Origin of the sequence: Mesorhizobium sp. M0676, assembly GCF_040320535.1 — a bacterium.
Taxonomy (GTDB): Bacteria; Pseudomonadota; Alphaproteobacteria; order Rhizobiales; family Rhizobiaceae; genus Mesorhizobium.
The window spans coordinates 1-57,671 of record NZ_JAMYPU010000017.1; the positions used below are offsets into that span (position 1 = coordinate 1).

Consider the following 57,671-nt stretch of genomic DNA (forward strand, 5'->3'; position numbering starts at 1 on the left):
CCCCCCCCCCCCCCCCCCCCCCCCCCCCCCCGGGCCCCCGGCCGCCGCCCCCCCCCCCCCCCTGAGGGGGGTGCCTCGCGCCGGGTCTCGGGCGAAGAAGCCCAATCCCCTGAATCGCTTGGCGCCATCTATTCAACGAACACCTTCACGCTTGCCGCGCGTCCCACGGCGTCGATGACGGTGAGCGTCGAATAGCCGGCGCCGTCGGGCAGCCAGGTCGCAGTGCGGCGGCGGTCGATGCCGACGAGCGGCGTGCCATTGGCCAGCCAGCGGAACGGCGCGCGGCCGCCTTGCAGTTTCAGCACCAGCGGCGAGGCCTCGGCGGAATTGGTGGCGAGATCGACGCGGGCGCCGTTGGGCGGGAAAATGATCGTTGGCGCCGGTTCCGTCGGGCCTGCCTGCACCAGTCCGTCGGCGCCGGCGCCGAAGCGCCCCAATGTCACCGGCAGGTCTTCGCGCCTGGCCTTGAGGACACCGGCCGGCTGGCTGGGCAACGGGACGGCGGTGAGGCCGGAGCGGACGAAGCCCTCGAACAGGATGGGGGCGGCCGAGACATAGCCGGACAGGCCGGGCACCGCACCGGCATCGGCGCGGCCGACCCACACACCCAGCACGTAGCGGCCGTCGAAGCCGACCGACCAGGCGTCGCGGTAGCCGTAGGACGTCCCAGTCTTGTAGGCGATGCCGCGCTGCAAGGCGCCCTCGGGCGGCTTTACGCCCGACAATATGTCGGTGATCTGCCAGTTCGCCTGGGCGTCGAGGATCGTGGCGGTGGTGCGCTCGGCATTGGCCGGCTCGGTGCCGTCATGCAGCGTGTTTGCCTTGCCGCCATTGGCGAGGCCGGTATAGAGCTGGACGAGATCGCGCAGCGTTACGCCGACGCCTCCGAGGCCGATGGCGAGGCCCGGCGCCTCGTTGACCGGTAGCACCGGGCTGACGCCGGCCTGGCGGAAGCGCGCCATCAGCCGTGCCGGGCCGACCGAGTCGAGCACGCGGATCGCCGGAACGTTGAGCGACAGCTGCAGCGCCTGGCGGATCGAGACATCCCCCTGATACCCCATGTCGAAATTCTTCGGCCGGTAGCCGCCGAAATCGACCGGGCTGTCCTCGATCAGCATTTCCTGGGCCACCAGCCCCTGCTCGAAGGCGAGGCCATAGATGAACGGCTTCAGCGTCGAACCGGGCGAACGCACGATCCTGGTCATGTCGATCCAGCCGGAGCGGCTGGCGTCGAAGAAATCGGCCGAACCGACTTCGCCGAGGATGTCCCCGGTGCGGGCATCGGCCATCACCATGGCGACGGAGAGGCGCGGCCCAAGTTTGATCGCGGCATCGCGCGCCACCTGCTCTAGTCCTTGCTGGACGCTTTTGCGGATCGTCAGCTGCAGCGGCTTGCCGGGGACGGCCTTGGGCAGCATGGCGTAGGCGGCGTGTGGCGCCAGCGCCGGCAATTTGCGGCGCAGGCCCGAGACATCGTCTAGTGCGGCGCGCGCGGCTTCGCGCTCGCCGAGCAGGCCAGCTGATACCATGCGGGTCAGCACGCGGTCGCGGGCGGCATGAGCGATGGTGAGATTGCGGTCGGGACGGCGCTTTTCCGGCAATTGCGGCAAGGCGACGAGCAGGGCTGCTTCCGAGACGGTCAGCCGCTTCGGCTCTTTGCCGAAATAGGCGAGCGAGGCGGCACGCACGCCTTCGAGATTGCCGCCATAGGGCGCCAAGGTCAGGTAGCGTTCCAGTATCTCCTGCTTGGACAGGCGCCGCTCGATCTGGATGGCGCGCAGCATCTGCTTGATTTTCGAGCCGAGGCTGCGGCTTTCGCGGGGCTCGATCAGCCGGGCAAGCTGCATCGACAGGGTCGAGCCGCCGGAGACGATATGGCCGGTGGTGGCGAACTGGCCGGCGGCGCGCGCCAGCGCCAGCACATCGACGCCATCATGGTCCCAGAAGCGCTTGTCTTCATAGGTGACCAGCATGTCGACGAACTGCTTGTCGACCTGGTCGAGATGAGTGTCGAGCCGCCAGTAACCGTCCGGCGTGGCGAAGGCGCGCAACAGCTGGCCGTCGCGGTCCTGGACCTCGGTGGAGACGGTGAGCCTTCCGGGCAGCGGCGGCGGAAAAGCGCGGTCGAGTTCCCAGAGAGAAGCGGCAGCGATCGCCGCAAAGCCGACGAGGGAGGCGGCGGCGATGCCTGTTCGACGGAGAAATTTTCTGGAGAGCATGGTGGTGCCCTTCATCCGCCTGCCGGCTCCTTCTCTCCGCATAGCGGGGAGAAGGAGATGGTCGCGGACATCGGCGTGTTCATCTTCGTCAAGGCGCCTTACGGCGCCTTGATCTCCATCATGCCGGTGGCGGTGCGGGCCGAATATTGCGGCCGGTACATGTCCTCCACCGTGGCTGCCGGATGGGCATAGGTGCCCGGCGTTACCGCACGCACGACGTAGGCCAGCATGATGTTGCGGTCGCCATCGCCGTCATTGGGATTGAATGCCGCGACGAAACGGTCGTCGCGGAATTCGAGATGGGCTGCGTCCGTTTGCGCCAGCCAGGTGAAGTTCGATAGCTGGGCGCTGGAAACAAGGCCCGGATTGTCGATCTCGAAGCCGGCCGGCAACAGGTCGGTGATCAGCAGGCGCGAAGGCCAGCGGTTCTGCTCGTAAACCTTGAGCACGACCACGTAGCGTTCGTTCTGCGTCGCCTCGGTGACGTTGGCTTCGGTGCCATCGAGCTTGTAGTAGGTGCGGTCGATGGTGAAGCCGTCGCCGCCGGCCGGCAAGGGCTCTACCGGCGAGGCGACCGTGGTGACGACCGCCTGCAGCGGCGTGGCGCCGGTGTTGGCGATGGTCAGCGGGCTGTCGGCAATGTCGGTGCCGCTGAGGTGGTTGGAATACCCACCGGCATGCGGCGCGCCGTTGACCGAGAGCGTGATCGAGTCGTTGCCCGACTTCAGCGCGCGGGTCGCCAGAAGCATCCAGGACTCGTCCTGCGTGCTGGTCCACCGGGCATCGGCGCGTTCCCTTGCCACCAGCCGGATCAGCTCCGGCACGATGGTCGGCACCGGCTTCGATTCGGCGGCGAGCGCCAGGATCGCGGCGCCATCACGCAGCCGCGAGCCATAGTCGGACCGGTAGTAGTCGTATTCGGTGGTCGACTTGGCCAGCTGCAGCGCCGTCTGGAAGGTTGCTTCCGAACGCTGCGCGTCGCCGTAGAGCGCCAGGCTCGCCGCCAACTGGGCGACGGCCATCGGGCTCGAGAAGGCTTCGAGCTTGGTGTCGGCGTAGTAGCGCAGATCGCCGACCGAGGCCTTCTTGTTGCGGGCCAGAACATAGAGCGCGTAGGCGATTTCGCTGCCGCGATCCTGGACGTCCTGGTCGTAACCGACCGAGTTTTGCAGATTGCTCAGCGCCTGGCTCATCGCCAGGGCCGGCACGTCGTAGTTCTGCTCGCGCGCCCGGGTCAGGAAGTCGGTGACGTAAGAGTCGAGCCACAGATCGCCGGAGCCCGGACCCCACAGGCCGAAGCTGCCGGCCGAAGCCTGGTAGCTCAGCACCTTGTAGATGGCGGCCTGCACGCGGCCGTGCAGTTCGGGATCGCTTTGCATGCCAACGCCGGACGCCAGATCGTTGACGTAGAGAAGCGGCATGGCCCGGCTGGTGGTCTGCTCGGCGCAACCATAGGGGTAGCGGTCGAGCGTCATCAGCAGCGACGGCACGTCGAAGGCCGCAGCCTGCGAAACGCCGACGCTGATCGAGGCGCCGTCGAGCAGGCTTGCCGCGAGCAGCTCCTTGTCGACGCGCAGCGAGCCGCCATTGCCCTTGAGGTCGACGACCAGACGGGTGGTGACCGGCAATTGCGCCGGACGCACCGGAACATACAGCGTCTGCTCGACGGCGGTGCCGTCGCCATGGGCGAGCTTGATGGTGATCGAGGCATTGCCCGCCGTCTGTGCAATCAGCGGCACGGTCAGCGTCTGGCGCTTGCCCTTGGCCAGCGTCAGCTTTTCGGGCAAGGGCTTGTCGCCGGTCGAGAGGTCGCCGGTCGTGGCGATCGACAGGGCATAGTCGCCCTCCGGACCGTCGGTGTCGGCGACGTCGAGCCGCATGATAGCTGCATCTCCAGGCGCCAGGAAGCGGGGCAGGCCGGCGGTGATCACCACCGGATCGCGCACGATGACATCGGTCGTGGCATGGCCGAGGGCCTCCTTGGTCCAGGCGACGGCCATGACGCGCACGGTGCCGTTGAACTGCGGGATGTCGAAGTCGATCCTCGCCTTGCCGTCGGCGTCGAGCTGGACCGGGCCGGAGAAGAAGGCGACCAGCTTTTCGGTCGGCGGACTGCCTTGCGGCTGCATCGAGGCGCCGTCGCCGCCGGTCCTGAGCTTGCCGCTGGTGCCGAGCGAGCCGTCGATGAGACGGCCATAGATGTCGCGGACTTCGAGCCCGAGCATGCGCTGGCCGAAATACCAGCCCTCCGGATCCGGCGCCTTGTAGTTGGTGAGGTTCAAAATGCCGACATCGACGGCAGCGACCGTGACATAGGCATTGCTGCCCGGCGCTACGCCGGCGACCGAAACCGGGATCGACAGCTGCTGGCGCGGCATCGTCTTGTCCGGCGGCGTCAGGGTGACGGCGAGCTTTTTCGAGCCTGGGTCGACCGTCAGCCATTTTACGCCGATGGCGCGCGCCGGCATGCGGGTTTCCTGCGCATCGCCGGGCCGGAACAGGGTTGCGGTGATGTAGGCGCCGGCGCCCCAGTCGTCACCGACCGGGATCTCGACCGTGCTGCCGCCGGCCGGCACGGTTGCCGTGACGGTCTTGAGCAGCTTGTCGGCGCCGATGGTGACCAGCAGTTCGCCGGCAAAATGCGGCGACACTTTCAGCTTGGCCACGTCGCCGACGGCATAGCTGTCCTTGTCGAGAGCGATCTCGAGCCCGTCAGGCGTTTCGGTGGAGGTCGAGGAGACATACCAGCCGGCGTCGAACTCATAGCTGGTCGCCGGGCCCTCGGGATCGGCAGTCTCGATCTCGAGCCGGTACTGGCCCCAGTCGACCGGCATCGTCACGGTCGCCTCGGCATCGGCGCTGAGATCGACCTGGCCGTTGGCGATCGATTTGGTGAAGGTGACCGGTTCGTAGTTCCACGAGTTGTTGTTGCGATACCACTGGTAATTGCGTTCGACCTTGACCAGCGACCACTGCGCGCCCTTCAGCGTCTCGCGCTTGCCGTCGGGATCGACCGCGATGAGGCTGAATTTGGCGGTGCCGCCCTGCGGCACCTCATTGTCGGCGAAATCCGGACGAATGCCGATCATGTGGCCTTGCGGGCGGATGCCGATGTTGAGCGAGCGCTCGATGGCGCGGCCGCCGGTTTCGCGCATGCGAACCGTGACCTTGGCGTCGACCAGCTTGGTGGTCGCGGGCAATTGGTCGACCGTGACCGGGAAGGTCGCCTTGCCGTCGTCGCCGACCACCGGCAGACCGGTGAACGGGGTCACCGAAGGCTCGGCCGACTGCTCGTCGGCAAGGCCGAACGAATAGCCGGCGAAACGGTCCCAGTCGCGCGCTGTCGACAGCGTCAGCTCGCCTTCGAGCGCGAGGCCGGCGGCCGGCGCGCCATAGAGGAAGCGGCCGTCAATGTCGATGTTGGCGGTTTCGCCCTGTGCGATCTCCTGCTTGTCGGACTTCATGTCGAACTCGATGCGATCCGGCACGAAGTCTTCGACCAGGAACATCTGGCTGGAAACGGCCGCCTGCTTGGGATCGGTATAGATCGACACCGTCCAGGTGCCGCGCATGGCGTTGGCTTCCAGCGGCAGGTCGACGGCATAGCCGCCGGCCGAGACGCCATCGGCAACGATGCGGCGGTTCTCGACGCCGTCGGGACGGGTGAAGATGAAGGTCAGCGGCAGGTTTTCCACCGCTTTGGAGGCGCCGTCGCGGGCAAGGGCTGCGACATGCACATCCTCGCCGGCGCGGTAGATGCCGCGTTCGGTCCAGGCATAGACATCGAGCGCGCCCGGTGCGGCGCGTCCGGCGACGCCGCGATCGGACAGATCGAAGCCGGCGCGGCCCATGTCGAGGAAGACGAAATCGTTGTCGCCCTGCTTGGCCATCAGAACGGCCGGCACCATGCCGCCGTCGCCGCGCGTCAGGCCGGGGTTGAAGACAGCATGGCCTTCGGCGTCCGACGTGGCTGTGCCGAGGATTTCATTGTTCCTGGCCAGCAGCGTCAGTTCGGCGCCGGCGATCGGCTTGGCGGTTCCGAGCGAGCGGGCAAAGACATTGAGGCCATCCTGGCCGGTATAGGTCGACAGGCCGATGTCGGAGACGACGAACCACTGCGTGGCAAGCGAATTGTAATTGTCCTCGTCGTTTTCGTTTACCGCTTGCGCGGTCAGCACGTAGACGCCGGGCTTGCGCTGCGGCAAAGCTTCGTCGACCGGGAACGACGTCGTGACGTCCTTGTTGAGGTCGTTGGCGATGTCGAGCTGGCCCTGCCAGACCGGCTCACCCATCTGGTCGGAAATGCTGGAGATATCATAGCCGTCGAGCTGCTTCAGGAACTGATAGCCGGACAGAAGCTGCGCCAGCGAACGATCGCCGATGCGGTAGAGCTTCATCTGTGCGGCATTCATGTTGACGGTGACGACCGGGATGCCACGGCGGGCGCCGGCGGGCAGCACGAAGCTGTCGCCGGTGAAGCGGGCGGACGGCGCGCGGTCCTGCACATAGATCGACAGCACGACCGGAGCGGCGGTGACCTCGCCAATGGCGGCCGGCAGACCGGCGCGGAAGGTCACTTCGTAATGTTGGCCGTGCTCCAGCCCTTCGACGCAGATCTGCTTGTCCTTGGCCTCGACGCCCTTGGGCGGCTGGTTGTCGACGGTGACGAACTGGGCGTAGTCGACGCCGGTCTTCACCAGCTCCTCGGAAAACTGCGCGCAAATGCGCGGCGCGCTGGTGTCGGCGTCGATCGAGTGATCGATGACGCGGAAGCCCTTGCGGGCCTTGAGATCCTCATATTCGGCCTTGACCGCCGGCGAACTGACCAGCGCGAGGCTGGCTTCATAAGCCTGCAGGGCCGGACGGTAGAGATCGCGGCGGTCGAGGCCGTTGCCGAGCAGCGCCAGCACTTCGGCGCGGGTCTTGGTGGTGCGCAGCAATTTGTAGGCGTTGATGGCGGCGGAGGTGCCTTTGACCGGCAGATTGTAGGATTCGGAGGTGCCGCTGGCCGGCTGTATGGCAAGCGTTTCACGCGCCAGACCGAGCCAAAGCTGGCCGTCGTCAGGCAGGACCGAGACCGCGGCCTCGTATTTGTTCATGGCCTGGCCATGGTCGCCGGTCAGTGCAGCCTGTTCGGCGGCGGCGCGGAGTGATTCCAGCCCGTCGGTCGGCTTGTCATAGGCCGGATCGGTCAGCTTGTTGCGGTATTGCTGGGCCTGGTCGGCCATCCAGTTGGGGAAGAAGGCGAGTTCCGGCGGGGCGCCGATATCGGGGTCGCCATCGACATTGACGACCTTGCCCGCGACCGCGCCGTTGAAGGGTTTCAATTGGTTATAGTCGGATTTTAGGAAGCACCATTTGGCCTTGTTGTTGTAAGTAAAGGCGCGGCAGGCGGGGTCGCCGAGGCATGTCGTCTTGCACTGATCGAGGCTGACATTCTGGTCCGATCTGAGATCGAAGCCGAAATAGTCGGAATTATTTGAGGTCACCACCCGGCGGGCTTCGGCCGCTTGCGCTACAGACCCCCAGGCGAAAATGAGAAGAATCAAGATCGACAGACCACGAGCCGCCGCGCGCATCGCCATAACACCCTCCAGACACTGCTACGTCCGCGGCATGTTCAAGCTTCAGTCAAGCTTGTCAACACGAGGACGGGCAGGTTTCCGCCCGCCAACGGTTCCCAAACCGGCCAATGACCGGTATGCCGATAGTTCATCCACGGGAAAGGGATCACGCTTTCTTGCGAAAACGCAGAAGGTGTGAATTCCAAGCCCTGCCTATTTCAGACAATTGGATTGTGGCCCCTTTACGAGCGCTTCAAAACTTCATTCCAATTTTAGTTTTGTAACCTAGGTTGTCCTGATGCCGGCGTATGAAGCGCAGATGTCGAAGGTAAGTGCGCCACGGCGCACGCTTTCGCGTGCGCTGATTGTGGCGTTGGCGTGCTCGACCGTGCTCGTTGCCGAATCGGGGTCGGCGGCCGCCTTCGAGCTCTTCGGCATCAAATTGTGGGGCTCTTCGAATGACGAGGACGCCGATATCGTCGACCCGCTGCGCTATGCGGTGACCATCGAAGCGCCCGATGCCGACAAGGACCTGGTCAAGAAGCTCGAAAACGCCTCGTCGCTGAAATCCGACGAAGACCGCCCGGTTTCCGGCTCGCTCGGCCTTTTGGCAAAGGCGCGTAGCGACCGCGAACAGCTGGTCGCCGCGCTTTATGCCGACGCCCGCTATGAAGGCGTCGTCACCATCACCATCCAGGGCAAGGCGCTCGACGATTTGCCGCCCGATGCCGAATTCACTGGTCCGCAGCCGATCCCGGTGGTGGTCAGCATCGCCAGCGGGCCCAAATTCACACTCGGCAATATCAGGCTGGAGGGCGATGCCGCCGGGCTGGCGAGCGCCGATTTCGGCCTGATAGCCGGCGGCGATGCCGGCTCGGGCGCCGTGCTCAAGGCCGAGGCGCTGATCGTGCGGGCGCTGAAGCAGGAGGGCCGGCCGCTGGCCCGGATCACCGACCGGCAGGTCGTGGCCGAGCACACCACCTCGACGCTCGACGTGACGCTGACGGTGGCCGCCGGGCCGGTTGCCGGCTATGGCGACACCACCGTCGATGGCACCGAGAAGGTCGATCGCGAGTTCACCGAATATATGACCGGGCTGAAACGCGGCCGGCAATATTCGCCCGACGAGATCGACGATGCCCGCGACCGGCTGCTGAGGCTCGAAGTGTTCAACAGCGTGACGCTGAAGGAAGCCGACAGTCTCGACGCCGACGGCAACATTCCGATCGGCGTTCAGGTCAGCGAGCGCAAACCACGCTATTTCGGCGTCGGCGGCACTTTCTCCAACACCGAAGGGCTAGGCCTGGAAGGCTATTGGGGCCACCGAAATCTGTTCGGCCGGGCCGAAAAGCTGCGCATCGAGGGCAAGATCAGCGGCATCGGCAGCAACGATCTCAGCGAGCTCAACTACAATGCCGGCATCATGTTCGAGAAGCCGGGCGTGGTCGGGCCGGCCTCGAAATTCATCGCCAGCGTCAAGACCGTGCTCGAACATCCAGACGCCTACGACCATTTCTCGGTCAAGGGCAGCACCGGCCTGTCCTATGAGATCGACAAGAAGCAGACGGTGTCGGCTGAAATCGCGCTCGACTACTCCAGGATCACCGACGCTTTCGGCAAGCACAAATACCTGATCGCCAGCATTCCGCTGCAATATGTCTACGACAACAGGGACAACCGGCTCAATCCGACCAGCGGCTTCAGGGTTCTGGCCTATGCCGAACCAAGCTACGACATTCTGAGCGGCGCCGCCTTCCTCAAGCTCAGGGGCGAGGGGTCGGCCTATCAATCGCTCGACACGGCCTCGAAATTCGTGCTTGCCGAACGCGTCGCGCTGGGTTCGATCGTCGGCACCGGCCTTCAGAACGTTCCAGCCGACAGGCGCTTCTATTCCGGCGGTGGCGGCTCGGTGCGGGGCTATGCCTATCAGGGCATCGGACCGAAGGACATCGACAATCAGCCGATCGGCGGGCTTTCCTTCTTCGAAACATCGGTCGAAATGCGCATTGCGCTGACCGACACGATCGGCATCGTGCCGTTCGTCGACGCCGGCACTGTCTCGACCACAGCGACGCCGGACTTTTCCGACGTGAAGGTCGGCGCGGGCGTTGGCCTGCGCTACATCACGCCGTTCGGGCCGCTGCGCATCGACGCCGCCGTGCCGCTCAACCGCGACCGTGGCGACCCGCGTTTCGGCATCTATGCCGGGATCGGACAGGCGTTCTGACGATGAAGATTTTGAAACGCATCCTTCGCCTGTTTTTCTACACGCTGCTGATCGTGGCGGCGGCGGGCATCGGCGCGCTGGTCGTGCTGACCAAGACCGAGCGCGGCCGCGAAAATCTCGCCGGCATCATCTCTGACATGGCCTCGTCAAGGGACAGCAAAGTCACGGTCAGCGGCATTAACGGTATCTGGTCCGGCGCGCTGACGGTCGACCATGTCGTGCTGGAAGACCGCGAGGGCGCCTGGCTGGTGGCCCGCAAGGTGGCCATCGACTGGTCGCCGCTGGCGCTGCTGTCGAAGAATTTCAGCGCCGACCGCATAGCGGCCGAACGGATAGAATTGGCACGGCTGCCTGTGGCGAGCACCGAGCCGAGCAAGAGCGGGTCGGGCGGCCTGCCGGTTTCGCTTGATATCAGAGCGATCGATTTGCCGGAGATCGCGCTCGGCCAGCAACTTGCCGGCAGCGGCATTGCCGAACTTGCGGCCAAGGGATCGGCCAAGGTCGATGCGTCGCCACTGGCGATCCAGACGGTGCTCAACGTTACCCGCCATGACGGCAAGCAAGGCAATGTCGACGCCAACATCCACTTCGCGCCGGATGAAAACAAGCTCGACCTCGATCTCAAGGCTTCCGAGCCGGCCGGCGGCATCATCGCCAACCTGCTCAAGCTACCCGGCGCGCCGCCGGTCAACATCGTCGTCTCGGGCACCGGGCCGCTGGCCAACTGGAGCGGCATCGGCACCTTCATGGTCGACGGTCAGATCGTTACCCAGCTCACCGGCCGGCACCAGCTCACCGACAAGGGCAACCGGATCGAGGCCAAGGGCGACGGTTCGTTCGAAGGCTTCCTGCCGGAACGGTTCAAGTCGCTGTTTGCCGGCAAGACCAGCTTCGACCTAGCCGGCACCGCGACCGCGGCCGGCGGCGTCGACATCGAGCGCGCTGCGATCGAGAGCGACGCAGTTCATGGTACCGCTGCCGGCATGGTCGACCCCAACGGCGCCAGCGACCTTTCGGTCGAACTCGTGGCCAAAGCCAAGCCGGTCACGGTCAATGCCGGTACCCAGGCGCAGCCGATCATGGTGGCCATCAACAATGTGACCGCGCGCGCCTTCGGTGACGGCAAGGCGCCGATGATTGACGCCAGCGCTTCACTGGTCTCGGTGGTGGCGGGCGGCTCTCAGGTGAACAATCTGGATGCGAAGATCCATTCCGACGGGTTCGACATCGAGAGCCGCAGCGGCCCGGTCAGTGTAAGTCTGGCGGCCGCCGGGCTGAAGACCGACGTGGCGACGCTGGCGCCGCTGATCACCGGCAAGCTGACGGCCTCTCTTGCCGGTTCGATCAGCAGGGACGAGATTTCCCTCGACGAAGGCACGCTGCGCAGCGATGCTCTCAATGCCGGGCTGACGGCTAAGGTGACGCTGGCCGATCTCGCCATGACGCTGAAGATGAATGCGGATGCTGTGTCGACGGCGCTGCCGCCGCAGATCAGTTCGCTGCTTGGCGAACGGGTCAAATTCTCGGCGACCGCGACGCGCGATCCGCAGGGCTCTTTCGCCGCCAACACGATCGAACTCACTTCCGGTTCGCTGAGCGCCAGCGGCACCGCCAGCGCGCAAGGCAGCGATATCCAGGCCGACATCAAGGGCAAGCTCGGCGACGTCTCGGTGCTGTCTTCGCTGGTCGGCGTGCCGGTCGCCGGCGGGGTCGATTTCGCGCTGACGGCAAGCGGCGCGCGCAACGCACCGGATTTCTCGGTTTCGGCCGACAGTGCCAGCCTGACGGCCTCCGGCCGCACGGTCAAGGACATCAAGCTGACCGCATCGGGCAAGGCCGACATTGTGAGCCCGGCCGCAGATGTCTCGCTGACCGGCGCGGTCGACGAACAGCCGCTCGCCATCAAGGCGGCGCTGGTGACGAGCGACGGCAAGCGCTCCATCAAGGGGCTCAGCGTAGCGCTGGGCGACAACAAGGTGTCGGGCGACCTCGCGCTCGATGAAAAATTCCTGCCGCTGGGGACGCTGACGATCTCCGCCCCCGACATCGCGCCGCTGGCGTCGCTGGCCGGGCAGACGGTGGCCGGCGATATCGGCGGCACCGTGGTGTTCTCCAAAGACGGCGAGGCGCCCACCGTCACCATCAATGCAGCCAGCGTGTCGATCGCGCGCGGTGATGTGGCAGCCAAGGCAGTCACCGTCAGCGCACTGATCGCCAACTATCTCAACAGCCCTGCGATCTCCGGCACGATCAAGGCCGAGAGCGTGACCTCGGGAACGACCGTCGTCAGTGGCATCGGCGTCGACCTCAAGCGTGACGGCGACTGGACGAATTTCACCGGCGGCGCAACCATATCAGGCATTCCGGCGACAGCTGCCGGGCGGGCGAAGATTGCCGGCGGCGCGACCAGCGTCGAGATCGCGTCCGGCGAGGCGACGGTGCGCGGCATCAAGGTGGCGATCGCCGAGCCGTCGAGCCTGACCATTGCCGATGGCATAACCAACATTCAAAAGCTGGTAGTCGATCTCGGCGGCGGCTCGGTGACGCTGTCGGGCACGGCGGGCCGGACGCTCGATCTGGCGGCGACCTTCTCGGCGCTGCCGGCTGCGCTTGCCAATGGCTTTTCACCCGGCCTCGATGCCGGGGGCACGCTCGACGGCACGGCGCAAATCACCGGGCCATCGGCAAATCCCGATATCCACTTCGATGCAAAGCTGGCCGGCGCCGAGACCAGCCAGACCCGTCAGGCCGGGCTCGGGCCGCTCGATGTCGATGCGGCCGGCAGCTATTCCGCGGCCGGCGGCGTCGTGCTCGACCAGGCGACGCTTTCGGGTGAGAAAATCTCCGGCAAGGCGGCCGGCACCCTCAACCCGAACGGCGCCAGCGATTTCGCGCTCGACCTGACCTCTTCCGGTCCGAGCCTGCCGCTGGCGTTCGGGAGCGTGGAAGGCCCGATCAAGCTCGAACTGCAGGCGCTGTCTGTGAAGGCGGCGGGGCAGGCTGCGCAAGCCAAGCTCGATATCTCGGCGGTGTTGCCGTCGGTGGCGACGAATTTCACCAAGGTCGAGGGCATCTCGCTGGCGCTGCATTCCGACGCGTTCGATGTGAGAAGCCGCACCGGTCCGATCTCGGGCACGATGACGGCGGACAAGATCGGTCTGGACAATCCGACCATCGCACCGCTGATCGCCGGCAAAGTCACCGCCAAGGTCGCGGGCAGCCTGGCGGCCGGTGCGATCACCATCGACAGCGGCTCGGTGCAGGGCGATGCGCTGGGCAGTGCCTTCAATGGCCGTGTCGGCTTTGCCGATGGAGCAATCGACCTCAACCTCAACGCCGACGTGCTGTCGGCGGCGTTGCCGGCGGCGGCGCGCAGCGTGCTGGCAGAGCGCACGCAGCTCAGCGCCACGCTGAAGCGGGATGCCAATGGCAATGTCAGCGCCAATCCGGTCACGCTGGCGTCGGGCGCACTGACCGCGGACGGTCAGGCCAGCCTCGCCGACAACAAGCTTAGCGCAGATATCAAGGGTGCACTGGCCGACATCTCGCTGTTGTCGAAAGATGCCAAAGGCGCGATCAGCTTTGCACTCAACGCGCAGGGGCCCAGCCTGGCGCCGGACCTGTCGCTGACGGTCAACAGCGACCGCCTGCTGGTGGCGGAACGCGAAATCACCGGACTTAAGCTGATTGCGACCGGCAAGGCCGATGCCGCGAACCCGGCAGCCAATGTGCAACTGACCGGCAATGTCGCGGGGCAGGCGCTTCAAGGCAGCGCGGTGCTGGCCACGGCCGACGGCAAGAGCGCCATCAACGGCCTGCTGTTGTCACTCGGCAAGAACAGGATTTCCGGCGACCTCGCCCTCGACGAGGCTTTCGTGCCGGTCGGCACCATCGCGCTCGACCTGCCCGATATCGGACCGCTGGCGGCGCTGGCGTTGGAAAAGGCCGAAGGCGATGTGCGCGGCACTATTGCATTCTCCAAGACCGCGGATGGCCCGAACGTCGCCGTCAAGGCTGCGACCGCTTCGATCACGCGCGGCGACCTGCAGGCGAAGACGGTGTCGATCGATGCGCTGGTCGCCAACTATCTCGCCGCGCCGGTCATCTCGGGCAAGATTCGCGCCGACAGCGTCATTTCCGGCGGCACCGCCATCAGCGGCATCGATGTCGATTTGAAGCGCGACGGCGACTGGACCGGGTTTTCCGGCGGCGCCACCGTCAAGGGCATTCCGGCGAGGGCTGCGGGCAGGGTAAAGGTGGCTGGCGGCACCACCACCATCGAACTCGCTTCCGGCCAGGCCACGGTGCAGGGCATCAAGGCGGCCATCGCCCAGGCCTCGACCGTCAGCATCGCCAACGGCACCACGACGCTGGACAAGCTGGTGCTCAATCTCGGTGGCGGCACGGCGACGGTGACCGGCAAGGTCGGGCAGGCACTCGACATCAGTGCCGCGCTGTCGAAGGTGCCGGCTTCGCTGGCCAACAGTTTTTCGCCGGGCCTCCAGGCCGCCGGTTCGATTTCGGGAACAGTCAAGGTAACCGGCGCGCCGGGCAATCCGACTGTCGCTTTCGATATCGATGCTGGTGGGGTGCAGACCTCGCAGACGCGCAGCGCCGGTCTTGGCGGCATGAATATCTCTTCGTCGGGAACATTCGCCGGCAAGAAGCTCACCTTCAACGCCGACATCAGCGACGGCGCCGGGCTTGGCCTCAAGGGCGGCGGTACGGTGACGACGGCCGGCACACCAGCGCTGGTGCTCGACTTCAACGGCAAGGTGCCATTTTCCTTCCTGGCCGCCAAGCTTGCGGCGCAAGGGCTGTCGCTCAGCGGCACCGCCAACGTCAATATCCAGGTGCGCGGCCCGGCGGCGTCGCCGGTGATCGGCGGCACGGTCAGCACGTCGGGCGCCCGCCTGGTCGACGCGCGCTCCGGCCTTGCCGTCAATGACATTGCCGCCGACATTTCGATCGGCAACGGCGTTGCCCGGGTCAACCGGCTAACCGGCACGCTGTCGACACGCGGCAGCCTGTCGGCCTCCGGCACACTCGGCATCAATCCGGCGCAAGGTTTCCCAGCCGATTTGTCTATCAAGCTGGTTGACGGCCGCTATACCGACGGCAGGGTGGTGACAGCCAATCTCGGCGGCGACCTGACCATCAAGGGGCCGCTCACCTCGGCGCCGGTGATTTCGGGCACCGTCAACCTGGCCAAGACCGTCATCACCGTTCCCGATAAGCTGCCGGGCTCGCTGGCAGCGCTCGGTGTCAAGCACAAGAACGCCCCCGCCAGCGTGCGGGCGCAGGACAAGGCCTTGCGACCGGCGGCGGCCAGCGGTGGTGGCGGCAGTGGGCTTGTCCTCGACGTCACGGTCAATGCGCCGAACCAGATCTTCATCCAGGGCAGGGGTGTCGATGCCGAGTTCGGCGGTTCGCTGAGGCTGACCGGCCCGGCGGCTTCGCCGCAGGCGGTCGGCACCTTCACCTTGCAGCGTGGGCGGCTGTCGATCCTCGGCAAGCGGCTGACCTTTACCGAAGGCACGGTCGGCTTTTCGGGGTCGCTGGTACCCTACCTCAACTTGACCGCGACATCGACCACGACCAGCGCCACCGTCACCATCGTCGTCTCGGGCGAAGCGACCAATCCGAAATTCGACTTCTCATCGGTGCCGGCGCTGCCCGAGGACGAGGTGCTGGCGCAGCTGATTTTCGGCCGCTCTATGTCGAACCTGTCGCCGCTGCAGATCGCGCAACTGGCCGAGGCCGCCGGCCAACTGGCCGGCGTCGGCGGCTCGACCTCGCTGCTCGAAAACCTGCGCAGTGCAATCGGCGTCGATGACCTGGATGTGACCACCGATGACCAGGGCGGCACCGCCGTGTCGGCGGGCAAGTACCTCAATGACCGCACCTATGTGACGATCCAGAAAGGCGACAGGCCAGGATCGGGCAAGGCGACGATCGACCTCAATGTCGGACGCGGCGTCAAGCTGCGCGGCGAGGCCAACGATGGCGGTGAGGCCAAGGGCGGCATATTCTACGAAAAGGAATATTGAGTTCCTGGCCCTTACCGCCACCGGAACTGGCGCTGTCTCAACCCGCCCAAATGTATCAATTACTCGCCTAAGCAGATTCCGGTGGAATCTGGGCGCGCTAGCACTTTTGCGCCAAGTCTGTCGTTATCACGCGAACCGCTCCCTTTTCAAAGTTGCACATTCCCTAACAGGTTCCGTAGCCATGCCGTCTTTGACATCACGGCAGGGATGCGGAATGTTAAAAGGCGGAAAGCCAACAATGGGAGTTAAGGTATGACAAATTACAAGAGTAATGGCGATCGCGTTCCCGATCACATCCTGGCCATGGCCGAAGAAGCCAAGGCAGGCAAAGTCGATCGCCGCGAGTTCCTCGCCATGGCGAGCGTGTTCGGCGCGTCGACTGCGATGGCCTACGGCATGCTCGGCGTAGCCGTGCCGACCCAAGCCAGGGCCGAAGAGGTGCAGGGCAAGAAGGGCGGCATCCTTAAAGTCGCGCAATGGGTCAAGGATCCCAAGGATCCGCGCAAGGCCGACTGGTCGGAAATCGCCAATGCCGAGCGTCAGGCGCTTGAGCCGCTGGTCAAGTACACCAGCGAATACACGTTCCGCCCGTACCTTCTGGAGAGCTGGGAGGTCAACGACGACGCCACCGAGTACACGTTGCATGTGCGCAAGGGTGTGACCTGGTCGAATGGCGATGCCTTCACCGCCGATGACGTCATCTTCAATCTCAAGCGCTGGGCCGACAAGAAGGCCGAGGGCAATTCCATGCCTGGCCGTCTCGGCACGCTGGTCAAGGACGACAAGCTCGACGAAAGCGCCGTGACCAAGGTTGACGACCACACCGTCAAGCTGAAGCTCGGCAAGGCTGACATCGCGCTCATTCCGAACATGTGCGACTATCCCGGCCTCATCGTGCACAAGAGCTTCGACGAGAAGGGCGGCGACTTCAAAGCCTGCCCGATCGGTACCGGCCCGTTCGAGCTCGTCTCCTACGATGTCGGCCAGAAGGTGGTCTACAAGCGCCGCGAGGACAACAAGTGGTGGGACGGCGAGGTGTTCCTCGACGGCATCGAATTCGTCGACTACGGCACCGATCCGGCAGCCATGGTCAGTGCCTTCGAGGCCGGCGAAGTCCATACCAATTTCGAGACCTCGGCCGACTATGTGTCAATCCTCGACGGACTGGACCTGGTCAAGTCCGAAATCGTCACCGCGTCGACCATCGTGTGCCGCACCAACATCAACAACAAGCCTTACGGCGACCAGAAGGTACGCAACGCGCTGCAACTCGCGGTCGACAACAATGTCGTCCTGCAGCTTGGCTACGGAAATGCCGGCACGGTGGCTGAAAACCACCATGTCTGCCAAATCCACCCGGAATATTACGAGCTGCCCAAAGTCGCTCGCGATCCGGCCAAGGCCAAGGCGCTGATGGCGGAAGCCGGCCAGGCCGACTTCGAGCATGAGCTGATCACGGTCGACGAAGACTGGCACAAGAATACCGGCGACGCCATCGCCGCGCAGATGCGCGACGCCGGCCTCAAGGTAAAGCGCACGGTGCTGCCGGGCTCGACGTTCTGGAACGACTGGACCAAGTACCCGCTGTCGATGACCAACTGGAACATGCGCCCGCTCGGCGTTCAGGTTCTGGCGATCGGCTACCGCACCGGCGAGGCGTGGAACGAGTCGGCCTATTCCAACCCCGAATGGGATGCCAAGCTCAATGCAGCATTGGCCGTTGCCGATGCGGCCAAGCGCAAGGAGATGATGAAGGACATCGAGCAGATCCTGCAGGATTCCGGCATCATGATCCAGCCATACTGGCGCAAGCTCTACAGCCACTCGGTCAAGGCGGTGCAGAATTACAAGATGCATCCGACCTTCGAGCGCGACTACGGCAAGGTCTGGCTCGACCAGGCGTGATCGGAACGTCAGGGAAGGGGCGCTTCGCTCCTTCCCGTCACGCCTCGCTTGGTCCAGAACCGGAAGCCGCCGCAGCAAAAAGTTGCGGACTCTCCTGAAAGACCGTTCAATAAAACTGGGTTGATTGCATCCGAGTGCCGATTTGACGGCCAACTCTGCCGGCAACGGCAAAGCTGGTTTTTCGAACTGGCTCCAACCCCAACCAGACCGGCAGGGGACCGCCATGCTTTCTTTCGTAATCCGGCGTCTCGGCACCATGGCATTGACGATGCTGTGCCTGACGATGATCGTCTTCTTCCTGATCAACCTCGAGCCGAATTTGAAGAAGCTGGCGATCAGCCAGACCGAAATGCACACATCGGCCGAACAGCTCGAAAGCTGGCTGGTCAACCATGGCTACCGGCAGAACTTCTTCGTGCGCTACGGGCAATGGCTGGGCGTCGTCCCGAAGCAACCGGTGACCGATCCGGCGACCGGCAAGCCGACGCAGCGTTTCTCCTTCTGCAACGATCCGCTGGAGCCGAAATTCTCCGGCATCCTGGAAGGTGATTTCGGCTGCTCGACGAAGTTCAAAACCTCCGTTGCGTCAAAGCTCTTCCCCGCACTCGCCGCCACCGGCATTCTGATGCTCTGTGTGCTGTTGGTGATGGTGCCAATTTCGCTGCTGATTGGCATCCTGGCCGGCATGCGCGAGGGCTCGCGAACGGACCGAACGCTGTCCGTCGCATCGATCGCGTCGACCGCGACGCCCGAATATGTGTCCGGCGTCATCTTCACCGTCATCTTCGCCTCCTGGCTCGGCTGGCTGAACGGTTCGGCCGCCTCGGCAAGCCAGGGCATCACCTTCTACAATTTCACCCTGCCGGTGATGACGCTGGCGATCTACGGCATCGGCTACATCGCCCGCATGACACGCGCCTCGATGGTCGAGGTGATGACGCAGCAATATATCCGCACCGCCCGGCTGAAAGGGCTTTCCTTCGGCAGCGTCGTCGTCAAGCACGCGCTGCGCAATGCGCTGATTGCGCCGTTCACCGTCATCATGCTGCAATTTCCCTGGCTGCTTACCGGCGTCGTCATCGTCGAGGTGATGTTCCGCTACCAGGGCTTTGGCTACACGCTGGTCGAGGCCGCCGGCAACAACGACATCGATCTGCTGCTTGGCTGTTCACTGGTCTCGGTGTTCATCGTGCTGATCACGCAGCTCATCTCGGATGTCGGCTACGCGTTCCTCAATCCGCGTATCAGAGTTCAATAGGGGGCTGGGGCAGATGCAGGTCGAATATATCGGTGCCTTCAATGTCGTGCTCGGCGTGATTGGGCGTTTCTGGCCGGTCTGGTTAGGGCTTGCCCTGGTGATGGGGGCGAGCTTCACCTACAAGAAAAGGCTAGGCCTCTACGGCCAGCTGTTCGATAGCGGCGTCGGCATTGTCGGTGTCGGCATCTGCCTGTTCTGGCTGTTCACTGCAATCTTCGCGTCGACCGTCGCGCCGTTCGATCCGCTCGCCCAGGTCCCGATCATGAAGGATGCGCTGCCGGGCGCGCTCGAGCCGGTATCGAAACTCATCTACTATTTCGGCGGCGACAAGCTCGCCCGCGATGTCTTTTCGCGCATGGTCTATGGCAGCCAGATCGTGCTGATCATCGCACCGGCTGCGACCGGTTTCGCGCTGATGGTCGGCATTACGCTCGGTCTGCCCGCCGGCTACTATGGCGGCCGGATCGACACTGTGCTGTCCTTCCTGGCCAATCTGGTGCTGGCCTTCCCGGTGATCCTGCTGTTTTACCTGCTGGTGACGCCGGGCATCATGGATACGCCGATCCCCTACGCCATGGCCGGGCTGTTCTTCCTGTTCCCGATCATCTTCTTTTCGGTGCTGTTCTGGACCCGCTACAAGAACCGGCCGGACCGCCTCTATATATTGCTCGGGCTGACGCTGGTCATCGGCGGCTGGGTCTATGCCGGCCTGGTGTTCGACGCCGATCCGTTCAAGATCATCCACATCGATCCCAACCAGCTCAACATCTTCGTGGCGGTGGTGTTCGCCTCCAGCCCCGGCGTGTTCCGCATCGTGCGCGGCCTGGTGATGGACATCAAGACGCGCGACTATGTGGCGGCGGCGCAGACGCGCGGTGAATCGCCCTGGTACATCATGCTGTGGGAGATCCTGCCCAATGCGCGCGGACCGCTGATCGTCGATGCCTGCCTGCGCATCGGCTACACCACGATCCTGCTCGGCACGCTCGGCTATTTCGGGCTGGGCCTGGCGCCGGAGAGCCCGGATTGGGGCACCGCGATCAAGGACGCCAGCCGCCTGCTGCGCTCGTTCATCCACCCGGCGCTGCCGCCGACAATCGCGCTGATGTCGTTCGTGCTGGGCTTGAACCTGCTTGCCGACTCGCTGCGCGAACAATCGATGAAAGACTGATCTGCGGGTTTCGGCCCCGCGAGCATAAAAATAGGATTGGAGCGACCCATGAATGAGGCAGTTCGAAATCCCGGCAACCCGACCCTTGGGCCAAGCGCTGCGCCGATCATCGAGATCGAGAACCTGTCGATCTCCTTCTTCACCCGCAAGGGCGAGATCCCTGCCGTCATGGACTTTTCCTGCACGGTGATGCCGGGCGAAGCCATGGGCATCGTCGGCGAGTCCGGCTGCGGCAAGTCGACCGTGTCGCTCGGCATCATGCGCGACCTCTCCAACATCGGAAAGATCGTCGGCGGCAAGATCAAGTTCCAGGGCAAGGACATGGGCGAGCTGTCCGACGAGGAGTTGCGCTCCATCCGCGGCAACAAGATCGCCATGATCTACCAGGAGCCGATGGCGAGCCTCAATCCGGCGATGAAGGTCGGCCAGCAATTGATGGAAGTGCCGCTGATCCACGACAAGGTGTCGAAGGAAGAGGCTTACAAAAGGGCGCTCGAAATGGTGCGCTCGGTGAGATTGCCCGATCCCGAACGCATGATGCGTTCCTATCCGCACCAGCTGTCCGGCGGCCAGCAGCAGCGCATCGTCATTGCCATGGCGCTGCTGTCGAAGCCGGCGCTGCTTCTGCTCGATGAACCGACGACGGCGCTCGACGTGACGGTGGAGGCCGGCATCGTCGAACTGGTCAAGGGGCTGGGCGAGAAGTTCGGCACGTCGATGATCTTCGTGTCGCACAATCTGGGCCTCATCCTCGAGACCTGCGACCGCATCACGGTGATGTATTCGGGCGAAGCGGTCGAGACCGGCAAGATCAAGGACGTGTTCGACCGGATGCGCCATCCCTATACGCAAGGGCTGTTCCGCTCGATTCCGCTGCCGGGCGCCGACAAGAATTCGCGGCCGCTGATCTCTATCCCCGGCCAGTTGCCGCTGCCGCATGAGCGGCCCAAGGGCTGCAATTTCGGGCCGCGCTGCCACCATTTCGTCGAGGGCGTCTGCAATGCCGCCGAAATCCCGATGATCGAGGTCGCCGGTCACGAAGGGCATTTCTCGCGTTGCGTGCGCTTCAACGAGATCGACTGGGAAGCGCTGCCGCCCGGCGCCAAGAAGGTCAATGAGAAGGTTGTGCCCGGCGCGCCGGTGCTCAAGATCGAGGATTTGAGAAAATACTACAAGGTCGGCGGCAGCGAAGTGTTCGGCTCCAGCGAAGGCCGCGTCGTCAAGGCCAATGAGACGATCTCGTTTATGGCCCGCGAATCCGAGACCGTCGCCATCGTCGGCGAGTCCGGCTGCGGAAAGTCGACACTGGCCAAGGTCCTGCTCGGGCTGGAGACGGCAAGTGCCGGCACAGTGACGCTGGGCAACAAGGAGATCCAGTCGACCGGCATCGAGAAGCGCAGCGTCGAAACGGTGTCGTCGATCCAGATGGTGTTCCAGAACCCGTTCGATACGCTCAATCCCAGCCACTCCGTCGGCTCGCAGATCATCCGCACGCTGGAAAAATTCAAAGTCGGCAACAATGTCGCGGAGCGGCGCAAGCGCATGCTGGAGCTGCTTGACCTGGTGAAGCTGCCGCGGGCCTTCGAGACGCGCAAGCCGCGTCAGCTCTCAGGCGGCCAGAAGCAGCGCATCGGCGTGGCGCGTGCCTTTGCCGGCGATGCCAAGGTGGTGGTGGCCGACGAGCCGGTGTCGGCACTCGACGTCTCGGTGCAGGCGGCGGTGACCGAGCTGCTGATGGACATCCAGCGCAAGAACAAGACGACGATGCTGTTCATCAGTCACGATCTGTCCGTCGTGCGCTACATCGCCGACCGGGTCGTCGTCATGTATCTCGGCTACATCGTCGAGCAGGGTACGACCGACCAGATCTTCGCGCCGCCCTACCACCCCTACACCGAGGCGCTTCTGTCGGCGATCCCGATCGCCGACACCAGCGTGGTCAAACGGCACATCGTGCTCGAAGGCGATATCCCGTCGGCGATGAACCCGCCGAGCGGCTGCCCGTTCCAGACGCGCTGCGGCTACAAGAGGCTGGTGCCGGACAATCTGTGCGAGACCAAGGTGCCGCCGGTGAAGCATCTCGGCGATGGCCATATGAGCCTGTGCTGGCTGTCGGACGATGTGCTGGCGACGATGGAGCCGGTGATCAAGTTCGACAGGGAACACGCAGCGCATGAGGGCGTGCCAGAAGACGCACCGGATGGGATCGGCCCCGGTTTCGCCGGCGAACCGCCGAAGCGCCCGCATGGCAAGAAGCCGAGCTGACCAGCCATAGGGCAATGCCGCTCGTTGGCGCATTGCCGCAGCGTCGCCATAGCTCAAGGAACGACAGCTACGTTCGCTTGAATATTGCTGTCCATTGCTTTATGTGATGCGTGATGTTTGATGCGCGGTAGGGAGCATGTTGTGAGAACCACACTTGCAATCGATGACGATGTCCTACTTGCGGCCAAGGCCATGGCGCGACAGCAGGACCGCAGCGTTGGCGACGTCATTTCCGATCTGGCTCGCCGCTCACTGCGCAGGCCCCCGACCGGCGGTGAACGCAACGGCATCCCCTTGCTTGCATCGCGGCCCGACGGCCCGATGGTCGATCTCGAAATGGTCAATGCGCTTCGCGACGAATTGCCGTGACCTTCCTGCTCGACGTCAATGTGTTGATTGCGTTGATCGATCCGGCTCACGTCGCGCATGAAGATGGCCATCGGTGGTTCCAATCCACCGGGCATTTATCATGGGCAACATGTCCCATTACCGAGAATGGCGTCATCAGGATTGTAAGCAACCCGAAATACCCCAATTCTCCGGGTTCGCCCGCCGTGGTGGCGCAGATTGTCGGCAAGCTGCATGCCCTTTCAGGACATCAGTTCTGGCCTGACGAGATCAGCCTTGTCGGTTCCAACGACATCGATGCAGCCAGGATCCTCACCCCGGCACAGGTAACGGATAGCTATCTGTTGGGACTCGCCAAGGCGCGTGACGGCCAATTGGCGACGTTTGACCGAAAGCTGTCGACGGCAGCGGTAAAGGGAGGGAGGTCGATCCTCCACCTGATCCCAAGCGAATGAATGGCTGAGTTCTGCTTCGATCGCGAACTGCGTGGCTGCAAGACCGCTTGGCAACGTCAGCTGCCGCATTGCTGCAGCTGTTCGGCATAGTCGCGGGCCATCTTTTCGGTCGCCCTGGCATAGCCCTGCACGCCGGCATCGCCACGGTTGCCGCGGCCGTAGGCGGTCCAGCCGAGATAGTAGGCGAGATAGAGATTGTAGGTGTCGTTGCGGGCGACGCCGAACGTGTCTGATGTCTTGGAATGATACCAGCCGACGAAATCGACGGCATCGGCAAACTTGGTCCGCCTCGCCGCCCAACTGCCGGTTTCGCTCTGATATTGCGACCAGGTGCCGTCGAGCGCCTGCGAGAAACCGGTGGCTGACGAGACATGTTTCCACGGAATGAAGCCGAGTAGTTTGGTACGCGGCGGCCTGGCATTGCTCTTGAAGCCGGATTCCTTGCGCACCGTCGCCATCAGCACGGGGACGGGGACCCCGTATTTCTGCGAGGCGCGCTCGGCGGCCGACTGCCAGTTGTCGAACCAGCCGTCGTTCTGGTCGAAGACGGCGCAGACATCGTTGATATGGTTGGGCGGCGTCGCGCAGGCCGCCAAAGCCAGCAGCACGCCAATCGCTACAATTTTACTCAAACTCGAACTACGCATGGAAGACGGATAGGCTGAAATCATAAAGGGAATCTTTCGGCGTTTGTTAACGGCTTGCCGGCCTGGCTGCGCTCAGTGGGCCTGTATCATTATTCCGACCTTTCGCGTCGCCTTTATCTCCGTCAGAATTCAAAAATGCCGCCTTGGCTAAAATCACGTCCGCGAAGGGCGGATTTCTGACAGCGATGTCCGGATGCCGGCGCTCTGATGCCAGGCATGAATGAACCAAGACGCAAGCGCGGCGCGGAGCGAACCAGCAACCGGGGGCCTGCCGCCATCCCGCAACTTCCACTGCGGCGGGTGACCAATCCCTATCCGCCGATGGCGATGCTGTCGGCCGACCAGATCGAAGCCATCCATCAGGCATCGATGCATATTCTGGAAAACTTCGGCATCGAGGTGATGTCTCCGCGGGCGTTGTCGCTGTTCGAGAAGGCGGGCGCAAAGGTCGACCATGCGACCGCGAATGTCCGCATCGACCGTGGCCTTGTGGCCGAGGCGCTGAAGACCACGCAGTCCAGCTATCGACTGACGCCGCGCAATCGCGCCAACACCATTCATCTCGGCGGCAACACGATCAATTTCACCCTCGTCGCCGGGCCGCCCAATGTGCACGACATGGAGCGCGGCCGGCGCGCCGGAAACTTGCACGACTATGCCGATCTGACCCGGCTGGCTCAGCATTTCAACTGCATCCACATGCTCGGCAACCAGGTCTGCGCGCCGGTGGAACTGCCGGCGAACACCAGGCACATGGATACCTATTTCACCAATCTGACGCTGACCGACAAATCCTTCCATGTCTCGGCGATCGGACGAGGCCGGGCGCTGGACGGCATCGAGATGATGGCGATTGCGCGCGGGCTGACGCTGGATGAGATGCGCGATGATCCCGGCATCGCCACCATCATCTCGGTCAACTCGCCGCGCCGTTTCGACGAGATGATGGCCGAAGGGCTGATGACCATGGCCGAGTTCGGCCAGTCGGTCGCGGTGACGCCGTTCACGCTGATGGGCGCGATGAGCCCGGTGACGCTCGCCGGCGCCCTGGCGCAGCAGAATGCCGAGGCGCTGTTCGGCGTGGTGCTGACGCAACTGGTGCGCCCCGGCGCGCCGGTGATGTACGGCGCCTTCACCTCCAACGTCGACATGAAGTCGGGCGCGCCGGCCTTCGGCACGCCGGAGAACACCAAGGCCAATATCGCCTCGGGGCAATTGGCGCGGCGCTATTGTCTGCCCTACCGCACGACGCCGGGGTCGGCATCGAATGCGGCGGACGCGCAAGGCGCCTACGAGACGCTGATGGCGCTGTGGGGCGCTGTGCTCGGCCACGGCAACCTCGTCTACCACGCCGCCGGCTGGCAGGAGGGCGGGCTGACGGCATCGTTCGAAAAGCTCATCATCGATGTCGAGATGATCCAGCACATGATGGAATTCCTGCGCCCGATCGTCGTCGACGAGGCGGAGCTTGCTGTCGAGGCGCTGGGCGCGGTGCCGACCGGCGGCCATTTCTTCGGCGAACCGCACACGCTGGAACGCTATGCCACCGCCTTCTACCAGCCGATGCTGTCCAACTGGCAGAATTACGAGGCCTGGCAGGAAGCCGGCGGCCTCGACACCACGGCGCGCGCGACGCGGCTGTGGAAGAAGGCGCTGGAAGATTATGTCGAGCCGGTAATGGATATCGCCGTGCGCGAGGCGCTGGAGGCGTATGTGGCCAGGCGCAAGGAAGCGATCGGGCAGGGCGAGCCGTGACTTTTTCAGCGTCGGCGCGCGGCGCTGCCTTTCTGATTCACCTTATCTCCTCAACTCATTGATAACAGAGCAAAACTCATGAAATCGCATGCAAAGGTCGTGGTCATTGGCGGTGGCGTCGTCGGGTGTTCGGTGCTGTTCCATCTGGCCCGCCATGGCTGGACCGATGTCGTGCTGCTGGAGCGCGACGAGCTGACCTCGGGCTCGACCTGGCATGCGGCCGGCGGCATGCACACGATCAATGGCGACCCCAACGTCGCCAAGCTGCAGAAATACACGATCTCGCTCTACAAGGAGATCGAGGAGCTGTCGGGGCAGGCGACCGGCGTGCATCTGACCGGCGGCGTGCTGCTGGCGGCGACCGAGGCGCGGCTCGACTGGCTGCGCGGCGTCGTTGCCAAAGGGCGTTACCTCGGCATCGATCTCGAGGAAATATCGGCCAACGAAGCGGCTGAACTGATGCCGCTGATTGATCCCAAGCAGTTCGTCGGCGCCGTTCGCAACAAGGAAGACGGCCATCTCGATCCCTCCGGTGTGACGCATGCCTACGCCAAGGCCGCGCGCAAGCTTGGCGCCGAGGTCGAGCGCTTCACCAAGGTGGAAGACATTGTGCGCCGGCCCGACGGGATGTGGCGGGTCATCACCAACAAGGGCGAGGTCGTGGCCGAGCATGTCGTCAATGCCGGCGGCCTGTGGGCGCGCGAGGTCGGCCGCATGGTCGGGCTGGAACTGCCGGTGCTGGCCATGGAGCACATGTACCTGATCACCGAGGATATGCCGGAAGTCGCGGCGTGGAACGCCAAGACCGGCACCGAGATCATCCACGCCGTCGATTTCGACGGTGAGCTCTATCTGCGCCAGGAGCGCGGCGGCATGCTGATGGGCACCTATGAGAAGGCCAACAAGGTGTGGTCCGAGTTCCAGACGCCTTGGGATTTCGGCCATGAACTGCTGGAGCCGGACATCGACCGCATCGCGCCGTCGCTCGAGGTCGGCTTCCGGCATTTCCCGGCCTTCGAGAGGACCGGCATCAAGCAGATCATCAACGGGCCCTTCACCTTTGCACCGGACGGCAATCCGCTGGTTGGGCCGGTGCGCGGGCTACCGGGTTTCTGGGTCGCCTGCGGCGTCATGGCGGGCTTCAGCCAGGGTGGGGGCGTTGGGTTGGCGCTGTCCAACTGGATGATCGAGGGCGATCCCGGCGCCGACATCTGGGCCATGGATGTGGCGCGTTACGGCGACTGGGCGACGATAGCCTACACCAATGCAAAGGTGCGCGAGAATTATTCGCGCCGCTTCTCGATCCGCTTCCCCAATGAGGAACTGCCCGCCGGGCGGCAGCTGAAGACGACGCCGATCTACGATTTGCTGTCGGCCAGGCGCGCGCAATGGGGTGTGTCCTATGGGCTGGAAGTGCCGCTCTGGTATGCGCCCGCGGGCGTCAAGGACGAGTTCTCGTGGCGGCGGTCCAGCGATTTTTCCCATGTCGCCATTGAGGTAGCGACGGTTCGTGAGAGCGTCGGCATGGCGGAGATTTCGAACTTCGCCAAGTACAAGATGACGGGCGAGGGGGCGGCCGCCTGGCTCGATCGGATTTTTGCCTGCAAGCTGCCCAAGCCCGGCCGCATGACGCTGGCGCCGATGCTGAAGGATGACGGCAAACTGATCGGCGATTTCACGCTGGCCAATATCGGTGCCCCCAATTCCAACGGGACCGAGTGGTTCATCGCCGGCTCCGGTATCGCCGAGCAGTATCATATGCGCTGGTTCGAGGCACATTTACCTGCGGATAGCTCAGTGCGCATAGAGGCGCTGGGGCAGAAACTGACCGGTCTGGCGATCGCCGGACCCAAGGCGAGGGAGGTGCTGGCGAAGGTCAGCCGCGCGGATGTCGCCAACACCGCATTCCCCTTCATGGCGGTCGCGAAAATGGACATCGGCACGGCGCCGTGCCTGGTCGGCCGCGTCAGCTACACCGGCGATCTCGGCTACGAGATCTGGGTGGCGCCGGAATATCAGCGCGCTGCCTTCCAGGCGTTGATGGCGGCAGGCGAGGAATTCGGCCTCGGCCTGTTCGGCTCGCGCGCGCTCAATGCGCTGCGGCTGGAGAAAAACTACGGCTCATGGGCGCGCGAATACCGGCCGATCTACGGGCCGCTGGAGGCCGGGCTCGACCGTTTCGTCGCCTATGGCAAGGATGCCGACTTCATCGGCAAAACCGGCGCTCTGGCCGAGCGCAAGCAGGGCGGCAAGCTCAGGCTGCGCACATTTATCCTCGATGCCGACGATGCCGATGTCATCGGCGACGAGCCGATCTGGTTCGATGGCGCGGTGCGCGGCTGGGTCACGTCAGGCGGCTATGCGCATCACTCGAAAAAATCCGTCGCCATCGGCTATGTGCCGAAGGAGATCGCCGATGAGAGCGACGGCTTCGAAATCGAACTTTTGGGCAAGCGCCACGCGGCGCGCGTTCAGGCGGCGCCGCTCTTTGACGCGAACTTCGAGCGAATGCGCGCCTGAAGCGCTTCGACTTCGCCAAGGCGCTTCAGATTCTTGTTTTGTGCAAGTCGTTTTTTGTGCAAGTCGTTATCCCAAAACCGCTGCGCACTTTTGGGCGACATGCATCAGGCGCGTCAGGTGCTGCGGCGGTTGTCGAGCGCGAAAGCGCCGGCGCCGGCAAACACCAGATAGAGGAAGATGAAGCAGAAGGAGATCGCCGCATCGCCGCCGTTGTTGACCGGGAAGAAGTCGCGCGGATAGTGCGCCATGAAATAGGCGATGGCCATCTCGCCGGCCAGCAGGAACGCGACCGGGCGGGTGAACAGACCGAGCGCCAGCAGGATGCCACCGGCGAACTCCAGGATGCCTGCAGTCATCGTCAGGCCGGTAAGAGCGTGAGGCTCGGCGCTGACCGGAAAATTGAACAGTTTCTGCGAGCCATGCTCGATGAACTGCAGGGCTGTGATGACGCGCAGGACGCCGAGCGCCTGCGGCTGAAATCTGGCGAGACCGTCAAAAAGCTTCATCTAAACTCCATTTTTCCAACCATGTGGCCCGGCCATAAATCATCACCCGACGCTGGACCATTCACTTCCCATGGCCTGTCATCAACAATCGGTGATTGCAATTATTTCCAGTCTGACTTCGAAATTTGCTCTCGTTATGGTTGCATACATCTCGTTAAGGTTGTATATCTGCGTGTAGACACTCTAACCAGACGGGTTCCTTCGCCATGAAAAAAGTCGCCATCAGCCTGTTCGCAATCCTCGCAAGCACCAGTTTCGCCATGGCCGCTGATGCTGGCTGCGATGCCTTCAAATGGCCGGTGACACGCGAGCAGGAACTGTTTCCGGCAGCGCCCGCCGCGCAGTCCGGTGCCTCTCTTGCTTTCGGCGAAGCCGCGGATATGGCGCTGGAGCCGGTCGATGCGGTCAGCTTCACGGTCTCACCGCAACGCGCGCCGGCAGCCGGCACGTTCGGCGCGACGGCAAACGTGGCCGTGCCAACGGAAGGAGAGCTCCAGATCAGCCTGTCCGATGAGGCCTGGGTCGACGTCATTCAGGATGGCCAGGCCGTGAAATCAGCCGGTTTCAGCGGCGTGAAGACCTGCCCCGGCATCCGCAAGAGCGTGCGCTTCAAGCTGACGCCTGGCGCAGCCACGATCCAGCTCAGCGGCGCCAGGAAAGAGAACCTCAAGGTTGCGGTGCTGGCGCCAGAGTGACCGCGCCCGGACGCGCCTCTCATCGCACCGGCGGCGCGATGAGAGCAGTTCCGTGCAGGCGAGTACCGGAGGGGATCAGCGGCCCGGCGCGATCAGCGCGAAATAAGCGCCTTGCGGATCGGTGAACTGGGCAATCCATTGGCCGGTCGGCACCGGCATCGGACCCATGACGATCTTGCCGCCATTGTCGGTGACGCGTTTGGCGGCTGCGTCGATGGCATCGACATTGAAGTAGAACAGCCACACCGGCACCGGCAGCTGTTGTGGCTTGTTCATGATGCCGCCGCCGGATTCAGGGCCGGCCGAGAAGGTCTGATAGATGCCCATCTCGCCGATGTCCATGCTACCGGCATCGGTCCAGCCGAACTGGCTGGAGTAGAAATCGAAGGCCTTCTGGCGGTCGGACGCATAAAGCTCGTGCCAGCCGACATGGCCCGGCGTCGTTGCCGGAAGGACGGGCTGGTCGGGACCATTGGGCTGCAGGAACATGAAGGCGGCGCCTTGCGGGTCGGCGACGACGGAGAAGCGGCCGACGCCGGGAATGTCGTCGGGTTCGCGGTGAACAGCCCCGCCGGCGGCTTTCAGTGCCTCGGTCGAGGCATCGGTATCGCTGGTGTGGATATAGCCGAACCAGGCCGGCTTCAGACCCGTCCTGGCTGCTTCCTCGGGCAGGGTCATCAGCCCGCCGACGCCACGCTCGGCGGAGTTCACCACGATATAGCGCGGCATGCCGGGCGCCTTGTCGAAGGGCTCGGCCCGCCAGCCGACCACGGTGGTGTAGAACGCTTGCGCCGCATCGAGGTCGCTGGTCATCAACTCGTACCAGAAGAAGGGCATTGGGGATTTCGGCATTCTCGGTCTCCTCACCTATGCATCGATCGTCGTCCGATCCATCAAAGGACGTTTTCAGCGACGCGAATCCGGCAGCGAACCGGAGAAAGTTCAACGGCTGCGTTGACACGTCGTTCCGCACTTCGCCCCACCGGCGGCTTGCACATGCGGCGGTTTTCGACTTTCCTTGGGGCAAACGAGGGGTAGTCGTTTCATGCGCCTTATGTCGCTCACGCCTGAGCTTGTGTCACTGTGTCATCGTGAAGAGGTCGATCCCGGACCCGACTGCAGTTGGACGCAGCTGAACGATGAGGATTACCGGACATTAGCCTTGCGGCTGTCTGAAGAAGCAGACGAGGGGCCTTTGTGGGTGTTCGCCTATGGCTCGCTGATCTGGAAGCCGGCTTTCGAATTCGTCGAACGCCAGCGCGCCACCGCTTTCGGCTGGCACCGCTCCTTCTGCCTCGACATGGTGCGCTGGCGCGGCAGCGTCGCGCAGCCGGGGCTGATGATGGCGCTCGAACGCGGCGGCCGATGCGACGGCGTCATCTACCGCCTGCCCGACGCCGACAAGCCGGAGCAGATCGAAAGACTGTTGCGGCGCGAGATCGACGATCATGAGAGTGTCAGCTCGGTCCGGTGGGTTCCCGTGCGCACGGAGCAGGGCCGGATACGGGCGCTCGGCTTCTGGGTCGGGGTGACCGGCAGGGGAACGTCGCTCGGGCAGCCGCTGGACACGGTGGCGGGGGTGCTTGCCAGAGCCTGCGGCCATGTCGGCTCAGGCGCGGAATATCTCTACAATACCGTCAGCCATCTCGAGGAATTCGGCATCCGCGACCGCAATCTGTGGCGGCTGCAGCAACTGGTTGCCGACGAGATCCGGTCGATCCATGGCGCCGCTACGAGCTCCGGCCTTTCGCCCGTGCCTTAGGCTGAAAGCCATAACATGAGTAGCTAAATCATATTATGAGCCAGTCTTTTCAACGGCTTGCGGCGAAAATTGACCAATTGATAAAAAAATAAAACGTGCTAGCCTTCCGCAAAACGAAAACATGGGGAACTGACGATGCCAGAAGGCCAGTTCAAGGACGGCATTGCCGGCGGCCGGCTTGCCGCCGACCAGTACGCCGAGAATTTTTCCGACCTGCATCCGCCGCTCGATCACCACGAAGCGCTGGTCGAATCCGACCGCTGCTATTTCTGCTACGATGCGCCGTGCATGAACGCGTGCCCGACCTCGATCGACATTCCGCTGTTCATCCGCCAGATATCGACCGGCAACCCGATCGGTTCGGCCAAGACGATTTTCGACCAGAACATATTGGGTGGCATGTGCGCCCGCGTCTGCCCGACCGAGACGCTTTGCGAAGAGGTCTGCGTGCGCGAGGTGGCGGAAGGCAAGCCGGTGCAGATCGGCCGCCTGCAGCGCTACGCCACCGACGTCGCAATGGCCGAGCACAAGCAGTTTTATCCGCGCGCTGAATCGACCGGCAAGTCGGTCGCCGTCGTGGGCGCCGGACCGGCCGGTCTTGCCGCCGCCCACCGGCTCGCTCGCCACGGCCATGACGTCACCATTCTGGAAGCCCGCCCGAAGGCCGGCGGCCTCAATGAATATGGCATCGCCGCCTACAAGAGCATCGACAATTTCGCCCAGGCCGAGGTCGACTATGTCACTGGGATCGGCGGCATCGATATCCATAACGGCAAGGCGCTCGGTCGCGACTACCAGCTGTCGGACCTGATCCTCAATTATGATGCCGTCTTCCTCGGCATTGGGCTTGGCGGCGTCAATGCGCTGCGCGCCGATGGCGAGGAGGCCGGTGGCGTCGTCAATGCAGTCGAATTCATCGCCGAACTGCGCCAGGCCAGCGATCTCTCGAGCCTGCCAATCGGCCGGCGCGTCGTCGTCATCGGCGGCGGCATGACGGCGATCGACGCCGCGGTGCAGTCGAAGCTGCTCGGCGCCGAGGAGGTGACGATCTGCTATCGGCGCGGCCAGCAGCACATGAACGCCTCCGAGTTCGAGCAGGATCTGGCCGCGGCCAACGGCGTCACCATCCGCCACTGGCTGCAGCCGAAGCGGGTCATTGCCGAGGCTGGCATAGTGTCGGGCATCGAGCTCGAATACACCGCCATGAACGGGGACAGGCTTGCCGGCACGGGCGAGACGCTGACGCTTACCGCCGACCAGGTGTTCAAGGCCATCGGCCAGAGCTTTGTGCCGGCCGCGCTTAATGGAAGCGGCGCCTCGATCGATCTTGAAGCCGGCCGCATCAAGGTCGATGCGGAAGGCCGCACCTCGCTCGCCAATGTCTGGGCCGGCGGCGACTGCATCTTCGGCGGCGACGATTTGACGGTCTCGGCCGTCGCGCAAGGCCGCGACGCGGCGGAGAGCATCAACCGGGCACTGGCTGGAGGAAGCTGGAATGCCTAACGTCGTCAAGTTCGTTGGAGTTTTAAGCACGAGCCTGTTGCTGTTTTCTGCCAACGCCTCGGCGGCTCATCGTGTGACCAGATATTTTGATCAACCGGACGTTCGCGCAGGGGAGGCGTTCTCTCCTATGCTTGGGTGCGGGAACGGGGAGCTCATCTCTGGAGGTTACGCGCTTGATATCCCGCCGGCCAACCCTACTGCGTTGGTTGTATCGGCAAGTTATCCGTTTAGCGACCATGTGTGGCAGGTCGTCGTGCGAAACGTTTCGAGTGAGCCTGTAGCAGTTCAGATGACTCTTGTTGTGATCTGTAGCTAGCGGAGAGAGTTATGACCGACATCCGCAACAATTTCGTCGGCATCAAATCGCCCAATCCGTTCTGGTTGGCCTCGGTAAAGCCGACCCGCTTGATCAACCGGGCACTGCGATGATCGCGCCGATCCTCGCTGCCGTAATCGGCACCGCGGCAATGCCGGCGGCTTCACCGGACTATTGGCTCTATACGCAATGGTGTGACGCGAAGGGTGAAGAGCGGATGTCCGTCGAGGCATCCGGTGTCGGCTTCAGCGAGCACACGATCTGCCAATGGACATCCGGGCCGCCAAGCGGCGATCATGTTGAGACAAAGATTTCATGCGCCAGCGTCTATCTCAACGGGGACGAGACCGTGCGCATGGACGAAAAAATGGTCGGGCTGGAGGCGCGCAAGGGCGATCCGGACAAGATCACGGTAACGGTCGAAGGCGAACCGCCATCGGTTTTTCTTCGATGCGAGGAATGATCGCAGGCAACGCTTTGAGGTGGCGGTAAGCCCGCCACGGCCAGAGGAGAAAGACCCATGGCAGACATCAGAAACAATTTCGTCGGCATCAAGTCGCCCAATCCGTTCTGGCTGGCCTCGGCGCCGCCGACCGACAAGGCCTACAACGTCATCCGCGCCTTCAAGGCGGGCTGGGGTGGCGTGGTCTGGAAAACGCTGGGCGAGGAAGGCCCACCGGTGGTCAATGTCAACGGCCCGCGTTATGGCGCGATCTGGGGCGCCGACCGCCGCCTGCTCGGCCTCAACAACATCGAGCTGATCACCGACCGCGATTTGCAGGTCAATCTGCGCGAGATCAAGCAGGTCAAGAAGGACTGGCCCGACCGCGCCATCGTCGTCTCGCTGATGGTGCCATGCGTCGAGGAAAGCTGGAAGGCGATCCTGCCGGTGGTCGAGGAGACCGAAGCCGACGGCATCGAGCTCAATTTCGGCTGCCCGCACGGCATGTCGGAACGTGGCATGGGCGCGGCTGTCGGCCAGGTGCCGGAGTATATCGAAATGGTGGTGCGCTGGTGCAAAGCCAACACCCGCATGCCTGTCATCACCAAGCTGACGCCCAACATCACCGATGTGCGCAAGCCGGCGCGCGCCGCCCACGCCGGCGGCACCGACGCGGTGTCGCTGATCAACACCATCAACTCGATCACCGGCGTCGACCTCGACAGTTTCGCGCCGCAGCCGACCATCGACGGCAAGGGCTCGCATGGCGGCTATTGCGGCCCGGCGGTGAAGCCGATTGCCATGAACATGGTGGCCGAGATCGCCCGCGATCCGGAAACGCGCGGCCTGCCGATCTCCGGCATTGGCGGCATCACCACCTGGCGCGATGCGGCTGAATTCATGGCGCTCGGCGCCGGAAATGTGCAGGTGTGCACGGCGGCGATGACATACGGCTTCAAGATCGTGCAGGAGATGATCGCCGGTCTTGAAAACTGGATGGACGAGAAAGGCCACGCCTCGCTCGACGACATTGTCGGCCGCGCCACGCCCAACGTCACCGACTGGCAGTATCTCAACCTCAATTACATCGCCAAGGCGCATATCGACCAGGACGCCTGCATCAAATGCGGCCGCTGCCACATCGCCTGCGAGGACACTTCGCACCAGGCAATCACCAACATGGTCGACGGCGTCAGGCATTTCGAGGTGATCGAGGCCGAATGCGTCGGCTGCAATCTGTGCGTCAATGTCTGCCCGGTCGAGAACTGCATCACCATGGAGCCGCTGGCCGCCGGCGTGATGGACCAGCGCACCGGCAAGCCGGTGTCGCCGGTCTATGCCAACTGGACGACGCACCCGAACAACCCGATGGCCAAGGTGGCTGCGGAGTAGGGGACGGGTCGAAGAAAAAAGCGGCGCTTTCGAGCGCCGTTTTTCATTTTCTTATTGCAGATAAACTTTATCAAGGATAAAAGATATCCATGAATAGGAGCGCAACATCGTGAAGCTGGGCGAGGGTGTAGAAGCGGCCATCCATTGCGCGGCCACACTGGCCAGCGTGGAGGGCAACAGCACGATACCGGGTGCTGCTTTGGCAGAGTCCTTCGGCCTGTCGCCGAGCTATCTGCTGAAACATCTGAACCAGCTGACTGCTGCGCGCATCCTGGAATCGGTGCCGGGACCGGCGGGCGGCTACCGGCTGGCGCGTCCGGCCGAGCGCATCACACTGCTCGATATCGTGCTTGCGGTCGAGGGTCGCGAGCCGGCCTTCCGCTGCGGCGAGATCCGCCAGCGCGGCCCGGTCAAGATCGATGCTTCGGCCTATGTGAAGCCGTGCGGCATCAATGCCGCGATGCTGAAAGCCGAGCGTGCCTATCGTGCCGCTCTCGCGGAAACCCGGTTGTCCGACATCGTGGCTGACTACAAGGCCGAAGGCGATCCGCGATCGTTTGCCGCCAGCTGTGCCTTTGTCGCGCGCCATCAGCGGCCGCAGAAACCCGCTTCGACCAAACAGATTTAATCCCCCGCCAAACAGATGTGAAAGGAAAGACGATGAAACAGAGACTGCAATTCTTCGCCAAGGCGCCTGAGATCATGAAAGCCGTGTCGGCGCTCAACAAGGCGGTCGACGAATGCGGGCTTGAAGTGAGCCTGCTGCATTTGATCAAGCTCCGGGCCTCGCAGATCAATGGCTGCTCCTACTGCGTCGAGATGCACAGCCGCGAGGCAAGGCGCGACGGCGAAACCGAGACACGGCTCTATCTGGTTTCGGCCTGGAAGGAATCGCCGCTGTTTTCCGAACGTGAACGCGCGGCCCTTGCCTGGACCGAGGCAACGACCCTGATCGCCAACAATGGCGTTTCGGACGAACTCTATGCCCGCACGCTCGAGCACTTCTCGGAAGAGGAACTGGTCAAGCTGTCGGTCGCGATCGGCATGATCAACACCTGGAACCGGCTCTGCATCCCGTTCCACGCCATTCACCCGATGCCGGCTGCCAAAGCAGCCTGACCGTCCGGTTAGTCATGGAGCGCCGTCGAAAGGGCGGCGCTCCACCTGTTTCATGCTTAAGTACGGGGAAGATTTCATGCCTGTCGATTTGCCTTCGACCTTTTTGTTTCTCGGCCGCCTGTTGCTCGGCGGCGCCTTCGTTTTCGCCGGCCTGCGCAATGTTCAGAACGAGACCTTCCTGACAGGGCTGATGACCGCGCGCGGCGTGCCGCAGGCGAGATTGGCGTTGTGGGCCGGCATCGTCCTGCAGACCATTGCCGGCGCGCTGTTGATGGCCGGCCTGTGGACTGCGACCGCCTGCGCCGTGCTGCTGCTGTTTCTCATCGTCGCCACGCCGATGTTCCACAATTTCTGGGACCATCAGGGCCCGGACCGGGCCTCGCGCATCAACGGCTTCGTCGGCAACGTCGCCCTGGCCGGAGGCTTTCTCACGCTGATCGCACAGTCGCTGTAAGGTCACGCCGCGAAGCGCAAACCGCCATCGCAGGTCAGCACCTGGCCGGTCATGAAGCCGTTGGAGACGAGAAAGGCGATTGCGCCGGCGACGTCTTCGGCGCGGCCGATCCTGCCCACCGGGGTTTTGCCGGCATATTCGCTGAACACCGCCTGCCGCTGGTCTTCGGCCAGAAAATCCCACCATGGCGTGTCGATGACGCCGGGCGCCACGACGTTGACGCGCAGAGGCTTCAGTTCGACCGCCAGGATCGGCACCACCGTCAGCAGCATGCCGTTGACGGCGGCAATGCCAGCCACGCCGGGCGCCGACAATTGTGCCGACACCGCCGAGATGAAAGTGACCGATCCCGATCTGTTGAGCGTCGGTAAGGCTGCCTGCAAACAGGACAGCTGCGGCCTGACTTTCTCGTCGACGCCGCCGGCGATGTCTGAGAGATCGAGGGTTTCGAACGGCCCAAGTCCCTTGCCGCCGCTGGCAGCCAGCACGAGGTGATCGAACGGTCCGAGTTCCCCAAAGAAATGGCGGACTTCGTCCGGCTTCGAAGCATCGAAGGCAGCTTTTTCGGCGGCGCCGCCGAGGCTCTTCCAGGCGCTGGTGAGCTTGTCCTGGCTTCGTCCGGTGATGGTCACCTTCATGCCTGAGCCCAGCAGTTTTCGCGCCGTTGCCAAGCCGATGCCGGATGAGCCGCCGACGACGACCGTGTGTTCGATCTTGCCGGGCATGAATGCTGTTCCTTCGATTGTGGGAAAGCCTGGCCGACGAAGTCGAGGCTCAGGGTTCGCAATTGCTGTCTGGCCTTGGCGTCATAGGCTTGTGCTTCGACGCGGGATTCCTTTTGGCCATCGAAATAGAGGCCACTGCGGCCCTCCAGGGCGGGCGATGTCGCGAGGTTGAGAATGGCGTCGGCGCCGGTCTCGACCGAACTCCATGGCGTCACGCCGGCTTGGCGGACCATGGTGGTGTTCATGTAGCTCGCTGGATGCAGAGCGTTGACGGTGACGCCGCTGCCTTTCAACTCTCCGGCCAGGTCGATGGTGAACAGGATCTGCGCCAGCTTGCTCTGGCAATAGGCGCGCACGCCGTCATAGGAACGGGTCAGCATGACATCGCCGAAATCGATCGCCTGCTGGCCGGCCGAGGCGACGTTGACGATGCGCGCCGGCGAACTCGCCTTGAGCAGCGGCAGCAGTTCCGAGGTCAGCAGGAAACCGGCGAGATAGTTGACGGCAAAGCGCAGTTCGAAGCCGTCGGCGCTGAGCTGCCGCTTGGCCCCGGCCGTGCCGATGCCGGCATTGTTGATGAGGATGTCGAGCCGGTCGGTTTTTGCGCGTACGGCCTCGGCGAGGCGGCGGACCTCGGCCAGCGAAGCGAGGTCGGCAGCGAGGAACTCGGCTTTGCCGCTGGCGGATTCGATATCTGCGACGGTTGCCTTGCCGCGAGCCGCGTCACGGCCATGCACCAGCACGCGCGCGCCGCCGGCGCCCAGCCTTTGCGCGACGACACGGCCGACGCCATCGGTCGAACCGGTGATGAGGATTGTCTTGTCTTTCAGATCCATATTCAGAGCCTCCATCTCTCTGGATGGAAGATGGGGCGCCTGACGCAGCCCAAACAGTTCAAACTTTATCCTGGTACCAATACTGCTATAATAGCTCTCATGGATGCTCCCACGCACTCCGCTGAAGACAGCCGCCGGCGCGAGCTTGGCGCCTTCCTGCGCTCGCGCCGCGAAAGGCTATCGCCGTCGGCCACCGGCATTGCTGTCGGCGCCAGGCGACGCACGCCCGGCTTGCGGCGCGAGGAGGTGGCGATGATCGCCGGCGTCGGCACCACCTGGTACACCTGGCTGGAACAGGGCAGGGATGTGCGGCCTTCTGTCGAAGTGCTGAAGGCGCTTAGCGAAGCTCTGCGGCTCGACGCCGCGGAGAAGCGGCATCTGTTCACGCTGGCCGGCCGCCAGCAGCCTGAGCGGCGGCGCATCACCCCGGTCACGGTCGAGGGTCCCCTACTGCACATGTTGCAGAGCCTGGTTCTGCAGCCGGCCTATATTGTCGGGCCGCGCTGGGATGTGCTGGCGTGGAATGCCGGGGCCGTTGCCATTTTCGGCGACTATGGCCTGCTGGAGGGCGATGCCCGCAACATCATCCATGGTGTGTTCACCGATCCGCACCGGCGGCATTTGCTGGTCGACTGGGAACAGCTCGCGCGCGCCACCCTTGCCGGGTTTCGCGCGGAAAGCGCGAAATACACCGGCGATCCTGATTTCGAGCGGCTGATCGCGCTGATGATGCGCTCAAGCCCGGAATTCCGGGAATGGTGGCCGCAGCGCGATGTGGTCCATCGCCTGTCCGGCAAGAAGTATCTGCGCCACCCGATCGCAGGTGCCATGACGTTCGAGCATATGAGCCTGTCGATCGACGACGGCTCGGACATGAAGCTGATCGTCTACACGCCGCTGGCCGAACAGAATTCGATCGAGAAGCTGCAGAATTTGCTTGAGGCGATGCCGGCGGAGCGCCGCAGCGCCTGACGCCCAAGGTCAGCCCTTCGGCTTCAGCCCATCAATGAACAACTGCTCCAGAAACCGCGCCGCATCCTCGAAGCGGCCGTCGCCGCCGCGATCGGCGCCGAGCACGGCACGGACCTGGACATCGAAATCGGCATAGTGCTGCGTCGTCGCCCAGATCGAAAAGATCAGGTGCCAGGGATCGGTGCGGGCGATTTTTCCCGCGCGCATCCAGCCCTTGATGACGTTGGCCTTCTCGTCGACCAGCGTTTTCAGCTCACCCGCCAGCAGCGGCATGATGCGCGGCGCGCCTTGCAGGATCTCGTTGGCGAACAGCCGGCTTTCCCTGGGAAAATCACGCGCCATTTCGAGCTTGCGCCGGATGTAGCTCCTGAGCTCGGTCAGGGGGTCGCCGATGTCGTCGAGTTCACGCAGCGGCGCCAGCCACGTCGCCAGCAGCCGCTCCATCAGCGTTTCGTGGATGTCTTCCTTGCGGCGGAAATAGTAGAGCAGGTTCGGCTTCGACATCCCGGCGGCCTCGGCGATCTGGTCGATGGTCGAACCGCGAAAGCCGTTGGCGGAGAAGACTTCGAGGGCTGCCTCCAGGATCAGTTCGCGCTTTTCCTGCTGGATGCGGGTGCGGCGAGGGGCTGAGCCTTCCATGGCGCCGCTCACCCCTGCAAGCCTTGGCCGCAGGGTTCATCTGGACCAATTCTCTGGACCAGTTTTTCTCTTACCCGTGGAGCGCACTTCGCAGGCCGCATTTCCGCTAGTAATCCCTTGACCGCCGACAGGGCGGTGCTAACGTTTGTCCAATCGGTCAAAAATTTGCGTAGCATGAAAACGCAGCAAAGACCAAGCTTTGGAAAGACCAAGCGTTAGCCGCACCGAAACAGGTTACAAGGGGAAGTCTTGGTCATGTCCAACCGGCTGAAAGTCACGCCGAACGATCTCAGCGCATTCTGGATGCCGTTCACGGCGAACCGGCAGTTCAAACAGGCGCCACGCATGTTCGTGTCCGCCAAGGACATGCACTACACCACCAGCGACGGCCGCAAGGTGCTCGACGGCACCGCCGGCCTCTGGTGCGTCAATGCCGGCCATTGCCGTCCCAAGATCACGGAAGCGATCCAGCATCAGGCGGCCGAACTCGACTATGCGCCGGCCTTCCAGATGGGACACCCGATCGTGTTCGAACTGGCAAACCGCCTGGTCGATCTCGCGCCCAAGGGCATGGACCATGTCTTCTTCACCAATTCCGGTTCGGAATCGGTCGAAACGGCGCTGAAGATGGCGATCGCCTATCACCGTGTGAAGGGCGAGGGCGCGCGCACCCGCCTGATCGGCCGCGAACGCGGCTATCACGGCGTCAATTTCGGCGGCATCTCGGTCGGCGGCATCGTCACCAACCGCAAGATGTTCGGCACGCTGCTCGGCGGCGTCGACCACATGCCGCACACGCATCTGCCGGAAAAGAACGCCTTCTCCAAGGGCGTGCCGGAATATGGCGCGGAACTCGCCAACGAGCTGGAGCGCATCGTTGCCCTGCATGACGCCTCGACCATCGCCGCCGTCATCGTCGAACCGGTCGCCGGCTCCACCGGCGTCATCCTGCCGCCGAAGGGCTATCTGCAGAAACTGCGCGAGATCTGCACCAAGCACGGCATTTTGCTGATCTTCGACGAGGTCATCACCGGTTTCGGCCGTCTCGGCGCGCCGTTCGCAGCGGATTATTTCGGCGTCACGCCCGACATCATGACCACCGCCAAGGGCGTCTCCAACGGCGTCATCCCGATGGGCGCGGTGTTCGTGAAGAAGGAAATCCACGACGCCTTCATGACCGGCCCCGAGCACATGATCGAGTTCTTCCACGGCTACACCTATTCGGGCAATCCGATTGCGTGCGCCGCGGCGCTCGGCACGCTCGACACCTACAAGGAAGAGGGCCTGCTCACCCGCGGCGAGGAACTGGCGCCGTACTGGGAAGATGCGCTGCATTCGCTGAAGGGCGAGCCGCATGTCATCGACATCAGGAACATCGGCCTGATCGGCGCGATCGAACTGGCGCCGATCGCAGGCAGCCCGACCAAGCGGGCCTTCTCGGCCTTCGTAAAGGCGTTCGAGCGCGGCGCGCTGATCCGCACCACCGGCGACATCATCGCGCTGTCGCCGCCACTGATCATCACCAAGGGCCAGATCAACGAATTGATCGACCATGTCAGAGAAGTGCTGAGGGCGATCGACTAATCTATCCAGCCAGTCGGGCGGCGGCGGGAACCGCCGCCCGGTTGGCTATATGAAATGAGAGGACTTTGAATGGCCGCCCCAGGCGAGAATCTGCGAATCAATTCAGACCGTTTGTGGGATTCCATCATGGAGATGGCGAAGATCGGCCCCGGTATTGCCGGCGGCAACAATCGCCAGACCGTGACCGACGAGGACGGCGAGGGACGGCATCTGTTCAAGCGCTGGTGCGAGGCGGCCGGGCTCGAAATGGGGCTCGACGAAATGGGCACCATGTTTGCCCGCCGGGAAGGCGCTGATCCCAGCCTGCCGCCGGTTTATGTCGGCAGCCATCTCGACACGCAGCCGACCGGCGGCAAATATGACGGCGTGCTCGGCGTGCTCGGCGGGCTGGAGATTATTCGCTCGCTTAACGATCTCGGCATCCAGACCAGGCATCCGATCGTCGTTACCAACTGGACCAATGAGGAAGGCTCGCGCTTTGCCCCGGCTATGATGGCGTCCGGCGTGTTTGCCGGTGTGCTCGATCAGGCGGACGTGTATCAGCACACTGATAAACAGGGCAGGAAATTTGGCGAGGAACTGGAGCGCATCGGCTGGAAAGGCACCGAGAAAGTCGGTGATCGCAAGATCCACGCCTTCTTCGAACTGCATATTGAGCAGGGGCCGATCCTCGAGGACGAAGGCATCGACATTGGCGTCGTCACCCACGGCCAGGGCCTGAAATGGCTGCAGGTAACGCTGACCGGCAAGGAGGCGCATACCGGCTCGACCCCGATGCCCAAGCGCCGCAATGCCGGGCTCGGCATGGCTCGGGTCATCGAACTGGTGCACGAGATCGCCATGGACTACCAGCCCGACGCCGTCGGCGCGGTCGGCCACATGGAGGTGTTTCCGAACTCGCGCAACATCATCGCCGGGCGCACCGTCTTCACCATCGACATCCGCTCGCCCGAGAAGGAAGTGCTGGACGCGATGGATGGGCGCATACGCGAAGGCATCGACACGATCTGTGAGGCGCTCGACATCCAGTACAAGGTCGAGCAGGTCGGCGCTTTCGATCCGGTCACCTTCGATGCCGGCTGCGTCAAGGCGATCCGCGACGCCGCCGAGCGGCTCGGCTATTCCCACCGCAACCTCGTATCCGGCGCCGGCCACGACGCCTGCTGGATCAACCGCGTCGCGCCGACCGCCATGGTGATGTGCCCCTGCGTTGACGGGTTGTCACACAACGAGGCCGAGGAAATCACCAAGGAATGGGCCGGCGCCGGCGCCGACGTGCTGTTCCATGCGGTGGTAGAGACAGCGGGGATCGTGGCGTGAACTAAGATCTGTATTCAAAACGACGCTCACAAGAAGCGCGAAGAGAACAAGGGAACACGACAATGACCAAAGTCATCCGAAACGGCACCATCGTCACCGCCGACCGCACCTGGAAGGCCGATGTGCTGATGCAGCACGGCAAGATCGTCGCCATCGGCTCGAACCTGCATGGCGACCATGAGTTCGACGCCAGCGGCTGTTACGTCATGCCGGGCGGCATCGATCCGCACACCCATCTCGAAATGCCGTTCATGGGCACCTATTCGGCCGACGATTTCGAGTCCGGGACGCGTGCGGCCCTTTCCGGTGGCACCACGATGGTGGTCGATTTCTGCCTGCCGGCGCCGCAGCAATCGCTGCTGGAAGCGTTGCAGATGTGGGACAACAAGACCTCGAAGGCTGCCTGCGACTACTCCTTCCACATGGCGATCACCTGGTGGGGCAAGCAGGTGTTCGACGAGATGGCCACCGTCGTCGACAGGGGCATTACCTCGTTCAAGCATTTCATGGCCTACAAGGGCGCGCTGATGGTGGACGACGACGAGATGTACGCGTCGTTCCAGCGCTGCGCCGATCTCGGCGCGCTGCCGCTCGTTCATGCCGAGAATGGCGACGTGGTTGCGGCGCTGTCGCAAAAGCTGCTCGCAGCCGGCAATAATGGCCCCGAGGGACACGCCTATTCGCGGCCGCCGGAAGTGGAGGGCGAGGCGACCAACCGCGCCATCATGATCGCCGACATGGCCGGCGTGCCGCTCTATGTCGTGCATGTGTCCTGCGAGCAGAGCCACGAAGCCATCCGCCGCGCCCGCCAGAAGGGCATTCGGGTTTTCGGCGAGCCGCTGATCCAGCATCTGACGCTGGATGAAAGCGAGTATTTCGACAAGGATTGGGACCATGCGGCGCGCCGCGTCATGAGTCCGCCCTTCCGCAACAAGCTGCACCAGGATTCGCTGTGGGCCGGCCTGCAGGCCGGATCGCTGCAAGTGGTGGCGACCGACCACTGCGCCTTCACCACCAAGCAGAAGCGCAACGGCGTCGGCGATTTCACCAAGATTCCGAACGGCACCGGCGGGCTTGAAGACCGCTTGCCGGTGCTGTGGACGACCGGCGTCAACACCGGCCGGCTGACGATGAACGAGTTCGTTGCGGTGACCTCGACCAACATCGCCAAGATCCTTAACATGTATCCTAGGAAGGGCGCCATCATCGAAGGCGCGGACGCCGACATCGTGGTGTGGGACCCCAGCGCCAAGAAGACCATCACGTCGAAGAAGCAGCAGTCGGTGATCGACTACAACGTCTTCGAAGGTTTTGAGGTGACCGGCCTGCCGCGCTTCGTCTTTTCGCGCGGCGAATTGTCGGTCGAGGAAGCGGAGGTCAAGGCCAAGCCCGGCCATGGCGAATTCGTCGCCCGCGAGCCGAACGCGGCGGTCAACCGGGCTCTGTCGACCTGGAAGGACATTACCGCGCCGCGCAAGGTGGAACGCACCGGCATTCCGGCGACAGGCGTTTGACGTTGCGGAGCCCGGGGGCGCTCATTTCACTGGTCGTGGCGATGGTGGTCGCTGGTCCGGCAACAGGGGCCGAGAGGCTGGCCGGCTCCTGGGGCAACGATGCCGGCTGTGTCTTTGCAAAGGCCGGTTTTCAGGGCCGGGACGATTATATCGTGCTGACCGCCGAAGGCATCGAGACCTATGGCAGCGGCTGCCGGTTCGCGCAGCAATTGACGTGGGCGCCGGGCACGCAATCGCTTGATGCGACCTGTTCCGCCGAAGGCGAGGCGGGGACGACGGCTGAAACCGTTGTGGTCACCAACAAGGGCGAGGGTGGGTTCTTCGTGACCATTCCCGGTCTTGAAGAAATGGGGCCGTTGCAACCGTGTTCGTGACGTTGGAGCTGGGGGAATGAGCGCGCGCGGTTTGGGGCCGTCTGTTGCGATGGTAGTCGTTCTGGCTGCGGGTCAGGCCCTTGCGGCAGGCATCGACCTGACGAAACCCTATGGGGACAAATATGGCTGCATCAACCGCAACGGCCAGGAAGTCGCCGCCGATCGGATGCTGCTTTTGACCGACGAGGCATTGGTCACCGCCGCCAGCGCCTGCACCTTCACGGACAAGCAGGCGCAGGCTGATGGGTCGCTGGTGGTGACGGCAACATGCGAGGCGGAAGGCGAAGAAGGACAGGAGCCGACCAAATTCACCATCAAGCGCAGCGCCAAGAACGCCAAGAAGCTGACGGTCGCCGACGACGACGGCAATGTCATGGGCGAAGTGGCGCGGTGCAAATGACGGCAGTCCCGTCAGCGTCAGGCCACCAGCGCATCCAGTTCCGGCAACAGGACGACGCTTTCCTGTTCATTGGGATCGGTGCGGGCGATGACGGCCGAGGACGGGGCGTTGCTCAGATTGGCCGGCAGATGCGGTACGCCGGCCGGGATGTAGAAGAGGTCGCCGGCCTTGACGACGATGTGGTTCTCGAGCCTGTCGCCATACCATGTGTGGACCTCGCCCGAGAGCACATAGATCGCCGTCTCATGGCTTTCATGCAGATGCGCCTTGGCGCGGGCGCCAGGCGGCAGGGTGAGCAGATGCATGCAGATGCCGGACGAGCCGACCGTCTCGGCTGCAATGCCGGCAAAATAGGTCAGTCCCTGCTTGCCTTCATAAGTGCTTTCAGGACGGATAAGGTGACAAGTGGGTTTGGGCGACATCGGCAAGGCTCCGGGCGTCGATTGGGTGGGATTGGACGAGTGGAAAGCAACATCAACGCGAATGCAACGGCATTTCATCCTGGGCGGCTGCGAGAGGCAGGCAGCAAGCGATGACGGGACAATCGCCAGCCGTCGTCTCGGCAAGCAGACTTGGCCTTACCTTTCAGACCAATGACGGTCCGGTAGAGGCGCTCTCCAATGTCGACCTGACCATCGGCAAGGGCGAGTTCGTCTCCTTCATCGGCCCATCGGGCTGCGGCAAGACCACCTTGCTGCGCGTCATCGCCGATCTGGAAAAACCGACATCGGGCACGATCTCGGTCAACGGCATGACGCCGGAACAGGCGCGCGAGAAACGCGCTTATGGCTACGTCTTCCAGGCGGCAGCCCTTTTCCCGTGGCGCACGATCGAGCGTAACGTGGCGCTGCCGCTGGAGATCATCGGCCTTTCGAGAGCGGAGCAGGCCGAGCGCATCAAGCGAACGATGGAGCTCGTCAACCTCTCCGGCTTCGAGAAGAAATACCCCTGGCAGCTTTCCGGCGGCATGCAGCAGCGCGCTTCGATCGCCCGCGCGCTCGCCTTCGACGCCGACCTGTTGCTGATGGACGAGCCCTTCGGCGCGCTGGACGAGATCGTGCGCGACCATCTCAATGAACAGCTTCTGGAATTGTGGGCGCGCACCAACAAGACGATCTGCTTCGTCACCCATTCCATCCCCGAGGCGGTGTATCTGTCGACGCGCATCGTCGTCATGTCGCCGCGCCCAGGTCGGGTTACCGACATCATCGAATCGACGCTGCCAAAGGAGCGGCCACTGGACATCCGCGAGACGCCGGAATTTTTGGCGATCGCGGCCAGGGTACGCGATGGCTTGAGGGCAGGGCACAGCTATGATGATTGAGGGGGTAGCGAATGAGTGCGGACGTCGCCGCCACGCCTTCGTCATCCTAGGGCGAAGCAAGGAGCGAAGCGACGCGGCGCAGACCCTAGGATCCATGCCGTTACCTATACGGTCCGCAACGGTGCAAAACGGTGCACACGCCGCTGCGCCCGCGAAGGCGAACATTCTCAACCGCTTATACCCCTCGGCCAACGTCACGGAATGGATCCTAGGGTCTGCACGACGCTTCGCGTCGCTCCGCCCTAGGATGACGAACGCGGAGGTGGTCGGCCTCCGCTTCGCTCCGGCCACCCTCTTCCCGGCGGGGAGAGGAGAAGGGGAGCGCGCCTGATGGACACCTTCCGCGAAAAACTCATCCCCGTGACCTCCATCCTCCTGGGCGTGGTGGTGCTCTGGTATGTCTTCGCCGTCATCCTAAACGCGCCCTTCCAGCGCGACCTCGACCGGCGCGCCGGGGAAACCCACGGCACCGTCGAATTCATCGGCAAGACGCTGTCGCAGCCCAAGCCGACGCTGCCGGCGCCGCATCAGGTGGCGGTGAACTTCTTCGAGAACACCTTCCTGCGGCCCATCACATCGAGCCGAAGCCTCGTCTACAATGCCTGGGTGACCCTGTCGTCGACGTTGCTCGGCTTTGCCTTCGGCACGGCGCTCGGCATCGTCATCGCGGTTGGCATCGTGCATGTGGCGACGCTCGACCGCAGCCTGATGCCGTGGATCATCGCCTCCCAGACGATTCCCATTCTGGCGGTGGCGCCGATGATCATCGTCGTGCTGGGGGCGATCGGCATCAGCGGTCTGATCCCAAAGGCGATGATCTCGACCTACCTGTCGTTCTTCCCGGTGACGGTGGGCATGGTGAAGGGCCTGCGCTCGCCCGAACTCATGCATCTCGACCTGATGCACACCTACAATGCCAGTGTCTCGCAGACCTTCTGGAAGCTGCGGGTGCCGGCCTCGGTGCCGTTCCTGTTCACCTCGATGAAGGTGGCGGTGGCGGCGAGCCTGGTCGGCGCCATTGTCGGCGAACTGCCGACCGGTGCTGTCGCCGGCATCGGCGCCAAGCTTTTGGCAGGCGCCTATTACAGCCAGTCCATCGACATCTGGTCCGCCCTTGTGGCGGGCTCGGTGGTGGCGGCCCTTCTGGTCATGGTGGTCGGCATAGCCGGGCGCCTCGTTGACCGCGCGATGGGCGGGAGGCCGGCATGAACTGGCTGAAGCCCTCCTGGCAAGCCGTGCTGGCCATTGCGCTGTGCCTCGTCGCCGTCGCGCTCGGCGCGATGTCGAAGCCGGAAGCGGCCACCCTTGCAGACCCGACGGCAAGTTTCGACTACCCCTATTTCGGTATAAAGACCCCGATGATCGGCCTGGCCGTGCTGGCGGGGCTGATCTCGATGATCAGGATTTCGCCGCTGGCCGAGGCTGCGGTGCTGTTCATCGGCGCTCATCTCGTCGCCTGGATGCTGATCTCGGGCATTACAGGTTTCGAAGGCACGGCATTGGCGCCGTATTTCCTGCTGCTCGCCGCTGCCTGGCTGCTGGCCTGGCGCTGTGTGGCGGTGCTGTCGGGGCTTCGCCCGATGGCAAAAGGGGCGCGGATGGCGCTGCGCCTCATCATCCCGGCGATCTTCGGCGCCTGGATCCTGATCATATGGGAAGCGGTGACGCGTGGCGCCGGCATTCCCTTCATCCTTTTGCCGCCGCCGAGCGCCATCGGTGTGCGCATCGCCAGTTCCCTGCCGGTGCTCGGCGCCGATATCAGGCAGACCATCTTCAAGGCGGTGATCTTCGGTTATGTCATCGGCAGCGGCGCCGGCTTCCTGGTGGCGATTGCGGCCGACCGCGTGCCGTTCCTGCGCCGCGGTCTGCTGCCGATCGGCAATATGGTCTCGGCGCTGCCGATCATCGGTGTGGCGCCAATCATGGTGATGTGGTTCGGCTTCGACTGGCCGTCCAAGGCCGCGGTCGTCATCATCATGACCTTCTTCCCAATGCTGGTGAACACGGTTGCCGGTCTTGCCGCCTCCGGCCATATGGAGCGCGACCTGATGCGCACCTATGCGTCGGGCTACTGGCCAACACTCTTGAAGCTCCGGCTGCCGGCGGCAGCGCCCTTCATCTTCAACGCGCTGAAGATCAACTCGACGCTGGCGCTGATCGGCGCCATCGTCGCCGAGTTCTTCGGCACGCCTGTGGTCGGCATGGGCTTTCGCATCTCGACCGAGGTCGGGCGGATGAACATCGATATGGTCTGGGCCGAAATCGCAGTTGCAGCACTGGCGGGTTCGGTCTTTTATGGCGTGGTCGCTCTCGTCGAGAGAGCCGTCACGTTTTGGCATCCCTCTGTCCGTGGTGGATAGGGCGGTGGGTTCGGGTGTTAACTTCAGAGGGTAAAAACATGAAAAGACTGATCATTCCGATGCTGGCCGGCGCGATGTCGCTGGCCGCGTTCCAGGCAATGGCCGCCGACAAGGTGACCTTGCAGCTGAAATGGGTCACGCAGGCGCAGTTTGCCGGCTACTATGTCGCCAAGGCCAAGGGTTTTTATGAAGCCGAAGGCCTCGACGTCGACATCAAGCCGGGCGGTCCCGATATCGCACCCGAGCAGGTGATCGCCGGCGGTGGCGCCGACGTCATCGTCGACTGGATGGGCGGGGCGCTCGCCGCGCGCGAAAAGGGCGTGCCGCTGGTCAACATCGCCCAGCCGTTCAAGAAGGCCGGTATGGAGCTGGTCTGCCCGAAGGACGGCCCGATCAAGACCGAAGCCGATTTCAAGGGTCACACGCTGGGCGTCTGGTTCTTCGGTAACGAATATCCATTCTACGCCTGGATGAACAAGCTCGGCCTGAAGACCGAAGGCGGCCCGGACGGCGTCACGGTTTTGAAGCAGAGCTTCGACGTGCAGCCGCTGATCCAGAAGCAGGCGGATTGCATTTCGGTCATGACCTACAACGAGTACTGGCAGCTGATCGATGCCGGCTACAAGCCGGACCAGCTCACCGTGTTCAACTACTCGGCGATGGGCAACGACCTGCTTGAGGACGGGCTCTATGCCTCGGAAGACAAGCTCAAGGATCCGGCTTTCGAAGACAAGATGGTGCGTTTCGTGCGCGCCTCGATGAAGGGCTGGAAATATGCCATCGACAACAATGACGAGGCCGCGGGCATTGTCATGGACGGCGGTGGCCAGGACGAAAACCACCAGAAGCGGATGATGAGCGAAGTCGCCAAGCTGATCGACAATGCCGACGGCAAGCTCGACCCGGCGACCTACGAGCGCACCGCCAAGGCGCTGCTCGACCAGAAGATCATCACCAAGGCGCCGACCGGCGCCTACACCACGGCCATCACCGACAAGGCGATCAAATAAGCCTGGCCAGGCAATTTCGACCTCGAGAGCGGCGCCTTTGACCAAATGTCAGAGGCGCCGTTCCTTTATGGTGTTCATGACGAAGCTGGTCTCGATCGAAGCGACGCATTTCAGCCGCGCGATCTTTTCCTTGATGAAGCGCTCGTACTGTTCGAGGCTGCCGGTCACCACCTTCAGCACATAGTCGCGCGCCCCGGTGACGAGGTGGCATTCCAGCACCTCTTCCCACCCGCGGATGGCGTCCTCGAACATGACGATCTCGTCCTCGTTCTGGCGGCTGAGCCGGACGGTGGCGATGGCGACCATGTTCCACCCGAAGGCGGCCGGGTCGACCAACGTGGTATAGCCCCTGATGATGCCGGCCTCCTCCAGCCGGCGTACCCTCCTCAAACATGGCGACGGCGACAGGCCGATGCGCTCCGCCAGCTCATTGTTGGTGATGCGGGCGTCGGCCTGCAGCTCGCGCAGGATCTTGCGGTCGAAATCGTCGGCTATCTTCTGTTGCACTTTTGCTCTCGCTCGGCAATTTGTTGCCGGAATGCAGCCATGCGAGGCCGAAAATAGCAAGGACTGGTGGACCGGGATCGCATAAATTGCTGGACGAGACTCCTCCAGAACGCAGGAAAAGCCATGACCGCGCCGCGCCCGTCGAAAACCCACATCGGCAACCACAAGCTCCATCCGGAAACGTTGATGTTGAGCTATGGCTTCGATCCGCAACTGTCGGAAGGCGCCGTCAAGCCGCCGGTGTTCCTGACCTCGACCTTCGTGTTCAAATCGGCGGAGGAGGGACGCGACTTCTTCGACTACACATCCGGCCGCAAGGAGCCGCCGAGCGGCACGGCGTCCGGCCTGGTCTATTCGCGCTTCAATCATCCCAACTCGGAGATCGTCGAGGACCGGCTGGCGGTCTATGAGGGAACGGACGCCTGCATCCTGTTCTCGTCGGGCATGTCGGCGATCGCCACGACGCTGCTCGCCTATGCCCGGCCGGGCGATGTCATCCTGCATTCGCAGCCGCTTTACGGCGGCACCGAGACGCTTTTGACGCGCACGCTGTCCGGCTTCGGCATCGGCGCTGTCGGCTTCGCCGACGGCGTCGACGAGAAGGCGGTGCGGGCCGCTGCTGATGCAGCGGTGGCGAAGGGGCGTGTCTCGGTCATTCTCATCGAAACGCCGTCGAATCCGACCAACAGCCTGGTCGACATCGCACTGATCCGGAAGTTTGCCGACGAGATCGGCGCAAGCCAAGGATCAACGCCGATCATCGTCTGCGACAACACGCTGCTCGGCCCGGTGTTCCAGCGACCGATCGAACATGGCGCGGATGTCTCCGTCTATTCGCTGACCAAATATGTCGGCGGCCATTCCGACCTGATCGCCGGTGCGGCGATGGGCAGCAAGGCGGTGACCAAGCCGATCAAGGCGCTGCGCGGCGCCATCGGCACGCAACTCGACCCGCATTCCTGCTGGATGCTCGGCCGCTCGCTGGAGACGCTGTCCATCCGCATGGAGCGCGCCAACGACAATGCGCGGCTCGTGGCCGAATTCCTGCGCGATCACGCCAAGGTCGAGAAGGTGCATTACCTGCCGTTCCTGGGCGAGGATACGGCAGCGGGACGGGCCTACAAGGCGCAATGCAGCGGCGCCGGGTCGACATTTTCTTTCGATATCAAAGGCGGAGAGAAGGCGGCCTTCGCATTTCTCAACGGGCTGCAAATATTCAAGCTGGCGGTGAGCCTCGGCGGCACGGAGTCACTCGCCAGCCACCCGGCGGCGATGACGCACTCCGGCATTCCCTTCGACGTGCGCCAGCGCATTGGCGTGCTGGAGACCACGGTCAGGCTGTCGATCGGCGTCGAGCATCCGGACGATCTTATCGCCGACCTGACGCAGGCGCTGGCAGCGGTCTGATAGCTCGCTTGTAGATATCAGGAAAGGGGCGATCGTCTTGGCAGCGTCGGCGGGACAGCACCCCCCTCTGTTCTGCCGGACATCTCCCCCTCAAGGGGGGAGATCAGCAGCTCTGACCATAGCGCCCTGTCTGCAACGCTGCAGATTGGCGAAGGGCGACATGACATCCAATCTCCCCCCTTGAGGGGGAGATGTCCGGCAGGACAGAGGGGGGTGTGACGGAACTCGGCTTTCGCTGCTAACTTCTCAGCTCTTGTCGCGGATCTGCGTCATCGTCCGCGTCGGCGTGATCGCCTCGGGGTCGAGCCTGATTTCGACGATCGCCGGCTTGCCGCTGGCGCGGGCACGCTCGAAGGCAGGGGCAAAATCTGCCGTGTTCTCGACCGTCTCGCCGTGGCCGCCATAGGCGCGGGCAAGAGCGGCAAAGTCAGGGTTCTTCAGATCGGTGGCGACGACACGGCCGGGATAGTCGCGCTCCTGGTGCATGCGGATGGTGCCGTAGATGCCGTTGTTCACGACGATAACGATGATCGGCAGGTCGTATTGCACGGCGGTAGCGAATTCCTGTCCGTTCATCAGGAAGCAGCCGTCGCCGGCAAAGGCGATCACGGTGCGGTCGGGATGGAGCGCCTTGGCGGCGACCGCAGCCGGGGTGCCGTAACCCATCGAACCGGAGGTCGGCGCGCCTTGGGTGGCGAAGCGGCGGAAGCGGTGGAAGCGGTGCACCCAGGTGGCGTAATTGCCGGCGCCGTTGGTGAAAATGGCGTCATCGGGCAAAATCTTTTCCAGATAGTTCATGATCGGCCCCATCTGGACCGGGCCGGGGCCGGTCTCAGGCGGCGTCGACCAGTCGAGGTAGGCAGCGTGTGCTTTCGCTGTCTCATCCGCCCAGGCTGGCGTGGAGGTTGGCTTGCGCTTGGCAAAAGCCTCGACGAAGGCCGAAGGCGAAGCGTTGATCGCCAGGGTCGGCCGGTAGACGCGGCCGAGTTCGCCGGCATCGGCATGGACATGGACCAGCGTCTGGTCGGGGTAAGGGCTCTTCAGCAACGTATAGTCGGAGGACGGCATCTCGCCCATGCGGCCGCCGATCAGCAGCACCAGGTCGGCCTGCTTGATGGCGGTGGCCAGCTTCGGGTTGATGCCGATGCCGACATCGCCGGCATAGTTCGGGTGCAGATGGTCGAACAGCATCTGGCGGCGGAAGGAGCAGCCGACCGGCAGCGACCAGGCCTCGGCAATGGTGCGCATACGTGCCACCGCTTCCTCGTCCCAGCGTGTGCCGCCGAGGATGACGAAGGGACGCTTGGCTTTGGCCAGAAGCTTTTCCAAAGCATCGAGTTCGGCTTCGCCGGGCCGGGTTTCGACCGGCGTGTGCGGCAAGGCCGCGGGCGCGTCGACAAGACTGGTCAGCATGTCCTCCGGCAGCGAGACGACGACGGGGCCGGGGCGGCCCGATGTCGCGACAGCAAAGGCGCGGGTGACGAGTTCGGGGATGCGCGCGGCATCGTCGATCTCCACCACCCATTTGGCGATGTCGCCGAAGAAGCGCTTGTAGTCGACCTCCTGGAAAGCCTCGCGCTCCTTGGCGTGGCTGGCGACCTGGCCGATGAACAGGATGACGGGTATCGAATCCTGCATGGCAATGTGAATGCCGGCCGACGCATTGGTGGCGCCGGGGCCGCGGGTGACGAAGCAGATGCCGGGCTGGCCGGTCAGCCGCCCCTGGCAGTCGGCCATCATGGCGGCGCCGCCTTCCTGTCGGCAGACAATGGTGCGGATGGGCGAGTCATGCAATGCGTCGAGCACCGCGAGATAGGATTCGCCGGGCACGCAGAAGATGCGGTCGGTGCCGTTCGCCTCGAGTGCGTCGACAATCAGTTGTCCACCGGTCTTCATCGTCCAGACTTCTCCAGTTCGGCAAGAATTTCTTCGGTATGTTCGCCAAGGCGTGGCGAAGGGCGTTCATAGACCAGCGGTGTGCCGGACATCACCATCGGCGCGCGCACCGAGGGCAGACGATTGCCATGGCCATCGTCGAGGTCGAGGCGCATGCCGCGTGCGATCGTCTGCGGGTCGGCAAACATCTGGCCGATATTGTTGATCGGGCTCGCCGGCACGCTTGCCGCTTCGAGCTTGGCCAGCAACGGGTCTCGGTCCCAGTTCTTCAGCGTCTCGATCATGTGCTCGCGCAATTTCACCCGGTTGGCGACGCGGGCCGGATTGGTGGCGAAATCGGGATTCGCTGAGAGATGGTCGAGTCCGACGGCGGCGCAGAATTTGGCGAACTGGCCGTCATTGCCGACCGCCAGGATGATATGGCCGTCCCTGACCGGGACAACCTCATAGGGCGCAATGTTCATATGCGCATTGCCCATCTGCACCGGCGCCTTGCCGGAGACGAGATAGTTGAGGTTCTGGTTGCCGAGTGCGGAAATCTGCGTGTCGAACAGCGCCATGTCGATATGCTGTCCCTGGCCGGTCTTTTCGGCATGGCGAAGCGCTGCCTGGATGGCGATCACCGAATAGAGGCCGGTGAAGATGTCCGATATGGCGACGCCGGCTTTTTGCGGCTCGCGCCCGACCTCGCCGGTGATCGACATCATGCCGGCCATGGCCTGGATGATGAAATCATAGCCGGCGCGGGGTGCGTAAGGCCCATCCTGGCCGAAGCCGGTGATCGAGCAGTAGACGAGCTTTGGATTGATCGCCTTCAGGCTCTCGTAATCGAGCCCGTATTTCTTGAGGCCGCCGAGCTTGAAGTTCTCGATCAGAATGTCGGCCGTGGCAACCAGCCGGCGCACCGTCTCGGCCCCTTCGGGCGTCGAGAAATCGACGGCGATGGAGCGCTTGCCGCGATTGCAGGAGTGGTAATAGGCGGCCGACAGGTTCTCGCCATCATGGCTCATGACGAAGGGAGGACCCCATTTGCGGGTATCGTCGCCGCCATCGGGGCTCTCGACCTTGATGACATCGGCGCCGAGATCGGCCAGCAATTGTCCTGCCCACGGGCCGGCCAGGATGCGGGCGAGTTCGACGACGCGGACGCCTTTCAGCGGAGGTTCAGCCATAAATCACCAAAAACGGGTCGGAACCGCAGCCTCTATCAACCCGGGATGCCGCTGTCACGGGCCTTGCGGTGGGCCAGCGATGTCAGCGTTTGAGCACGCTATCGGCCCAGGCAGCGAAATCGTCCATGACGACATCGCGGTTCACCTCGTTCAAGCTTTCGTGGCGGGTGTCGGCGTAAACCTTTGAAACCAGATTCGAAAAGCCCATCGCACGCATGCGCTTGGCGAGATGGTCGATGCCCTTGCCATAGTCGGAGGCCGGATCCTTCTCGCCGCCGACGATGCTGACGGGCAGGTCGCGCCTGATGCCGGCAAAGCCCGCATCCTTGCCGCCTTTCTGCGCCATCTCCACGACATCGCGCCACATCGAGATCGAGGCATCCCAGCCGCACAGCGGGTCGGCAATGTATTTCGCCACTTCTGCCTCGTCGCGCGACAGCCAGTCGAAGAGCGTCTTGTGGCTGGGCACCGCCTTGCCCCAGGCCTGGAAGGTCAGCCTGGGCAAGATGCGTGAGGGGACATCGGAGCCGAGCCTGAAGCGCTCATAAGCGAGGATGGCGAGCGCAAGCCGGCCGAGCAAGCCTTGTGAGAAATTGCCGTTCCAGATCGCCGCGGCGTGAACGCGCGGCGAGTGCGCCAGCAGGTAGTTGAGCGCCACCGACGCACCCATCGAATGGCCGAACAGGATGACCGGCAGGCCGGGCTGCTCCCTTGCGATCAAATCGTGGACGGCATCGACATCGGCGATCACCTTGGCCGGGCCGCCTGTGCCGGCGAACCTGCCGAGCGGGGCATCGGGCGCCTTGGTCGCGCCATGGCCGCGATGGTCGTGGACGTAGACATGAAAGCCGCGGGTGCTGAGGTAATCGGCGAAGCGGGCATAGCGCGCCGCATGTTCGGCCAGGCCGTGATTGACCTGGACTACCGCGCGTGGAGAGCCCCCCGCGTGCTTCACATAGAGGTTGAGCGTGGCCCCGGTCGGAGAGGCCAGCGTCGTCTGCTTGTCAAATGCCATGTCTCGCTCCTCGGCGACTGTTGGGCGACGGCGGGACCGACGTCAAGGGGAGGTCGAAATCAGCCGGGGTCACTATTGACAGCTTGCTGTCAATTTGGTTATATGACAGCATACTGTCAATTGGATCGGAGCATGACCATGAAAACCGTTTCGCGCCGCGCGTTTCTGCTGGCGAGCCTTTCATCCGCAATGCTCCTGCCCGGCATTGCTTCCAGCCAGACCAGGGAGATGACCATGAAGACCTCAACCATTGCCGGCCCGCAGGGCCAGCTTGCCGGCTACGACATCAAATCCGGCGACGGCCTGCCGATCCTGTTCGCGCATGGCGACTGCAGCCGCGCCACACAGTGGAACCGGGTGATGCAGCTCACCGCAGGTGGCCGTGAGGCGGTCGCCTTCGATTTTCGCGGCCATGGCGCATCGGCGCCTGCAGCTGATGCCGACTACGGCTATGACGGCCGTGCCGACGATATCGGTGCGGTGGCCGATGCGTTCGGCCTGAAGCGGTTTGTCCTCGTTGCACATAGCGGCGGCAGTGGGGCCGCGCTCGCCTATGCCGCCGGCCATGCCGACCGTGTTGCCGGCATCCTGCTGGTCGATCCGGCGACCGATCCGCGCGCCCTGCCCAAAGAGATTCGCGACGGGTTCGTGCGCGATCTGGCGGGGCCAAACGGCGGCGGTGTCCTGAGCGCTTATTACACCTCGATCGCCGGCCCCAATGAAGATGTCCGCAAACAGGTCCTCGCCGATGCGGCGGTGGTCGATCCGGCGGCTCGGGCAGGCGTCGGCAAGGCGCTGGCGGAATGGAATCCCGAACCGACGCTCGACGCCTATCGCGGGCCGATCTTCGTGCTGGCCACGGAGGCCAATGACAATGCGGCGGCCCTGTTTCGGCTGCGCAGCGGAATTGGCCACAGAACCGTCGCCGGTTCCGGCCATTGGGTGATGCTTGACAACCCGGAGGCGGTGGCTGAAGCCGTCAACACTTTCGTTTCCACCATCGAGGCCGGCCAGAAATGACAAGCAGGACCGAAGCCGGAGATGTGCTCACCGAACTGGTGCTTGCCGTGTTCCGGCTGAATGGCGGGTTTCTCGACGCGGCCGACCGGCTGGCCGAGCCTGCCGGGTTGACGGCGGCGCGCTGGCAGGTTCTGGGCGCGGTGCTGAAGGAGCCGAAATCGGTGGCCGACATTGCCCGCGACATGGGGCTTGCCCGCCAGAGCGTGCAGCGCCTTGCCGACATTCTGGCCGCCGAAGGGCTTGCCGCCTATGCGGACAACCCGGCGCACCGCCGCGCGAAGCTCCTGGCGATGACCGATGCCGGCCGGGCCGCGATCCGGGATATCGGCACGCGCCAGCATGTCTGGGCCAACCGCATCAGCGAGGGCATCGAGGCTCGCGCGCTCGAGACAGCGCTTGATCTGCTGCGTATGTTGACGAAGCGGGTCGAGGAGGGCGGGGTCTGATCGACCGAGCGATTGTTTTTTGCGGCGGACGAAAGAAATCGTAATTCTGACATGTCGCACGTTTCTAGCTTGCGCTATGAAACGCTAGGAGTGCTGGAATGCGGATATCGGCGATATGGGGTGCGGTGTTGGTGGCGCTGGCCGGTGTCGGCCTAGCGCGCGCCGATGTGAAGATGAGCGGCTCCTTCGTGGCCGATGCGGCTTGCCCGGCGACGCAGGCAATCAAAAGCGGCAAGAACCCCGGCAATATCGCGACAACGGCTGGACAGAGCTACGACCTCCTGGCCGGCAACAAGGATGCGCCGACGCATTACCTCATCCGCGTGCCGGGCGCCGATCCTGAGCGTCGCTGGGTCAAGATCAGCTGCGGTCATGTCACCGGCGGCAGCGCAGCCGCCCTGCCGGCCGCGCCCGCCGATCAGGGCAAGCCTGCGGCTTCGGGAAAACCCGAATATGTTTTCGCGCTGAGCTGGCAGCCGGCCTTCTGCGAAACCAAGTCGAGCAAGCCCGAATGCCAGGCGCAGACGGCGGGCGGCTTCGACGCGTCGCATTTCACCTTGCATGGTCTGTGGCCGCA

The 57,671-nt window shown here is 63.6% G+C and carries 46 protein-coding genes (1 of these 46 running past the window's edge); 33 read left to right on the plus strand and 13 right to left on the minus strand.

The window, feature by feature from the left end; all coding sequences use genetic code 11:
* Nucleotides 1–128 precede the first annotated feature (128 nt).
* Entirely contained in the window at nucleotides 129–2,234 is a 2,106-nt protein-coding gene (gene pbpC / locus NKI35_RS19305) for a penicillin-binding protein 1C (protein ID WP_352741255.1), read from the minus strand.
* 83 nt (nucleotides 2,235–2,317) lie between these two features.
* Entirely contained in the window at nucleotides 2,318–7,804 is a 5,487-nt protein-coding gene (locus tag NKI35_RS19310; RefSeq protein ID WP_352741256.1) for an alpha-2-macroglobulin family protein, read from the minus strand.
* A gap of 277 nt (nucleotides 7,805–8,081) precedes the next feature.
* Between NKI35_RS19310 and NKI35_RS19315 the strand changes: the two genes are divergently transcribed.
* The 8 genes from NKI35_RS19315 (at nucleotide 8,082) to NKI35_RS19350 (ending at nucleotide 23,462) form a co-directional block, all read left to right on the plus strand.
* Nucleotides 8,082–10,010, plus strand: coding sequence for an autotransporter assembly complex protein TamA (locus NKI35_RS19315; protein ID WP_023699008.1), 1,929 nt, complete (start codon nucleotides 8,082–8,084; stop codon nucleotides 10,008–10,010).
* A gap of 2 nt (nucleotides 10,011–10,012) precedes the next feature.
* Nucleotides 10,013–16,060 (plus strand): translocation/assembly module TamB domain-containing protein, encoded by a 6,048-nt coding sequence (locus NKI35_RS19320; RefSeq protein ID WP_352741257.1) that lies wholly within the window; start codon nucleotides 10,013–10,015, stop codon nucleotides 16,058–16,060.
* 252 nt (nucleotides 16,061–16,312) lie between these two features.
* Nucleotides 16,313–17,965: an ABC transporter substrate-binding protein gene (locus NKI35_RS19325; RefSeq protein ID WP_023668187.1), complete on the plus strand. Its 1,653-nt coding sequence runs from the start codon at nucleotides 16,313–16,315 to the stop codon at nucleotides 17,963–17,965.
* Between the two features lie 223 nt (nucleotides 17,966–18,188).
* Nucleotides 18,189–19,223 (plus strand): ABC transporter permease, encoded by a 1,035-nt coding sequence (locus tag NKI35_RS19330; protein WP_023668188.1) that lies wholly within the window; start codon nucleotides 18,189–18,191, stop codon nucleotides 19,221–19,223.
* A gap of 13 nt (nucleotides 19,224–19,236) precedes the next feature.
* Nucleotides 19,237–20,394 (plus strand): ABC transporter permease, encoded by a 1,158-nt coding sequence (locus NKI35_RS19335; RefSeq protein WP_352522042.1) that lies wholly within the window; start codon nucleotides 19,237–19,239, stop codon nucleotides 20,392–20,394.
* 48 nt (nucleotides 20,395–20,442) lie between these two features.
* On the plus strand, nucleotides 20,443–22,659 hold the full coding sequence (locus NKI35_RS19340) for a dipeptide ABC transporter ATP-binding protein (RefSeq protein ID WP_023668190.1): 2,217 nt from the start codon (nucleotides 20,443–20,445) through the stop codon (nucleotides 22,657–22,659).
* 141 nt (nucleotides 22,660–22,800) lie between these two features.
* A complete protein-coding gene (locus NKI35_RS19345; RefSeq protein ID WP_023668191.1) occupies nucleotides 22,801–23,028 on the plus strand; it encodes a hypothetical protein in 228 nt (75 codons plus the stop codon).
* Nucleotides 23,025–23,462: a TA system VapC family ribonuclease toxin gene (locus tag NKI35_RS19350; RefSeq protein ID WP_352741258.1), complete on the plus strand. Its 438-nt coding sequence runs from the start codon at nucleotides 23,025–23,027 to the stop codon at nucleotides 23,460–23,462. The genes NKI35_RS19345 and NKI35_RS19350 overlap by 4 nt, the downstream gene beginning before the upstream one ends.
* Nucleotides 23,463–23,518: 56 nt before the next feature.
* Here the strand turns inward: NKI35_RS19350 and NKI35_RS19355 are convergent, their stop codons facing one another.
* The gene (locus NKI35_RS19355; protein ID WP_352741259.1) at nucleotides 23,519–24,109 is read right to left on the minus strand and encodes a transglycosylase SLT domain-containing protein; all 591 of its coding nucleotides are present in this window, start codon (nucleotides 24,107–24,109) and stop codon (nucleotides 23,519–23,521) included.
* Between the two features lie 216 nt (nucleotides 24,110–24,325).
* On the opposite strand from NKI35_RS19355, the gene NKI35_RS19360 reads away from it, so the two are divergent.
* Both NKI35_RS19360 and NKI35_RS19365 read left to right on the plus strand, forming a co-directional pair.
* A complete protein-coding gene (locus tag NKI35_RS19360) occupies nucleotides 24,326–25,864 on the plus strand; it encodes a trimethylamine methyltransferase family protein (RefSeq protein WP_352741260.1) in 1,539 nt (512 codons plus the stop codon).
* A gap of 78 nt (nucleotides 25,865–25,942) precedes the next feature.
* The gene (locus NKI35_RS19365; RefSeq protein WP_352741261.1) at nucleotides 25,943–28,384 is read left to right on the plus strand and encodes a GcvT family protein; all 2,442 of its coding nucleotides are present in this window, start codon (nucleotides 25,943–25,945) and stop codon (nucleotides 28,382–28,384) included.
* 113 nt (nucleotides 28,385–28,497) lie between these two features.
* Here NKI35_RS19365 and NKI35_RS19370 read toward each other — a convergent pair whose 3' ends face one another.
* A complete protein-coding gene (locus NKI35_RS19370; RefSeq protein WP_352741262.1) occupies nucleotides 28,498–28,890 on the minus strand; it encodes a DoxX family protein in 393 nt (130 codons plus the stop codon).
* A gap of 206 nt (nucleotides 28,891–29,096) precedes the next feature.
* Here NKI35_RS19370 and NKI35_RS19375 point away from each other — a divergent pair, with 206 nt between their 5' ends.
* Nucleotides 29,097–29,585: a hypothetical protein gene (locus tag NKI35_RS19375; RefSeq protein WP_023746952.1), complete on the plus strand. Its 489-nt coding sequence runs from the start codon at nucleotides 29,097–29,099 to the stop codon at nucleotides 29,583–29,585.
* Nucleotides 29,586–29,660: 75 nt separating this feature from the next.
* Here the strand turns inward: NKI35_RS19375 and NKI35_RS19380 are convergent, their stop codons facing one another.
* On the minus strand, nucleotides 29,661–30,437 hold the full coding sequence (locus NKI35_RS19380) for a VOC family protein (protein WP_352741263.1): 777 nt from the start codon (nucleotides 30,435–30,437) through the stop codon (nucleotides 29,661–29,663).
* Nucleotides 30,438–30,630: 193 nt separating this feature from the next.
* Between NKI35_RS19380 and NKI35_RS19385 the strand changes: the two genes are divergently transcribed.
* From NKI35_RS19385 to NKI35_RS19415, 8 genes are all read left to right on the plus strand, one after another.
* Entirely contained in the window at nucleotides 30,631–31,347 is a 717-nt protein-coding gene (locus NKI35_RS19385) for a gamma-glutamylcyclotransferase (RefSeq protein WP_352741264.1), read from the plus strand.
* Between the two features lie 135 nt (nucleotides 31,348–31,482).
* Nucleotides 31,483–32,850: an NAD(P)-dependent oxidoreductase gene (locus NKI35_RS19390; RefSeq protein WP_352741265.1), complete on the plus strand. Its 1,368-nt coding sequence runs from the start codon at nucleotides 31,483–31,485 to the stop codon at nucleotides 32,848–32,850.
* The gene (locus NKI35_RS31340) at nucleotides 32,843–33,166 is read left to right on the plus strand and encodes a hypothetical protein (RefSeq protein ID WP_502897154.1); all 324 of its coding nucleotides are present in this window, start codon (nucleotides 32,843–32,845) and stop codon (nucleotides 33,164–33,166) included. The genes NKI35_RS19390 and NKI35_RS31340 overlap by 8 nt, the downstream gene beginning before the upstream one ends.
* Nucleotides 33,167–33,275: 109 nt before the next feature.
* Nucleotides 33,276–33,629, plus strand: a complete 354-nt coding sequence (locus tag NKI35_RS19395; RefSeq protein WP_352741266.1) for a hypothetical protein — start codon at nucleotides 33,276–33,278, stop codon at nucleotides 33,627–33,629.
* A 57-nt stretch (nucleotides 33,630–33,686) separates the two neighbouring features.
* Nucleotides 33,687–35,000 carry an NAD-dependent dihydropyrimidine dehydrogenase subunit PreA gene (preA, locus tag NKI35_RS19400; RefSeq protein WP_352741267.1) on the plus strand — a complete coding sequence of 438 codons (1,314 nt, stop codon included), beginning with the start codon at nucleotides 33,687–33,689 and terminating at the stop codon, nucleotides 34,998–35,000.
* Nucleotides 35,001–35,109: 109 nt separating this feature from the next.
* Nucleotides 35,110–35,628, plus strand: a complete 519-nt coding sequence (locus NKI35_RS19405; protein WP_023668205.1) for an RrF2 family transcriptional regulator — start codon at nucleotides 35,110–35,112, stop codon at nucleotides 35,626–35,628.
* Nucleotides 35,629–35,660: 32 nt separating this feature from the next.
* Nucleotides 35,661–36,119: a carboxymuconolactone decarboxylase family protein gene (locus NKI35_RS19410; protein WP_023668206.1), complete on the plus strand. Its 459-nt coding sequence runs from the start codon at nucleotides 35,661–35,663 to the stop codon at nucleotides 36,117–36,119.
* Between the two features lie 76 nt (nucleotides 36,120–36,195).
* Nucleotides 36,196–36,573, plus strand: a complete 378-nt coding sequence (locus NKI35_RS19415) for a DoxX family protein (RefSeq protein ID WP_023823188.1) — start codon at nucleotides 36,196–36,198, stop codon at nucleotides 36,571–36,573.
* Nucleotides 36,574–36,575: 2 nt separating this feature from the next.
* On the opposite strand, the gene NKI35_RS19420 is transcribed toward NKI35_RS19415, so the two are convergent.
* Nucleotides 36,576–37,298: an SDR family oxidoreductase gene (locus tag NKI35_RS19420; protein WP_352741268.1), complete on the minus strand. Its 723-nt coding sequence runs from the start codon at nucleotides 37,296–37,298 to the stop codon at nucleotides 36,576–36,578.
* Complete coding sequence (locus tag NKI35_RS19425; RefSeq protein ID WP_352741269.1) at nucleotides 37,208–38,134, minus strand: SDR family oxidoreductase; 927 nt, start codon at nucleotides 38,132–38,134, stop codon at nucleotides 37,208–37,210. Before NKI35_RS19425 ends, NKI35_RS19420 begins: the two co-directional genes overlap by 91 nt.
* A 99-nt stretch (nucleotides 38,135–38,233) precedes the next feature.
* On the opposite strand from NKI35_RS19425, the gene NKI35_RS19430 reads away from it, so the two are divergent.
* Nucleotides 38,234–39,106, plus strand: coding sequence for a helix-turn-helix transcriptional regulator (locus NKI35_RS19430; RefSeq protein WP_352741270.1), 873 nt, complete (start codon nucleotides 38,234–38,236; stop codon nucleotides 39,104–39,106).
* A 9-nt stretch (nucleotides 39,107–39,115) separates the two neighbouring features.
* On the opposite strand, the gene NKI35_RS19435 is transcribed toward NKI35_RS19430, so the two are convergent.
* Nucleotides 39,116–39,745: a TetR family transcriptional regulator C-terminal domain-containing protein gene (locus NKI35_RS19435; RefSeq protein ID WP_023697053.1), complete on the minus strand. Its 630-nt coding sequence runs from the start codon at nucleotides 39,743–39,745 to the stop codon at nucleotides 39,116–39,118.
* Nucleotides 39,746–40,000: 255 nt separating this feature from the next.
* On the opposite strand from NKI35_RS19435, the gene aptA reads away from it, so the two are divergent.
* The 5 genes from aptA (at nucleotide 40,001) to NKI35_RS19460 (ending at nucleotide 44,937) form a co-directional block, all read left to right on the plus strand.
* Nucleotides 40,001–41,329 carry an omega-aminotransferase AptA gene (gene aptA / locus NKI35_RS19440; RefSeq protein WP_023687994.1) on the plus strand — a complete coding sequence of 443 codons (1,329 nt, stop codon included), beginning with the start codon at nucleotides 40,001–40,003 and terminating at the stop codon, nucleotides 41,327–41,329.
* 69 nt (nucleotides 41,330–41,398) lie between these two features.
* Entirely contained in the window at nucleotides 41,399–42,649 is a 1,251-nt protein-coding gene (locus tag NKI35_RS19445) for a Zn-dependent hydrolase (RefSeq protein ID WP_023687995.1), read from the plus strand.
* 62 nt (nucleotides 42,650–42,711) lie between these two features.
* Nucleotides 42,712–44,163 (plus strand): dihydropyrimidinase, encoded by a 1,452-nt coding sequence (gene hydA, locus NKI35_RS19450; RefSeq protein ID WP_352741271.1) that lies wholly within the window; start codon nucleotides 42,712–42,714, stop codon nucleotides 44,161–44,163.
* Entirely contained in the window at nucleotides 44,160–44,537 is a 378-nt protein-coding gene (locus NKI35_RS19455; protein WP_023668216.1) for a hypothetical protein, read from the plus strand. Before hydA ends, NKI35_RS19455 begins: the two co-directional genes overlap by 4 nt.
* Before the next feature lie 16 nt (nucleotides 44,538–44,553).
* A complete protein-coding gene (locus NKI35_RS19460) occupies nucleotides 44,554–44,937 on the plus strand; it encodes a hypothetical protein (protein WP_031194883.1) in 384 nt (127 codons plus the stop codon).
* Between the two features lie 17 nt (nucleotides 44,938–44,954).
* Here NKI35_RS19460 and NKI35_RS19465 read toward each other — a convergent pair whose 3' ends face one another.
* A complete protein-coding gene (locus NKI35_RS19465) occupies nucleotides 44,955–45,359 on the minus strand; it encodes a cupin domain-containing protein (protein ID WP_031193071.1) in 405 nt (134 codons plus the stop codon).
* A 110-nt stretch (nucleotides 45,360–45,469) separates the two neighbouring features.
* Between NKI35_RS19465 and NKI35_RS19470 the strand changes: the two genes are divergently transcribed.
* The 4 genes from NKI35_RS19470 to NKI35_RS19485 all read left to right on the plus strand — a co-directional run bounded on the left by NKI35_RS19470 (nucleotide 45,470) and on the right by NKI35_RS19485 (nucleotide 49,631).
* Complete coding sequence (locus tag NKI35_RS19470; protein ID WP_023687997.1) at nucleotides 45,470–46,261, plus strand: ABC transporter ATP-binding protein; 792 nt, start codon at nucleotides 45,470–45,472, stop codon at nucleotides 46,259–46,261.
* 330 nt (nucleotides 46,262–46,591) lie between these two features.
* Entirely contained in the window at nucleotides 46,592–47,470 is an 879-nt protein-coding gene (locus NKI35_RS19475; RefSeq protein ID WP_023697049.1) for an ABC transporter permease, read from the plus strand.
* Complete coding sequence (locus NKI35_RS19480) at nucleotides 47,467–48,621, plus strand: ABC transporter permease (protein ID WP_352741272.1); 1,155 nt, start codon at nucleotides 47,467–47,469, stop codon at nucleotides 48,619–48,621. The genes NKI35_RS19475 and NKI35_RS19480 overlap by 4 nt, the downstream gene beginning before the upstream one ends.
* Nucleotides 48,622–48,659: 38 nt before the next feature.
* A complete protein-coding gene (locus NKI35_RS19485; protein ID WP_023682178.1) occupies nucleotides 48,660–49,631 on the plus strand; it encodes an ABC transporter substrate-binding protein in 972 nt (323 codons plus the stop codon).
* A 48-nt stretch (nucleotides 49,632–49,679) separates the two neighbouring features.
* Here the strand turns inward: NKI35_RS19485 and NKI35_RS19490 are convergent, their stop codons facing one another.
* A complete protein-coding gene (locus NKI35_RS19490) occupies nucleotides 49,680–50,138 on the minus strand; it encodes an Lrp/AsnC family transcriptional regulator (RefSeq protein WP_023668224.1) in 459 nt (152 codons plus the stop codon).
* 123 nt (nucleotides 50,139–50,261) lie between these two features.
* On the opposite strand from NKI35_RS19490, the gene NKI35_RS19495 reads away from it, so the two are divergent.
* Nucleotides 50,262–51,545 carry a cystathionine gamma-synthase family protein gene (locus NKI35_RS19495; RefSeq protein WP_023688001.1) on the plus strand — a complete coding sequence of 428 codons (1,284 nt, stop codon included), beginning with the start codon at nucleotides 50,262–50,264 and terminating at the stop codon, nucleotides 51,543–51,545.
* Between the two features lie 246 nt (nucleotides 51,546–51,791).
* On the opposite strand, the gene NKI35_RS19500 is transcribed toward NKI35_RS19495, so the two are convergent.
* The 3 genes from NKI35_RS19500 to NKI35_RS19510 all read right to left on the minus strand — a co-directional run bounded on the left by NKI35_RS19500 (nucleotide 51,792) and on the right by NKI35_RS19510 (nucleotide 55,628).
* Nucleotides 51,792–53,441, minus strand: coding sequence for a thiamine pyrophosphate-binding protein (locus tag NKI35_RS19500; RefSeq protein WP_023668226.1), 1,650 nt, complete (start codon nucleotides 53,439–53,441; stop codon nucleotides 51,792–51,794).
* Entirely contained in the window at nucleotides 53,438–54,613 is a 1,176-nt protein-coding gene (locus NKI35_RS19505; protein WP_023668227.1) for a CaiB/BaiF CoA transferase family protein, read from the minus strand. Before NKI35_RS19505 ends, NKI35_RS19500 begins: the two co-directional genes overlap by 4 nt.
* Nucleotides 54,614–54,695: 82 nt before the next feature.
* The gene (locus NKI35_RS19510) at nucleotides 54,696–55,628 is read right to left on the minus strand and encodes an alpha/beta fold hydrolase (protein WP_023733090.1); all 933 of its coding nucleotides are present in this window, start codon (nucleotides 55,626–55,628) and stop codon (nucleotides 54,696–54,698) included.
* Nucleotides 55,629–55,760: 132 nt separating this feature from the next.
* Here NKI35_RS19510 and NKI35_RS19515 point away from each other — a divergent pair, with 132 nt between their 5' ends.
* The 3 genes from NKI35_RS19515 to NKI35_RS19525 form a co-directional block, all read left to right on the plus strand.
* Nucleotides 55,761–56,648, plus strand: coding sequence for an alpha/beta fold hydrolase (locus NKI35_RS19515; protein ID WP_352741273.1), 888 nt, complete (start codon nucleotides 55,761–55,763; stop codon nucleotides 56,646–56,648).
* Nucleotides 56,645–57,094: a MarR family winged helix-turn-helix transcriptional regulator gene (locus NKI35_RS19520; protein ID WP_023690845.1), complete on the plus strand. Its 450-nt coding sequence runs from the start codon at nucleotides 56,645–56,647 to the stop codon at nucleotides 57,092–57,094. The genes NKI35_RS19515 and NKI35_RS19520 overlap by 4 nt, the downstream gene beginning before the upstream one ends.
* Before the next feature lie 98 nt (nucleotides 57,095–57,192).
* Nucleotides 57,193–57,671, plus strand: the 5' portion of a protein-coding gene (locus NKI35_RS19525; protein WP_023753075.1) for a ribonuclease T2 family protein. The gene runs 529 nt beyond the window's last position; 479 of the gene's 1,008 nt are visible here — the first part of the coding sequence; the start codon lies at nucleotides 57,193–57,195; its stop codon lies off the right edge, out of view.

What these genes read in the sequence shown, in the direction of transcription:
- NKI35_RS19510 (WP_023733090.1), bottom strand. Translation starts at nt 55,628, where the DNA reads ATGGCATTTGACAAGCAGACGACGCTGGCCTCTCCGACCGGGGCCACG.
- NKI35_RS19520 (WP_023690845.1), top strand. Translation starts at nt 56,645, where the DNA reads ATGACAAGCAGGACCGAAGCCGGAGATGTGCTCACCGAACTGGTGCTT.
- NKI35_RS19415 (WP_023823188.1), top strand. Translation starts at nt 36,196, where the DNA reads ATGCCTGTCGATTTGCCTTCGACCTTTTTGTTTCTCGGCCGCCTGTTG.
- NKI35_RS19385 (WP_352741264.1), top strand. Translation starts at nt 30,631, where the DNA reads ATGCGCCTTATGTCGCTCACGCCTGAGCTTGTGTCACTGTGTCATCGT.
- NKI35_RS19340 (WP_023668190.1), top strand. Translation starts at nt 20,443, where the DNA reads ATGAATGAGGCAGTTCGAAATCCCGGCAACCCGACCCTTGGGCCAAGC.
- NKI35_RS19435 (WP_023697053.1), bottom strand. Translation starts at nt 39,745, where the DNA reads ATGGAAGGCTCAGCCCCTCGCCGCACCCGCATCCAGCAGGAAAAGCGC.
- preA (WP_352741267.1), top strand. Translation starts at nt 33,687, where the DNA reads ATGGCAGACATCAGAAACAATTTCGTCGGCATCAAGTCGCCCAATCCG.
- NKI35_RS19515 (WP_352741273.1), top strand. Translation starts at nt 55,761, where the DNA reads ATGACCATGAAAACCGTTTCGCGCCGCGCGTTTCTGCTGGCGAGCCTT.
- NKI35_RS31340 (WP_502897154.1), top strand. Translation starts at nt 32,843, where the DNA reads ATGCCTAACGTCGTCAAGTTCGTTGGAGTTTTAAGCACGAGCCTGTTG.
- NKI35_RS19325 (WP_023668187.1), top strand. Translation starts at nt 16,313, where the DNA reads ATGACAAATTACAAGAGTAATGGCGATCGCGTTCCCGATCACATCCTG.
- NKI35_RS19395 (WP_352741266.1), top strand. Translation starts at nt 33,276, where the DNA reads ATGATCGCGCCGATCCTCGCTGCCGTAATCGGCACCGCGGCAATGCCG.
- NKI35_RS19335 (WP_352522042.1), top strand. Translation starts at nt 19,237, where the DNA reads ATGCAGGTCGAATATATCGGTGCCTTCAATGTCGTGCTCGGCGTGATT.
- NKI35_RS19380 (WP_352741263.1), bottom strand. Translation starts at nt 30,437, where the DNA reads ATGCCGAAATCCCCAATGCCCTTCTTCTGGTACGAGTTGATGACCAGC.
- NKI35_RS19500 (WP_023668226.1), bottom strand. Translation starts at nt 53,441, where the DNA reads ATGAAGACCGGTGGACAACTGATTGTCGACGCACTCGAGGCGAACGGC.
- NKI35_RS19365 (WP_352741261.1), top strand. Translation starts at nt 25,943, where the DNA reads ATGAAATCGCATGCAAAGGTCGTGGTCATTGGCGGTGGCGTCGTCGGG.
- aptA (WP_023687994.1), top strand. Translation starts at nt 40,001, where the DNA reads ATGTCCAACCGGCTGAAAGTCACGCCGAACGATCTCAGCGCATTCTGG.
- NKI35_RS19330 (WP_023668188.1), top strand. Translation starts at nt 18,189, where the DNA reads ATGCTTTCTTTCGTAATCCGGCGTCTCGGCACCATGGCATTGACGATG.
- NKI35_RS19495 (WP_023688001.1), top strand. Translation starts at nt 50,262, where the DNA reads ATGACCGCGCCGCGCCCGTCGAAAACCCACATCGGCAACCACAAGCTC.
- NKI35_RS19475 (WP_023697049.1), top strand. Translation starts at nt 46,592, where the DNA reads ATGGACACCTTCCGCGAAAAACTCATCCCCGTGACCTCCATCCTCCTG.
- pbpC (WP_352741255.1), bottom strand. Translation starts at nt 2,234, where the DNA reads ATGAAGGGCACCACCATGCTCTCCAGAAAATTTCTCCGTCGAACAGGC.
- NKI35_RS19310 (WP_352741256.1), bottom strand. Translation starts at nt 7,804, where the DNA reads ATGGCGATGCGCGCGGCGGCTCGTGGTCTGTCGATCTTGATTCTTCTC.
- NKI35_RS19430 (WP_352741270.1), top strand. Translation starts at nt 38,234, where the DNA reads ATGGATGCTCCCACGCACTCCGCTGAAGACAGCCGCCGGCGCGAGCTT.
- NKI35_RS19420 (WP_352741268.1), bottom strand. Translation starts at nt 37,298, where the DNA reads ATGCCCGGCAAGATCGAACACACGGTCGTCGTCGGCGGCTCATCCGGC.
- NKI35_RS19315 (WP_023699008.1), top strand. Translation starts at nt 8,082, where the DNA reads ATGCCGGCGTATGAAGCGCAGATGTCGAAGGTAAGTGCGCCACGGCGC.
- NKI35_RS19320 (WP_352741257.1), top strand. Translation starts at nt 10,013, where the DNA reads ATGAAGATTTTGAAACGCATCCTTCGCCTGTTTTTCTACACGCTGCTG.
- NKI35_RS19375 (WP_023746952.1), top strand. Translation starts at nt 29,097, where the DNA reads ATGAAAAAAGTCGCCATCAGCCTGTTCGCAATCCTCGCAAGCACCAGT.
- hydA (WP_352741271.1), top strand. Translation starts at nt 42,712, where the DNA reads ATGACCAAAGTCATCCGAAACGGCACCATCGTCACCGCCGACCGCACC.
- NKI35_RS19410 (WP_023668206.1), top strand. Translation starts at nt 35,661, where the DNA reads ATGAAACAGAGACTGCAATTCTTCGCCAAGGCGCCTGAGATCATGAAA.
- NKI35_RS19370 (WP_352741262.1), bottom strand. Translation starts at nt 28,890, where the DNA reads ATGAAGCTTTTTGACGGTCTCGCCAGATTTCAGCCGCAGGCGCTCGGC.
- NKI35_RS19445 (WP_023687995.1), top strand. Translation starts at nt 41,399, where the DNA reads ATGGCCGCCCCAGGCGAGAATCTGCGAATCAATTCAGACCGTTTGTGG.
- NKI35_RS19355 (WP_352741259.1), bottom strand. Translation starts at nt 24,109, where the DNA reads ATGCGTAGTTCGAGTTTGAGTAAAATTGTAGCGATTGGCGTGCTGCTG.
- NKI35_RS19360 (WP_352741260.1), top strand. Translation starts at nt 24,326, where the DNA reads ATGAATGAACCAAGACGCAAGCGCGGCGCGGAGCGAACCAGCAACCGG.
- NKI35_RS19470 (WP_023687997.1), top strand. Translation starts at nt 45,470, where the DNA reads ATGACGGGACAATCGCCAGCCGTCGTCTCGGCAAGCAGACTTGGCCTT.
- NKI35_RS19390 (WP_352741265.1), top strand. Translation starts at nt 31,483, where the DNA reads ATGCCAGAAGGCCAGTTCAAGGACGGCATTGCCGGCGGCCGGCTTGCC.
- NKI35_RS19425 (WP_352741269.1), bottom strand. Translation starts at nt 38,134, where the DNA reads ATGGATCTGAAAGACAAGACAATCCTCATCACCGGTTCGACCGATGGC.
- NKI35_RS19465 (WP_031193071.1), bottom strand. Translation starts at nt 45,359, where the DNA reads ATGTCGCCCAAACCCACTTGTCACCTTATCCGTCCTGAAAGCACTTAT.
- NKI35_RS19480 (WP_352741272.1), top strand. Translation starts at nt 47,467, where the DNA reads ATGAACTGGCTGAAGCCCTCCTGGCAAGCCGTGCTGGCCATTGCGCTG.
- NKI35_RS19485 (WP_023682178.1), top strand. Translation starts at nt 48,660, where the DNA reads ATGAAAAGACTGATCATTCCGATGCTGGCCGGCGCGATGTCGCTGGCC.
- NKI35_RS19460 (WP_031194883.1), top strand. Translation starts at nt 44,554, where the DNA reads ATGAGCGCGCGCGGTTTGGGGCCGTCTGTTGCGATGGTAGTCGTTCTG.
- NKI35_RS19505 (WP_023668227.1), bottom strand. Translation starts at nt 54,613, where the DNA reads ATGGCTGAACCTCCGCTGAAAGGCGTCCGCGTCGTCGAACTCGCCCGC.